The organism is Pseudomonas sp. Root562, assembly GCF_001427125.1.
GTDB lineage: Bacteria > Pseudomonadota > Gammaproteobacteria > Pseudomonadales > Pseudomonadaceae > Aquipseudomonas.
On sequence record NZ_LMGK01000003.1, the window covers coordinates 140,581 to 198,251 of the forward strand.

Here is a 57,671-nt window from a genome sequence, read left to right on the forward strand (position 1 = left end):
ACTTGCAACAAGGGCATCTGCGACAGTTCGCCGATGTCGTAGCCGGCGAAGGTCACCGACAACGCCTCGCGCTTGAGGCGTTTGCCGTCACACAAAGGGCAAGGGCTGCCGAGCATGAATTGCGAAACACGCTTCTTCATCAGCGCACTTTGCGAGTGGGTAAACGTGTGCAGGATGTAGCGCCGCGCGCCGGTGAAGGTGCCCTGGTAACTCGGCTCCATTTTGCGCTTGAGGGCGACCCGGGTTTCTTCCGGCGTAAGCCCGGCATACACCGGCACCGTAGGCGTTTCTTCAGTGAAGAGAATCCAGTCGCGCTGTTTTTTCGGCAGCTTGCGCCAGGGAATATCGACGTCATAGCCCATGGTCACCAGAATGTCCCGCAGGTTCTGGCCCTGCCATGCCAACGGCCAGGACGCCACGGCACGCTGGCGGATGGTCAGGTTCGGGTCCGGCACCATCAGCGCTTCGGTGACTTCATAGACCCGGCCCAGCCCATGGCACTCAGGGCAGGCGCCTTGCGGTGTATTCGGGGAAAAGTCTTCGGCATACAGCATCGGTTGCCCCGCCGGGTAGCTGCCGGCACGGGAATACAACATGCGGATCAGGCTCGACAGTGTCGTTACGCTGCCCACAGAAGAACGTGTACTCGGCGTGCCCCGTTGCTGCTGCAAGGCGACGGCGGGCGGCAAGCCTTCGATAGAGTCCACGTCGGGCACGCCGACCTGATCGATCAACCGCCGCGCATAAGGCGCCACCGATTCGAAATAGCGCCGTTGCGCTTCCGCATACAGTGTCGAAAACGCCAGAGATGACTTGCCCGATCCGGACACGCCGGTGAACACGACCAAGGCATCGCGCGGGATATCGACGTCGACGTTCTTGAGATTGTGTTCCCGGGCGCCGCGCACCCTGACCATGCCGGAGGTTGGGTTGGAGGTGCGCGTTGAAGTCATCGGGTAGCCTTGAAAAGTAAGGTCGCGAAAAAATGGAGTGTCAGCCGTTGAGGACCATGCGAATCATCCGGGTCAACGCATCCGGGCTGTAGGGTTTGCTCAGCAGATGGGTATCGGGGCTGAGCTGGTGATTACGCGAGATGATGTCACGGGTATGCCCCGAGGTGAACAGCACGGCCACCGGAGGATTTTGCACCTTGGCCCAGGCGGCCAGGTCCGAGCTCTTGATCAGGCCAGGCATGACCACATCAGTGAAAATCAGGTCAACCGATACCCCTTCCAACAGCATTTGCATGGCGACATCGGCGTTCGCGGCGGTCAGCACCTCATAGCCCTCCTCTCGCAGCAACTCCACCGACGAAGCACGCACCGCGTCGTTGTCCTCCACCACCAGCACCCGCTCGTGTCCGCCACGCTGCTGCACGTCCGGCGTGCTGCTTTCGCCGTCCATCGGACGCAGGCTGCGCGGAAAATAAAGGGCCACCCGCGTGCCCTGGCCGACGACGCTGGACATCTCGATGTGGCCGCCACTCTGCTTGACGAAACCGAACACCATGCTCAGCCCCAACCCCGTTCCCTGTCCATCGGGCTTGGTGGTGAAAAACGGTTCAAATGCCTGGGCGAGCACCTGCGGCGCCATGCCGCCCCCGGTGTCGGCCACGCTGACTTGTACATAGTCACCGGGCACGATGCCTTTGCCGGTACAGAACTCATGGTCCAGGCGAATGTTGTCGGCGCTCAACTCGATCGTCCCCTCGCCTTTCATTGCGTCGCGGGCATTGATCACCAGGTTGAGAATGGCGTTTTCCAACTGATTGCGGTCGACAAAAACCCGCCAGGGCTCAGCGGGCGCGGTCATATGCACCAGGATGGTTTCGCCCAACGCACGCTGCAACAATTCGCCGAGGCCGTCAAAAATCTGCTGCGGCGTACAAATCGCCGGGGAAAGCGGTTGACGACGGGCGAAGGCCAACAGCTGCGAAGACAATTTTGCACCGCGCTCGACAGCGGCAAGCGAGGAATTGACCCGACGTTGCACGTTGACGTTGTCCGGTTCGTGGCGCGCCAGTAAATGCAGGTTGCCGGCGATCACCTGCAACAGGTTATTGAAGTCGTGGGCCACGCCACCGGTGAGACCGCCAATGGCTTCGAGCTTCTGCGACTGGCGCAACTGCTCCTCCGCCACCAGCCGCGCTTCGACTTCATAGGCCACGCGCTGCTCCAGATCCCGGGTGAACTTGAGCAAGGATTCTTCGGCGATCTTGCGTTCGTGAATGTCGATCAGCACACCGGGAAAACGCAAGGGCTGATCCTGTTCATCGAACTCGCAACAACCGCTGGCCAACACCCACAGGAAACTGCCGTCAGGACGCAACACCCGGTATTCGGCGTTGAAAGGCGAGCCGGTCTGCATCGATTGTTTGACTTGTTCCTGAACCCAGGCGAGATCGTCGGGATGGATGCGCGCTTCGGCAATTTCCTGCGGCAGGTTGTCCAGGCTCTGCCCGGCAGGATAGGAAAAGGTGCGGGCAAAGCGATCATCGCCACTCAACACGTTGGACTTGATGTCCCAGACAAATGAGCCGAGCAAGGCTCCGGCATTGAGTGCCAGACGTACCCGTTCGTTGTCGGCGCGATAGGCATTTTCCGCGGCTTGGCGCAGACGCTCGGAAATCACCAACTCGGTGGTTTCCACCACCATGGCCATGACCCCGCCGGGGTAACCGTCATCGTTGGCGACCGGGCTGTAATAGAGATCCAGCCAGACGTCTTCCGGCACACCGTCGCGCAGCAATACCAGTTCCTTGTTGCGATAGGACAAGGTGCCGCCCGCCAGGCAGGTATCGACCACGTGCCGATTGAATTCGGCAACTTCCGGCCAGCCCAGCTCAACCGGTGACCCCAACAGATACGGATGACGCCCGCCGGCAAACTGCGAATAGGCGTCGTTGTAGATCATGTAGCCTGGCCGGCCCCAGAGCATCACCATCGGCAACGGCGAAGCAAGCATCAACTGCACCGTGCCGCTCAGGCTTTTGGACCAGTTTTCGATCGCGCCCAACTCGGTCCCGCTCCAGTCGAACGTACGAATGCGCTCGGCCATTTCGCCGTTCCAGCCAGAACACCCATGGCTATCTTCTAGAAATTGCATAGGCTGACTCTACGCCCCGGTTACTGCACCCGATTGTTTCGAGCATCGTGCGCGCCATTCGTTTCATAGAGGTATAGCTGATTCTCACGGGCCAACCTCCGGCCCGCAAACGCCTCAATCCCTGTAGGAGCCAGCCTGCTGGCGAAAAATCTCAAGACACTGCGATCAATCAGTCAGGGAACGTTATCGTTGACGTCCATCGCGAGCAGGCTCGCTCCTGCATCGATCTGCGTTGAATTCAAACCTCTATTAAATGCTTGAGCGGGTTGTAGCTGCTCTTCAAGGTCGCGGCCACGTCGAGGATCGCTTTCTCGATGCCATTCAAATGCATGCAGGTCAGTTCGATAGCGGCGCTCTGGTTGCCGGCTTCGATGTATTCGATCAGTCGCAGATGTTCATCGTCGCGGCAGGCTTCATGACTGTCGTCGTCCAGCGCTGCGGCGTACAGAGAAGCGCGGGATATCAGCTTCTGGAACCAATCGAGCAGCACCGGGTTGTTCAGGCTGCGAGCCAGTTTGATGTGGAACTCGCCGAGCAGATGAATCAGCCGTTCGTGATCGCCGCTCTGGTGCGCTTCATCTTCCAGCAACAAGTGATCGCGCAGGTCCTGTGTCACCGCTGTATCGCGCCGCCGACACAGTTCACTGACGATGCCGATTTCGATCAAGCGCCGGGTCTCGAACAGCGAACGGATCTCTTCGTCACTGGGCAGCGACACCGATGCACCTTTATTGGGTTCGGTGGTGACCAATCCGTCAGCCTCCAATTGCTTGAGCGCGGCTCGGACTGACGTACGGCTGACATTAAAAAGCTCGGCCAAGGAAGCCTCGCCGAGTTTCATTCCCGGACGCAACGAACGCTTGCTGATCGCTTCGTAAACCCCTTGGTAGACGCGGTCGACCGTGGTTTCCAGTTTCTTTTCAGTCATTCATCAACTCCTGGCGCCCTGTGCAAACAGCCCTGGCGAAATAATCAGCCATTGAAAAAGGGGCTTGCACCGGCAGGTTAATCCGGGTATTTCTAAATTGCATCCAGATTTTGCATACAATAATTAGAGGAATGCACCATTATGGGTCATCCAGTTGCAATTGAAGTGCGAAACGTTTCCAAGCGCTATTCCGACGATCCCGGGCTGGCTCCAGCCCTGGACAACGTCTCGGTCGATATCGCCGACAACGAATTCTTTACCCTGCTTGGCCCTTCTGGCTGCGGCAAAACCACCTTGCTGCGCACCATTGCCGGTTTCGAGCACGTCAGCGACGGCGAGATCCGCCTGGCCGGCGAACCGGTGAATGACCTGCCGCCGTTCAAGCGTCGGGTCAACACGGTATTCCAGAGCTACGCGCTGTTTCCACACATGAGTGTTGCGCAGAATATCGCCTTCGGCCTGGAGATGCAGGGCCTTGATCGCAAACTGATCCCGCAACGCGTCGATGAGATGCTGGCGCTGGTGCAAATGCAGCACCTGGCCAAACGCAAACCGGCCGAACTGTCCGGCGGCCAGCAGCAACGGGTGGCTCTGGCTCGCGCTCTGGCGCCAAAACCCAAAGTGCTGTTGCTGGATGAACCGCTGTCGGCGCTGGATCTAAAGCTGCGCAAGGAAATGCAGGTCGAACTCAAGCGCGTGCAAAAAGAAGCCGGGATCACCTTCATTTTCGTCACCCACGATCAGGAAGAAGCACTGACCCTGTCCGATCGCATTGCGGTGATGTCGGCCGGGAAGATCTTGCAGATCGGCACACCGAATGACATCTACGAGCGTCCGCAGCACCAGTTCGTCGCGCAATTCATCGGTGACATCAACTTCCTTCCCGGCCACCTCAAGCGTGGCCAGCAAAATGAAAAACTCTTCGTGCCCAACGGCATGCCGGTTGAGATCCCCTGCCCGGCCCAAGGCTTCGACGGCTCCAGGGTGCAACTGGCGTTTCGCCCCGAGCGCTCGCAACTGGTCGATCCGGCGCAACCGCATCACCTGCGCGGCGTGATCGAGGCCGTGTTGTATGTCGGCACGGCAACCCTCTATCAGTGCCGCCTGAACAATGACATCAAAGTCATGCTGCGCGAGAACAACGAAGGCCTGAACCATGGCCGAGTGGTCGGCGATCGCGTCGCGGTCAACCTGCCGCCCCACGCCTGCCTGTTGATGGAGGCCTGAGATGAGCGTCAGCAGTACTTCTCCCGCCCTCAACCGTGCGCTATTGCTCAGCCCGGTGGTCCTGACCCTGCTGGCGCTGATCGCCATCCCGCTGGGCATCATGGGTTACATCAGCCTGTTGCCGCGCAACGTCTACGGTGGCGTTGACTGGCAGGCCGACTGGCAATTGCAAAGTTACGTGCAGCTGTTTTTCCAGGAGGGTTTCGATGGCGAACTGGAGCTGAACTGGGTCTATGCCCAGGCGCTGATCCGTTCGGTGTTCCAGGCCGGTGGCACCACCATCCTGTGTTTCCTGTTCGGCTTTCCGGTGGCGTTGTGGATGTCGAGCCTGACCCCGCGCCGACGCAACCTGATGGTGTTGCTGATCACCATCCCGTTCTGGACCAACCTGCTGATCCGCAACTACGCCTGGCTGATCATCCTGCGCGAACACGGCTGGGTCGCCCAAGGCCTCAACGCGCTGTTGCCCCAGGCCGGTGGCATCACCCTGCTCTACAACGACTTCGCGGTCAGCGTCGGGCTGGTCTACAGCTTCCTGCCGTTCATGATTCTGCCGATCTACTCGACTCTGGAAAAACTCGACTGGCGCCTGGTGGAAGCCGCTTACGACCTTGGCGCCAATCGCTGGCACGCGTTGCGGCGGATCATCCTGCCACTGTCGATGCCGGGCGTGATAGCCGGCTCCCTGCTGGTGTTCGTGCCGAGCCTGGGCGCATTTATCACCCCGGCGATTCTCGGCGGTGGCAAGACCTTGATGATCGGCAACCTGATCCAGCAGCAATTCGGCACCGCGCGCAATTGGCCGCTGGGCAGTTCGCTGTCGTTCCTGTTGCTGGGAATTCTGCTGCTGTCGCTGGTGCTGTACGCCTTGTATAGCCGCAGCGCCGCCAAAACCCTTCGTCGGGGAGCTACCGCATGATTGCCTTGCACCTGAAAAAACTGCCACTGACCCGCGAAGTCAGCCTGTTGATCCTGGCCTACCTGTACCTGCCGATTTTCGTGTTGATCGCCTACAGCTTCAACGCCAATCGCTCGGCCACGGTCTGGACCGAATTTTCCTTCGCCTGGTACGGGCGCATCCTGGCCAACCCGTCGATCCAGACGGCGGCGCTGAACTCGATCATCGTCGCCAGCATCGCCACGGTCTGCGCCACCGCGATTGCACTGCTCGCGGCACTGGCGACTTACCGGCCGTTCTACGGACAGAAAATGGTCGAGGGTGGGATCAACCTGCCGTTGATCCTGCCGGAGATCGTCACCGCGGTCGCCACGCTGCTGCTGTTCATGGCCCTGGGGATCAAGCTCGGTTTGCTGACGGTGATCGTCGCGCACATCGGCTTCTGCATTCCCTTTGCCTATTTGCCGATCCGCGCACGCCTGAATGACCTGGACAAGAGTTTGCTGGAAGCGGCCAACGACCTCTACGCCAACCCGTGGCAGGTGTTTCGCCGAGTGACGCTGCCGCTGTTATGGCCGGCGGTGTTGTCCGGAGCGGTGCTGGCGTTCGTAGTCAGCCTCGACGATTTCATCATGACGTTCTTCGTCGCAGGACCGGGTTCGACGACGCTGCCGGTGTACATCTTCTCGGCAATCAAGTCCGGGGTAACGCCGGAGATCAATGCGATCTCGACCCTGATGCTGGTGATTTCCATCGTGCTGGTGGTTCTGGCTTTCTGGCTGGGACAGCGCGGCAAACAACAATGAGCCTGGAGCCTTCTGATATGAGCAAGAAAGTCAAAAGCATGCGTTTCGCCGTTGCCGGTCTGGCCCTGAGTTGCCTCACGTCGTTCAGCGTCCAGGCCGCCGAGCCCAAAGAGCTGTTCTTCTACAACTGGACCGATTACTACCCGGTCGAGCTGCTGGCCAAGTTCGAAAAGGAAACCGGCATCAAAGTCACCATGGACGGCTACGACAGCAACGAAACCCTGCTGGCGAAATTGCAGGCCGGTGGCGCGGCCTATGACGTGATCGTGCCGTCGCAATCGATCATGCGCACCCTGATCAACCAGGACTTGCTGCTGGAAATCGACGCCTCGACCCTGCCCAACTTCCAGTACGTCAAACCGGCGTTCCGTGATCCGAGCTTCGACCCTGGCCGCAAGTTCTCCGCGCCTTACCTGTGGGGCACCACCGGGTTTTCCTATGACAGCGCCCGGGTGCCTGGCGGCAAACTCGACGACTCGTGGAAAGAGTTCTTCGAACCGCGCAAGGAACTGCAAGGCCAACTCGCCGCCCTCGACACCTCCAGCAGCGTGATCAACGCCGCCAGCCACTACCTGAACGTCGACGAGTGCAGCGAAAACCCGCAGGACGCCAAACGCATCCTCGAACTGCTGCAAAAGCAGAAACCCTTCCTGAAAATGTACAGCTCGGACAACACCGTCGACCGCATGGCCTCCGGTGAAGTGATCATGATGCAAAACTGGAACGGCTCCACCGCCCGGGCCACCTTGCAGAAGAGCACGATCAAGTACGTCTATCCGAAGGAAGGCCTGGCGATGTTCCAGGACAACTTCGCCGTGCCGAAAAGCGCACCGCATCCCGGCAACGCGAAAATCTTCATCGACTGGATGATGAAGCCGGAAAACGCCGCCGCCGTGTCCAACGCCATCGCCTACGCCAACGGCATTCAGAGCGACAAGTTGATCGACGCCAAATGGCGGGTCATGGACGCCATCAACATGCCCGACGAATTCGCCTCGCGCCTGCGTCCCGAGAAGGAATGCAGCAACAAGGCGCGGGAACTGCAGGACCGGATCTGGGCCAAGCTCAAGGGCTGATCGCCCGGTTTGAAACCGAGTCGCGGCCATCGCTGGGAAACCAGCTCCCACAGGGTTTGAAGGTGTTCACACGTTTTGTGATCAATGCAAATCACTGTGGGAGCTGGTTTGCCAGCGATGAGGCCCGCGCAAACACCAAAAATTTTGAGGTACGCAATGACCCAACCTCGCTGGCTGCGCAACGTGCGGCCCTACGGTTCGACCGCCTTGGACCTGCTGATCGAAAACGGTCGGTTCAGCCAACGCCGCCCGGCCTCCTCCAGCGAACTGCTGGCGACCGACATCGATGGCCAGAACCAACTCCTGACCCCGGCACTGGTGGAAAGCCATGTGCACCTGGACAAAACCCTTTGGGGCCAACCCTGGCGTCCAAACAGCGCCGGTCCGACACTCAAGGACTACATCGCCAACGAACGGCGCATTCTGCGCGAGGTCACGACACCCATCGCGCAACGGGCCGGCGCGCTGCTGGAAAACTGCATCGCCCGTGGCTCGCTGACGATGCGCTGCCACGTCGACATCGACCCGGAGTTCGGTTTGCGTCACGTCGAGGCCATGCAGCAATTGCGCGAAAAATACCGTGACCTGATCGACCTGCAACTGGTGGTATTCCCGCAAACCGGGCTGATCAGCCGCCCCGGTACGGCCGAACTGATGCGCGAAGCCATGGCCCTCGGCGTGGAAAACGTCGGCGGGCTCGACCCGTGTGGCATTGACAATGATCCCGTCGCGCAACTGGATTTCGTGTTCAAGCTGGCCAGCGATTTTGACCGCGGCGTGGACATTCACCTGCACGACAAGGGCGAATTGGGCCTGTGGCAGATTGCACTGATCGCTGACTACACCGAGCGTTTCAACCGCCAGGGTCGAGTGATGATCAGCCACGCCTATTGCCTCGGCATGCTGCCGTGGAGTCAGGTCAAACCATTGGCCGAACGCTTGGCTGCCTTGCACATTTCACTGATGAGTTCGGCGCCTGCCGACTGCGCCGTGCCGCCGTTCCTTGCCTTGCGCGAAACCGGGGTGAATGTGTGCCTGGGGTCTGACGGCATCCGTGATGCCTGGTCGCCCATGGGTAATGGCGACATGCTCGAGCGCGCCATGTTGCTGGCGTTCCGTTTCGATTTGAACAAGGACGAAGAGTTGGCAGCGGCGTTTGAGGCCGCGACGTTGAATGGCGCCCAGGCTTTGGGTCGCGAAGCGAATCGCCTGGAGATCGGCCAGCCCGCGGACTTCCTGCTGATGCCGGTACAAACACTGGGTGAGGCGGTGGTTTCCCGGCCGCTGCGTCAGGTCTATCGCGCAGGTCGGTTGATCGCATCGGCTGGTCGCTTGCTGGAAAGCCGACTGTGAAACGCATCGGTTTGCGAGCCGGTTGCGTGGTCGGCTTCGACGGTGTGCAGCATGTGCTGTGGCGCGACGGCGAAGTGGTCTTCAACGGGTCACGCATTCCGGTGGATCAATGGATCGACTACGGCAACGCACTGATCGGCCCCGGCTTCATTGATCTGGACGCCCTTGGTGATCTCGATTCCACGGTGTTGACGCTGGACAACGGCGAAGAACGCGACATGGGTCGCATGTGGTCCGCGGAATATCTGGCGCGCGGCCCGCGGGAGAGTTACAGCCTTGAAGAAGAAGTGTCCAAGTATCGCTACGCCTTTACGCAACTGATCCGCAACGGCATCACCACCGCCATGCCGATCACCTCGATGTACTACCGCGAATGGGCGGAAACCTACGACGAGTTCGCGGCCGTGGCCGGTGTGGCGGCCGAGTTGGGCCTGCGCACTTACCTCGGTCCTTGCTACATGAGCGGGATGAGTTACTGGCAGGCCGACGGCACCCTGGCGCATCACTGGGATGAACCCCGGGGCATGGCCGGACTCGATGCGGCCGAGCGCTTTTTCGCGGACTTCGACGGCGCGAACGGCGGCCTGATTCGCGGTGCGCTACTGCCTGATCGCATCCAGACCTGCACGCCCACCCTGTTGCAACGCACCGCCGCGCTGAGTCGGGAGCTGAACGCGCCGATGCGCTTGCATTGCTGTCAGGGCCTCGGCGAAGTGGCCATGGTTGAGCAACTGCGCGGCACGTCGCCACTGGGCTGGTTGCAGCAACTGGACTTGCTGACCCCACGCAGCCTGTTGCCCCACGGCATCTATACCCGCGGCGATGCAGACCTGCAGCGAGTGGTGGACGGCGGCGCCAGCCTGGTGCATTGCCCGGTGGTGTTTGCCCGGGATGGCGAGGCGCTGAATTCGTTCGGCCGCTATCGGGCCAAAGGCATCAACTTCGCGTTGGGCACCGATACCTGGCCGGCGGACTTGCTGGACAACATGCGTCAAGGCTTGAACATTGCGCGCCTGATGGAGGGCGGCAATCAACTGACCCGCGCGCTGGACCTGTACAACGCGGCGACCCTGGGCGGCGCCAAGGCACTGGGCCGCGACGATATCGGTCGCCTCGCGCCGGGCTGCAAGGCCGACATCACGGTGTTCAATCTGCGCGGAATGCACCTGGGGCCGTTATTCGATCCGCTGAAAAACCTGGTTCTGGCCGGGCGCGGTGACGACTGCATTGCCAGTTACATCGATGGCCGCTGCGTGATGCACGAAGGTCAGGTCCAAGGCGTCGACTACCCCGCCCTGCAACGCCAGGCCCAACGACAATTCGAACAACTGATGCGCAGCCACAGCGATCGCGCCTTCGGCCAACCGGACTGGAAAGGTCTGTTCCAACCGGCCATCCCGTACGCCGACGACTACAGCGCACAGGCGCCACTGTGCGCCATTGACCCTCTCCTCTAGAGACTTCTGACTATGCAAAGCTTTGACTTCAGCCAACTGAGCCCACGGGACAAATACAAGATTCTGATCGGCAGTGTGGTGCCGCGCCCTATTGCGCTGGTCACCACGGTCGATGGCGAAGGCCGAGTCAATGCCGCGCCGTTCAGCTTTTTCAATGCGCTTTCCGCCGACCCGCCGATCCTCGCCCTGGGCGTGGAAAACTATGGCGATCAAAGCCCCAAGGACACCACGCGCAACATCCAGCTCAACCAGGAGTTCACCGTGAACATCGTCAGCGATGCGCTGGTGGAGGCCATGAACGTTTGTGCCGTGCCTTTCGCTCCCGGCTTCGACGAACTGACCGCGGCCGGCCTCACCGCCATCCCCGGCACCACGGTCAAATGCCCGCGGATCGGTGAAGCCCCGGTAGCACTGGAATGTCGACGGATGATGGCGCTGTCCATCGGCCAATCCCGGGAAATCATCTTTGGTGAAGTGCTGATGGCCCATGTGCGGGACGAGCTGATCGACCCGAAAACCCTGTACATCGATCAACTGGGGCTCGATGCGATTGGCCGCATGGGCGGCCATGGTTATGCCCGTACGCGGGATTACTTCGACTTGCCGACACGGTCGTTGCAGGCCTGGACCGATGCACCGGGGGGTGGTGAGCGGTTTTGGCCGCTGGCTAAATAAAAATCTTCAAAACCCGCTGTGGCGAGGGAGCTTGCTCCCGCCCGGCTGCGCAGCGGTCGTTGAATCATTGCGCGCGATGATTCTGGGTCCGCTTCGCGGCACAGCGGGAGCAAGCTCCCTCGCCACAAAAGTCAGTTCACCATGGGTTAGTGGAAATCCCGGCTGCGCACGCTGATGCCGTCCAGCAAGGAGCTCAGGTCACTCAAGCGCCCGGCAATCAGGTGTCGTACTTCGCCTTCGCGCTCCCAGCGGCCATCGACCTTGAGCAACTGCGAGCCGACCAACACCTTTCGCTGGCGGTCGGCCAGGTCGCGCCAGACCACCACATTGACGTTGCCAAACTCGTCTTCCAGGGTGACGAAGGTCACACCGCTGGCGGTGCCCGGGCGTTGTCGGCCGGTCACCAGCCCGGCGACGCTGACCGGGCGACCGTGGTCGACCTCCAGCAGCTCCTTCGAACTGCGGCAGCGCCGGGCTTTCAACTCAGCGCGCAGCAACGCCAGCGGATGCGGACCGAGGGTGGTGCCGAGGCTGTTGTAATCGGCCCGCAGGTCTTCGCCGACCGTGGGTTTGGGCAGCACGATGGCGCCCTCCTCCTGGCTCGGCAGCCCGGCAAACAAACCGAGCTGCCTTTGCACACCCGCGACCTCCCAGCGCGCCCGATGGCGATCACCGGCCAGCCCGCGCAATGCTCCGGCATCGGCCAGTTGCTCGCGGGCGCGGGCATCGAGTCGTGCCCGTTCGCCGAGGTCGGCAATGTCGGCAAACGCGCCTGTACAACGGGCCGCTTCAATACGCCGGGCATCGTCCTCGCGAAAGCCCTTGATCATCCGCAGGCCCATGCGAATCGCCGGTTGTGCGCCGGTGACCGGTTCCAGGCTGCAATCCCAGTCGCTGGCCCGCACGTCCACCGGACGAATCTGCAAGTGATGGCGACGCGCGTCCTGCAGAATCTGGTCCGGGCTGTAGAAACCCATGGGCCAACTGTTGATCAGCGCACAGGCGAATGCCGCCGGTTCGTGGCATTTCAGCCAGCAACTGGCATAGGTCAACAACGCAAAACTGGCGGCATGGGACTCGGGAAAACCGTAACTGCCGAAGCCTTTGATCTGCTCGAAAATCTGCGCGGCGAATTCAGCGCTGTAGCCGTTCTTTTTCATACCGGCCGCCAGCCGTTCCTTGTGCGGTTCAAGCCCGCCATGACGTTTCCAGGCAGCCATGGAACGGCGCAACTGGTCGGCCTCGCCGGGACTGTAGTCGGCGGCGACAATGGCGATCTGCATCACTTGTTCCTGGAACAGCGGTACGCCAAGGGTGCGCTTGAGCACGACTTCCAGTTCCGGCGACGGATAAACCTCCGGTTCTTCCTTGTTTCGCCGTCGCAGGTACGGGTGCACCATGCCGCCCTGGATCGGCCCGGGCCGCACGATTGCCACCTCGATCACCAAATCGTAAAACGTCTTCGGCCGCAGCCTCGGCAGCATCGACATCTGCGCCCTGGACTCGATCTGAAACACGCCGACCGTATCGGCGCGACCGATCATTTCGTAGGTGGCCGCGTCTTCGGGCGGAATCGTCGCCAGGCTCAAGTCGAGGTTTCGGTGTCGACGCACCAGATCGAAACAGCGACGAATCGCGCTGAGCATGCCCAGCGCGAGAATGTCGACCTTGAGCAACCCCACCGCGTCGAGGTCGTCCTTGTCCCACTGGATGATGGTGCGCTCGGCCATGGCCGCATTTTCCACCGGGACCAGACTGTCCAGCGGCTGCTCGGAAATCACGAAGCCGCCGGGATGCTGGGACAGATGCCGGGGGAAGCCGATCAGTTGTCCCGTCAGGCTCAGCACCCGCCGCAGTATCGGGCTCTCGGGATCGAAACCGCTCTCGAGCAAGCGTTCCACGGGTGGGGTTTGATCGCTCCAGTGACCGCAGCAGTCGGCCAGGGCGTTGATCTGGTCCGCTGGCAAACCCAGCGCCTTGGCGACGTCGCGCACCGCGCCCGCCGCGTGGTAGGTGCTGACCACCGCCGTCAGCGCAGCACGGGCCCGGCCATAACGCTGGAACACGTACTGCAAGACTTCCTCGCGCCGCTCATGCTCGAAGTCGACATCGATGTCCGGGGGCTCGTTGCGCTCCTTGGAAATAAAGCGTTCGAACAACAACGTGGTGCGATCCGGATCGATTTCGGTGATGCCCAAGGCAAAACACACCGCCGAGTTAGCGGCAGAGCCGCGCCCTTGGCAAAGAATCTGCTGTTCACGGGCGAAGCGCACGATGTCGTGGACGGTCAGGAAATAACTTTCGTAGCCCAGCTCGGCAATCAGCTCCAATTCTTTGTCGATCTGCTTCAGCACTTCGATTTTCGGGCCTTTTGGCCAACGCCACGCAACGCCCTTTTCTGTGAGGTCACGTAGCCACGACGCGGCCGAATGCCCTGCCGGCACCAGCTCCCGAGGATATTGATAACGCAACTGGCCGAGGTCGAACGAGCAGCGCCGGGCTATGGCCAGCGTTTCGTCGAGCAAGGCTGGCGGATACAGACTGGACAGAACCTCGAGGCTGCGCAGATGCCGTTCACCATTGGGATGCAGGCGCAACCCGGCATCGGCCACCGGCAGGTGATGGCGGATCGCGGTCATGGTGTCCTGCAAGGCCCGGCGCCCGCGTGCATGCATGTGCACATCGCCACAGGCCACCGCTGGAATCCGCAGTTCCCGGGCCAGGGCCAGCAGGTCGTTGAGACGGCGGACATCGTCCTGGCACCGATGCAACTGCACCGCCAGCCACAGCCGTTCTGCAAAGACCTGTTGCAGCCAGCGGCCCTGCTCCACGTCATTCACCGTGTCAGGCACCCACAGCACCAACAGCCCGGGCAATGGTTCGCTGAAATCCTCGCGCAATATCCGGTACTGGCCTTTCTGCGTACGGCGTCGGGCGCGGGTGATCAAACGGCACAGCGTCTGATAGCCCTCAAGGTTCTCCACCAGCAACACCAGTTTCGGGCCGTTTTCGATGCGGATTTCGCTGCCGATAATCAACGGCAACTCAACGGATTTCGCCGCTTGCCAAGCGCGAACGATCCCGGCCAGCGTGCATTCGTCGGTGATCGCCAAGGCTTGATAGCCCTGCTTTTTCGCCCGTTGAAACAGTTCAAGGGCACTCGAGGCACCGCGCTGGAAACTGAAGTTCGACAGGCAGTGCAGTTCGGCATACCCGGCACTCATGCGAACCAGCCTTGCAGCCACAACGGGCCATTCTCGCCCACCACACGGTAGGCCCAGCCCTGCTGACCGGCGCGGGTTTCGATCAGGTAGTAATCGCGGCGCACATCATCACCGTCCCACCAGCCGGACTCGATACGTTCCGGCCCCATGAGGATACGGGTCGAGCCTTCGTGCACCGTCAGCGGTTCGGTCAGCAGCCAGCCCGGACGCTGCACGATCGGGAATCCTGCGCAGGGCTGGCTGTCGGCACGGGCCTGCCACGCACACTCGGGGCGGTGATCGGCCTGAAAGCGCAAACCATGCACCGCCTCATCCCCCAACCGCGCACGCAGGCGTTCGCGCAGTTGCTCCCAGGGCAAGGATTGCTGCGGACGGTCGTCGAACAGTTCTTGAAACTGGGGCACGAAGGCCGGCAAGTCTTCGGCGCACAGGCGAAAACCGCGCACCGGGGCCTCGACCTGAACCTGCTCCAGCCGGCCCCGGGCCAATTCGAAAAGCATCGCCGGGTCGCGCTCCGCGCTGAGCAGGCCGACCTTGATCACCGTGTCCGGCAATCCGGCGTGTTCCAGGTGCAGGTCGAAACGCTGCACGCCGCTGTCGCGACCACAGAGAAACGCCGACAGGTCACCGGTCAATCGACGCAGCGGAAACAGCAAGGCCTGATGGGATTGCACATCGAAGTTGAGTTCGATGCGCACGTCGAAGCGATCCGGTGGCAAGTAGAACGCCAGGGCCAGCCGCCGCAATCCGAACAAAGTGTCGAGATGCCTGAGCACCTGGGCTTCGAAACGCCGGGCCAGGCTGTGCCGGGGCAAGGCCTGCACCTGACTCAGGGTGCGCAGCCCCATGCGCGACAACGCCGTGGCGACGCTGGCCTCAAGGCCGATGCGGTCGATGGGCATTTGTCCGAGGTGATACTGCAAGGCTTGATCATTGGCCACCACCAGACCGTCATAGGCATTGGCCAGCATTCGTGCCGCCACCGGGTTGGGCGCAGCGACAATGCGGTGACGAAAGCCCAGTTCGCCAAGCTCGTTGCGCAGGCGCGCCTCGAATTGCGGCCAGTCGCCGAACAGGCCCAGGCTGGATTCGATTTCAAACACCAGGGCCCGCGGATAATGGACGCTGACCTGGGAGCTGAACCGATAGGCCCAGGCCGCCAGAAACTGCTGCCAGTGCTCGATGTCGGCGACGTCGTATTCGGCCGTGGCAAAGCCCTTGCTCAGGGCCTGGGCGGCGCTCATGGACTGGCCGGGGCGCAGGCCGAGGGCGCGTGCCGGGCCGTTGACCGCTTGCAGCATCCGGCGCTGAGCCGGACCGGTCAGCAGCGCCAGCGGTTCATCGGGATCGGTGCGCTGACGCAGTACTGCGTCCAGCGCCAATTGCGGGAAAAGGATACACACCCAGCGCATGGCAACCTCAATGCCCTACGGCGAAGGCAATCGGTGCCGACCGGGCCAGCCCGCCCCGACACTTGAGCACGCGCAATTGCGCCGGTCTGGCATCGATGGCGATGCGCAGCGCCGCCGGCGAAGGGTTGACCGCTTCATTGAGCGAACGGTAGGCGAATGCCAGGGTCTGGCCGGTTTCCGCCGCCACCTGCAAGCGACGCAAGGCGCGATCATCCGCCTTGTGCGGCCAGCACAGCACCGCACCGCAACTGCCCGAACGCAGGCATTGTTCCGCGGCCCACAGCGCATCGCGTTCACTGGCCTGGATGATCGACAACTGGCGCAGATCGACCCCGGCGCTCTGCCAGGCTTGCGGATATGGCACGTATGGCGGTGCCACCAGCACGATGCGCTCGCCTGCCGCCGACAATCGCGCCAGCGCCGGCCACACCAGTTGCAACTCACCGACGCCCTGCCCGGCCAGCAGGATTTCGGTCAGCGCCGCCTCAGGCCAGCCACCGGTGGGCAGCGCCGCATCCAGCGCGGCATGCCCGGTGGGTTGTGGGCTGACGGCTGGCGGCGCAGGCCGGCCCTTCCACACCTGGCCGCCATTGAACAGCGTATCCAACGCAACGACGGCGCCCATCAGCCTTGCCTCACCAGGCCGCAGAACACGCCTTCGATGGCGAGGTCCCGGTCGGCTTCGACGATGATCGGCTGATAGGCCGGATTGCGCGGCAGCAACCGGACCGTGTCGCCGACCCGTTCGAAGCGCTTGATGGTGACTTCGCCGTCGAGGCGCGCCACGACGATCTGGCCGTTGACCGCCTCGGGGCTGCGGTGCACGCCCACCAGGTCGCCGTCGAGAATGCCGTCCTCGATCATCGAGTCGCCGCGCACCCGCAGCATGTAGTCCGGCACCCGGGAAAAGATCGCAGGATCGAGCAGCAAGCGGCTATGGATTTCGGCATCGGCCCCGATCGGCGCACCCGCCGCCACGCGACCGAGGACCGGGATATCCAGCAACTCGGGGCGCGGTGGCTGCCCGAGCAGGCGAATGCCCCGGGCCTGATTCGGGTTGACCTCGATAAACCCGGCTTCGGTGAGCGCCAGCACATGCTTGCGCGCCACGCTGCGGGAGGCGAAGCCGAACGCCTCGCTGATTTCAGCGAGGCTCGGGGACTGACCGTGCTCGGCGATGCGCTCGCGGATAAAGGTCAGGATGGCGGTACGGCGGGGAGTCAGAGTCGTCATGGAGTACATTTGTACTCTTTTGCCATTTTCCTGACAAGCACCGCCAGTCAGCTCAACCCACGGGACGCCAGAAACCCTGCGATGTAATCGATGAACGCCAGCACTTTGGCCGTCGCCCGCCGATGGCTCGGGTACACCGCCAGTATGTGCGGGCCGAAGCTGTCCGGGTCGATGTCGTAGTCGGCCATCAGCCGCACCAGTCGCCCTTCGGCGATGTACGGCGCGGCACTCCACAAGGGTGTGTGCAGCAAACCGCGCCCCGCCAGGGCATTGGCCAGCAGCAAGTCGTAATTGTCGCTGCGCAGGCGCGGTGCCAACGGTTGTGGCAAGCTCAGGCGCTGGCCATCGCGCTCGGCCCACCAGAATTCACGGCTGAGCAACGGATGGCGATACAGCAACCATTCGTGGTCATCAAGGGTCTGCGGGGTGACCGCCAGCCCCTTGCGTGCCAGATATTCCGGGCTGGCGCACAGCGCCAGGCGATTGCTGCCGACCACCCGCGCAATCAACCCCGGCAAGTCGTCATGCCCTTCGCGCAACGCCAGGTCGTAGCCGCTCTCCAGCAGGTTGACGAACTCGTCGCACAGGTCCACTTGCAGGTTGATTTGCGGGTATTGCTCAAGAAAACCACCGCACACCTGATCGAGAAAAGCCTGCCCATAGGCCAGCGGTGCAGTGATTTTCAGGCTGCCGCGCAAACCATGCTGCAACTGCTCGATTTCCTCGCCGGCCTCGTCCAGTCGCTGCAACACCTGACGCGCAGTCTCCAGGTAGAGCCGCCCGGACTCCGTGAGCAAAATCCGTCGGGTGCTGCGCTCGAACAACCGTGCACCCAGCTCCGCTTCCAGGTGATTGACGGCTTTGGTCAGGGCTGACGGGGTCTTGCCCAGTTGCTCGGCGGCGCGGCTGAAACTGCCCAGTTGCGCCGTGACCACAAACATTTTCAGTGCACCGAGCTTGTCCATATTTTTTCCAATCAGGCAAAAACGTTTTTCGTGAGTGAGGCGTTCTGCCGAGCGCAGCAAGCCACTAATCTGGCCATCAGACGCAATAACAAGGAAACATTCAATGAAAAGATTCATCCCGAATCTATTGATGGCCGCCATGAGTTTTGCCTCGTTGGAAGCCATGGCAGCGACTGACCTGGTGTTATTCAATGGCAAGATTTTCACCGCCGACCGCAATCAGCCCAAGGTCCAGGCGCTGGCGGTCGAGGACGGCAAAGTGCTGCAAGTGGGCAGCGATGCGCAGATCAAGGCGCTGATCGAGTCTGGAACACAGGTCATCGACCTGGACGGGAAAACACTGATGCCCGGCCTGATCGACACCCATTCCCATGCCATCTTCGGTGGCCTGGAAATGGTCTCGGCCAACATGGAAGACGAGGTCGTGGACCTTGACGAACTGGAGAAACGCCTGCGCGCCTGGCGTGACGACGGAAAAGCGCGGCACGGCGATGTGCTGAGCGTGGCCGGCATGAGTTCGGCGTACTGGGCGCAGTCGGAAACGCTGGGCAAGAAGTTCAACAGTGGCGAATGGGCCGACGTGCCGGTGGTGTTTACCGGCAGCGACCACCATACGGCCTGGGCCAATGATGTAATGCTCAAGCGCGCCGGTGTCGATGCCGCGCTGATCAAGTCATTGCCGGTAGCTGAAGACGGCACCATCGGCAAACTCAAGGACGGCAGGCCCAACGGGTTTCTGGTAGATGCCGGCTGGGATCGGGTGGCCTCGAAAATGCCGGCACCGAGCGCCGCCGACATGCTCAAGGCCGCGCAAACCGCCGTGAGCTACAACAACAGCCTGGGCATTACCGCGTGGATGGACCCTGCCGCCAACGCCGCGCCCGGCGAGCCGATCTTCGCCCTCAAGCCGACGGAAAAAACCGTCGGTGTGCTGCCGGTGTACAAGGCACTGGCGCAAAGTGGCGCCATGACCGCCCACATTGCCGCGCTGCTGGTGGCCAATTCGAAAAGCGTGCCGGCCGATCTGGATACGCTGGACAAGGTCCGCCAGCAATTTCAGGGCATCCCCAACCTGACCTTGCCCGGGGTCAAGATCTTCGCCGACGGTGTGATCGAGTACCCGGCGCAGAGCGCGGCGATGATCGATCCCTACAGCAACTCGCACAAACAGGGCGAGCTGCTGATCGATCCAAAGCATTTCGGCGAGCTGGTCAGTGCCATCGACCAGCGCGGCTGGCTGGTGCACATCCACGCCATCGGTGACCGTGCCGTGCGTGAATCACTGAACGGGATCGCCCAAGCGCGCAAGGACCGCCAAAGCGGCGTGACGCACTCGGTCACTCACCTGCAAATGGTCAACCCGAAGGAGTTCGCCCGGTTCAAGCCGCTCGACGTCATTGCCTCAATGCAACTGCTCTGGGCCGCCGCCGACGACTACACCACCGACATGATCAAGCCTTACGTCAGCGCCCTGGCATTTCGTTACCAATACCCGGCGCACTCGCTGCTCAAACAGGGCGCAATCATTTCCGGCGCCAGCGACTGGCCGGTGTCGTCGCCGAACCCGTTCAACGCCATGGCTCAGGCGATGACCCGGGTCGGCCCGCTGGGCGTGCTCAACGCCGATGAACGTATCGACCGCGAAACCATGTTCTACGCCTATACCCTCAACGCTGCGCGCACCATCGGCCTGGACAAGAACATCGGTTCGTTGAGCGCCGGCAAACAGGCCGACTTCATCGTCCTTGACCGCGACGTGTTCAGCGTCGATGACAAAGCCCTGCACGACACCCAAGTGCTGCAAACCTGGTTCGCCGGCCGTCAGGTCTACGCAGCGACCCTCTGATAAAAACCCGCAACCACTTCGCTGCCCGCCCCCGGTGTGTTCCAACCCGGGGGCCTGGCGCAGCCTTGCCCGACATCTGCCCATAACAATCACAATAGCGGAATGCATCTTATGAAAGCCTTGACCCTGTTCGCCCTCGGTTCCTTGAGCCTGCTGCCCTTGAGCAGCCAGGCCATCCCCTTGAATGACGACTTCGCCCTGCTGCTGGACGTGACCCTGGCCAGCGACTACCGCACCCGCGGTATCTCGCAAACCCAGAATGACCCGGCCATTCAGGGTGCCATCACCCTGGCCCACAGCAGTGGCCTGTACCTCGGCGCATGGAGTTCAAACGTCGATTTCGGCGGTGGCCTGAAAACCCGGCAGGAAGTCGACTATTACGCCGGCTGGCTGTGGCAAGCCACTGAAGAAGTGAGCCTGGACGTCGGCTACCTGAAGTACACCTATCCCAGAGAAAGCCAGTTCAACCAGAGTGAGGCCTACGGCATTCTCAGCGTCTACGGGGTCAAGCTCGGAGCCTATTACTCCGCCGATGCGCCGGGAATCGACAGCGAGCAGAACTCGCTCTACAGCTATGTCGGCTACGAAACCGAGTTGCCCTACGATGTGGGTCTGAAACTGCGTTACGGCAACATGGACTTCAAGGACCCGCATCTCTACTCACGTTCGGGCGAAGCCGAAGATTCGTACCGTGAGTGGGAGGTCAAGCTGGCCCACGAACTGGCCGGCGTGATGCTGGGCCTGAGCTACATCGACACCGACCTGTCGAAAAGTCAGTGCGCCAGCAACTGGGGGTTCGATGACGTTTGCAGCGCCACTGTCGTGGCGAGCGTCAGCAAGTCGTTCTGACGCGCGACTCGCCTGAGAGCAAGGAGGCTCCGGGGTGTGATGGGGGCTGATCGGATGAGGGTTGCTTACACATCAGGATCACTGATTATCCGGCAACACGCTAACCTATAAGACCGTGTCGCGCTTGTGGCTCCCAAGGCGCACCATTAGATTAGCCAATGATGTCTGGCCTCCAAAATAAGTAGAAGGGATAAGCATGGCGCTTACTGACCAGTCCACCCGTATCCGTACCGGCGAAGAACTCGATGCCAGCCTGATCGATCCATACCTCAAGGCCCACATTCCGGGTCTGAGCGGCTTGCCGCAGATCAGCCAGTTCCCGGGCGGTGCGTCGAACCTTACCTATTTGCTGGAATACCCCGAACAGGAGTTTGTCCTGCGTCGGCCCCCGTTCGGCCACAAGGCCAAATCCGCCCATGACATGGGCCGCGAATTTCGCATCCTCAATCAATTGCGCGAGGGTTTTCCGTACTGCCCCAAAGCCTACGTGCATTGCACCGACGAATCGGTGATCGGTGCCGAGTTCTACGTGATGGAACGGGTCAACGGCATCATCCTGCGCTCGGAACTGCCAGCGGAACTGGGGCTCGATTCAGCGAAAACCGAAGCCCTGTGCAAGAGTTTCATCGACAAGTTCGTCGAACTGCACCAGGTCGACTACAACGCTTACGGCCTGGGTGACCTCGGCAAGCCCGAAGGTTACGTGGCACGGCAGATCAAAGGCTGGAGCGACCGCTACGAAAAAGCCCTGACCCCCGATGCCCCACAGTGGGACGTGGTCAAGGCCTGGCTCAACGACAAGATGCCCGCCGACCACCCGACGTCCAGCATCGTTCACAACGACTACCGTTTCGACAACGTCATCCTCGACCCGAACAATCCGATGCAGATCATCGGCGTGCTCGACTGGGAACTGACCACCCTCGGCGATCCCTTGATGGACCTGGGCAATACCCTCGCCTACTGGATCGAGGCCGACGACCCGGCGCCGGTGCAGATGATGCGCCGCCAGCCGAGCCACGCCCCGGGGATGCTGACCCGCCGCGAGTTCGTCGACTACTACGCCCAGCGATCCGGCATCCAGATCGACAATTTCGATTTCTACTACACCTACGGCCTGTTCCGCCTGGCCGGCATCGTGCAGCAGATCTACTACCGCTTCTACCATGGCCAGACCCAGGACAAGCGCTTCGCGCAGTTCATTCACATGAACAAACTGCTGGAGCAGATGAGCTTGCAGGTCATCCAGAAATCCAGCCTCTGATACCAACACGACCCGCAGGAGCCAGGCTTGCCGGCGAATCAGACACTGCGGTGTAGCGGTCATACCGCGTCATCGCTCTTCGCCAGCAAACCGCACCTACACCTATCAGGCCTATAACAAGGAAAAACCATGTCCAAGACTCAGTTGTTCGACCTCGACGGCAAGATCGCATTCGTCTCCGGCGCCAGCCGTGGCATCGGTGAGGCCATCGCCAAACTGCTGGCCCAGCAAGGTGCCCACGTGATCGTCTCGAGCCGCAAGCTCGAGGGTTGCCAGCACGTGGCCGACTCGATCATTGCCGCCGGTGGAAAAGCCACCGCCATCGCCTGCCACATCGGCGAAATGGAACAGATCAGCCAGGTGTTCGCCGGGATCAAGGAACAGTTTGGTCGCCTGGACATTCTGGTCAACAACGCCGCCACCAACCCGCAATTCTGCAACGTACTGGATACCGACCTCGGCGCCTTCCAGAAAACCGTCGACGTGAATATCCGCGGCTATTTCTTCATGTCGGTCGAAGCCGGCAAGCTGATGCGCGAAAACGGTGGCGGCAGCATCATCAACGTGGCCTCGATCAACGGCGTTTCGCCGGGGATCTTCCAGGGCATTTATTCGGTGACCAAAGCGGCGGTCATCAACATGACCAAGGTTTTCGCCAAGGAATGTGCGCAGTTCGGCATCCGCTGCAACGCGCTGCTGCCAGGTCTGACCGATACCAAGTTCGCTTCGGCACTGGTCAAGAACGAGGCGATCCTGAACACCGCGTTGCAGCAGATCCCTTTGAAACGCGTGGCGGACCCGAGCGAAATGGCCGGCGCGGTGCTGTACCTGGCCAGCGACGCCTCCAGCTACACCACAGGTGTTTCGCTGAACGTGGACGGCGGTTTCCTGTCCTGATCCCTGATCCACACAAATCCCTGTAGGCGCAAAGCTTGCTCCTGCAGGGTTTGTGTATTTCTGCTTACTGGGTGATGCAGCGGGTGGTCGTGGTGACTCGGGTCACCTCGCCGTTTTCGTCACGCACATCGCCCAGGACGTCGGTTTTATCCAGGGTCTGGCAAGTACGTTCAGGCGGTGGGGGTGGAGTGACAGGTGGGGGTGGTGGCGGACTGGCACAACCACCGAGGATCGCTGCGCAAAATGCCAACGACAAAGGTGTACAAACGCGTTTCCCAAGATTTTTCATAGGTTGACCCGCGATAAGTGATCGACACCTTTTTGTGACAACAAAACCCGCGCGCAAAATCCACGGACCTGTCACAAAAAAAAGTACTCGCGTATCACTTATAGCCCAATCATGAGCAAGGCCATGAAAACCTGGCAGTTCTTACATCACCGAATCGGAGCGATGCAAGGTGTTGCTCTGCAATTCATAACGCAATTCTTCAATCAGGGCTGCCGCGGCTTCGGCGGTTTGCAACGTGGCCATGTTCAAGCCACTGACCACCAGGTCCACCTGCCCGGAAAGAGGATGGTAGAGCTTGACCGTCAATGAATGGTCGCCGCTGATGCTGCACTCACAGGCCAGCGGTGAAAAACTCTGTTCGATCAGGGTCCGCAACTGGGCCAGCGTAATCATTGCGGTGGGCCCTGGCGGCATATTCCGTGGTATTGCAGGTTCATGAGGCCGTTCCTTTAGCGGTTTCGTGGGGACAGACAAGCGATCAGCAGACGCCTGCCCTGCACTACCAGCCTAAAAGCCGCTACACCGAGCCAACACATTAATTTGCACCCGGTGCATTAGTGCATTTGCACCTTAACGTTGCCCCTTGTTTCGCCCCGCGCCTGCAAACAATCCACGCTCGCGTGCCCAGACAATCGCTTCACTGCGGCTGTGAACATCCAGTTTGGAGTACACCGTCGCCACGTGATTACGTACGGTATTGGGTGCCAGTTTCAAGCGTGCGGCGATTTCCTTGTCGGCCAGGCCTTCGCAGATCAGGCCCAATACATCACGCTCGCGCGCGGTCAGATCGGTGAAGGAAACGTCGGGCAATCGTGGTGAGTTGACGCTCTTCACGTTGGCCAGCTTTTCAATCAGCGTGCGGCTGAACCACGAAGCGTCTTTCATCACTTCTTCGATAGCCGACACCAGTTCCAGCTCGGTGCGTTTGCGCTCGGTGATGTCCATCAGCACCAGCAGGTAGCACGGGCTGTCCTGAATGTTCACGGTGTCGGCTGACACTGCGCAATCAATCAGGCCGCTGTCTTTGCTGCGCACGCGAACATCGACGCGATCCAGCCTGCCGGTTTTCTCCAGTGCCGCGAACAGCCGCGCACGGGCGCTCTTGTCATCGAAGAAATCAATGTGCGCAATACTCTCACCCAGGACCTCCTCGCTGGGGTAACCGAGGGTGTCGAGAAACGCTTCGTTGACATCGAGCACTACCTGATCCCCCGCACCGCACAGCAGAATCGGCACCGGGGACAAGCGAAAGGCTTTGGCGAAACGCTCCTCGCTCTGGCGCAAGGCGACTTCAGCCTTGTGCCGCGGCTCCATGTCGACGAACGAAAACAACATGCAAGGCTCATCGTTGAGTTCCAGGGGTTGGCCGGCAACGATCACCTGCTTGCCAGTACCGTCAGCCATGCGCAATTCCGCCTGCATCTGCGGGATGGTGGTCCCTTCGAGCAAACGCTGCTTGGCCAATTCCTTGTTTTCGGCCTGTTCGAGTACGTCCAACTCGTAGGTGGACGTGCCGATCACCTGGTCGCGGGCAAAATCGGTCATTTCAAGGAAGCCGGGGTTGACCTTGATGTAGCGCAAATCACTGAGGCGACAGATCACAGCGGGCGCGGGGTTGGCGGCGAAGGTTTTTTCGAAACGCTGCTCGGCGCTGGCCCAGTCGGTGACGTCGTCCATGATCAACACCAGGGATTCCGGCTCGTTTCGGCTATCGGCCAAAACGATGCTGCGTACTTTGTGGACCCACGAGCGCTCGTCTTTGTCCGCCGTGGAGCTGACTTCCACCAGCACATCGCTGAACGTCTCGCCCCGCGCAACGCGGTTGATCGGGTAGCTGTCGACCGGCACCTCATGATTGTTGCGATAGCGCAGGGAGAATCGCTTGGCGTAGGCCTTGGCGTTGTTTCCCAGATCGCTGACCTGTTCGACGCCGTGCATGGCCAGCGCGGCGTCATTGGCCCAGAGAATAGTCTGGTCGGGGTCGAGCAGGATGACCCCGTCAGACAGGCCGGCGATGATCTGCTGCAACTGGCGGCGATTGGTTTCGGTGGCGAGGACGTCCTGGCTCATTGTGGCTCCACACGTGTAATGACCCTGTGAAGACTACGACCGCAGGTGTATCTGATCGTGCGAAGAACCTGTGGGAGCCAGCCTGCTGGCGATGGACTTCAACGATAACGCGCCCTGTCTGAATGATCGCAGTGTCCGGACGTTCTTCGCCAGCAGGCTGGCTCCCACAGGGGTTGAGGCACATCCGGAAGAGATTAGCCCCACAAAGGTTTGGGTTAAACCGTTCGATCTTGCAGCACCAACTCGCGCAACGTATCGAGAAACAGCTTGAGCACCGGCGAATCATCATCTGCGCGGTAAGTGGCGTACAGCGGGACTTCCGGCAATGCCGGGGTCAGGCGTCGGAACACCAGGCCCGCCGGCGCCAGTTGCTCAATGGACGCCGGCAGCAACGCCACGCCGAACCCGGCACGCACCAGGCTGAGCAAGGTTTGCACCTCGATCACCTGCTGGCGGATCTGCGGGGTAAACCCGGACTGGAGACAGCACTGGAACAGAAAATCGGCGAACCGCGACTGCTTCAGTTCCAGGGCCACGAATGGCTCCAGGGCCAGATCCGCAGGCGCCAGGGTTTCCCGCGTCGCCAGTGGATGATCGATTGGCATGACAACCCGGATCGGCTCGTAGATCAGCAGTTCGTTGCGCAACTGCGGATCGTCATAGCCGACCCGGAACACACAGGCATCGATGCGCTTCTCCTTCAACGCCTTGACCTGCGCCGCCGGGGTCATTTCGTGCAATCGCCAGTTGACCTGCGGATAACGCTCACGAAACAGATGCAAGGCCCGCGGCAGCACACCGACCATCACCGAGCTGATCATGCCGATTTCCAGCTCGCCCAACTGGCCGCGGCCGGTCTGGCGGGTCAGGTCCAGTGCGCGGTTGAGCTGTTCGAACACCAGCGGTGCCTGTTCCTTGAGCATCTGCCCGGCGGCGGTCAGTTCAACGCGGTGATGGCTGCGCTCGAACAACGGCGTGCCCAACTCCTCTTCCAGCAAGCGAATCTGTTGGCTCAGTGGTGGCTGGCAGATGTGCAGCCGAGTGGCGGCGCGACCGAAGTGCAACTCTTCGGCCAGCGCCATGAAATACCGCAGCAAGCGCAGGTCCATGCCGTTTACCCCAGGTTCAGCGGTGTCGAGCGTTGACGCACCCCGGTCAGACTGAACAAGGCATTGGCGATGGCCGGGGCCACCGCCGGGCTGCCCAGCTCACCGACACCACCGGGTTTGCCCGGTTCGCCGTCGACGATCAGGATGTCCACCGCGGGCATGTCCGACATGCGCGTCACCCGATAATCATGGAAATTACTCTGCACCACCCTGCCCCGTTTGATGTCCAGTCGATCGAACAGTGCATGGCCGAGGCCCCACATCAAGCCGCCATAAATCTGCTCTTCGACACCACCGGGCGACACCGCCAAGCCGCAATCGACCACGCACGTGAGCTTGTCGACGTTGATTGCGCCGTCCTTTTTCGACAGGCGCGCGACCACCGCGATGAAACTGGTGTAGCCCTGATGGGTAGCGATCCCGAGCGCCGTCCCCTCCGGCAGTGGCTGGCCCCAACCGGCACGTTCGGCAGCGCTTTTCAGCACGGCGACATGCCGTGGCCGCTCGTGCATATGGGCCAGGCGAAAGGCCAAGGGGTCTTGCCCGGCGCCATCGGCCAGTTCATCCATGAAGCTTTCCACGGCAAACACATTGGGGATGAAACTCACCGAGCGATACCAACCGCTGGGCACATTGCTTTCATGTTTGACCCAGATCAGGTCCAGATTGGCCGGACGATAGGCGAAATCCCAGGCCGTGATGGCTTCGGTGGTGCTGTAATCCATTTTGTCCGGACGCTCGAAATAACCCGGCTCCCATTGTTCCGGCGAGGCCGGCGACACCGCGTTGAGCTGCAACGCGGTCAGGCGCCCCTGTTTATCGAGTGCGCCCTTGACGCGGTGCAGCGTCGCCGGATGCATGAACAACGAGCGCATTTCATCTTCGCGGCTGTTCATCAGCTTCACCGGTACTTTGGCCTGCTGCGCCAGATAAGCCACCTCAAACAACCAATACTTGGCTTCTCGCGCACCAAAACTGCCGCCGGACACCATTTCGTTGATGATCACCTTGTCCTTGGCGATTCTGCACACCTTTTGCGCTGCCTCCAGCGCCGATGACGGCACCTGCACCCCGCCCCAATAAGTGATGGCATTGTCCTTGACCTGCGCTGTGATGCAGATCGGCTCCAGCGGGTTCTGCACTTTGTACGGCATGCGGTAATCGGCTTCGAGCAGCTTCAACGCGACCGGCCATTGCGCGCCTACATCGCCCGCCGCCATGGCGGAGACCCGTTGCGCGCCTTTGTCATCCAGCGCTGCGGACTGGGCCTTGACCAGTTCGTCGCTGTCGAAACCGGCCAATGGCGATTCGCTCCATTGCACCTTGAGCAATGCCCGGCCCTGATGCGCCGCCCAGTAGTTGTCGGCCAGCACCGCGACGCCTTCCACGTTGCCACCGAGCACGTCAGGCCGCCCCGGGACGGCAATCACTTGGCGCACACCGGGCACTTGCAAGGTCGCGGCGGCATCCACCGACAACACCTTTGCACCGATCACCGGCGTGCGTTGGATGACTGCGACCAACATGTCCGGCAGCTCTACATCGATGCTGTACTTGAAGCGCCCGCAAACCTTGGCCTGGGCGTCGCGCTTATGCCGAAGCTTGCCGATGTAGCGAAACTGCGCCGGATCCTTGAGCGTGACCTGGGCCGGTGCCGGCAGTTCGGCGGCAACGTCCACCAGTTCAGCGTAAGCGAGACTGCGCTGGCTCGCGCCATGCACCACGCGCCCTTCAACGGTGCTGCAACTGTCGGGGCTGACTTTCCATTGCCTCGCTGCCGCCGTGATCAGCAACGCCCGGGCCGTGGCGCCAGCCATGCGCAAGCGGTCGTACTCCAGCGACACACTGGTACTGCCGCCCGTGGAGAAGACTTTCCAGACCGGATGAATGTAGGTGTCGAAAAACGGATCTTCGGGCGAGATCACCTGCACAGTCATCGGGTTGACATCCAGTTCCTCGGCCACGCAAGCCGCCAGAGCCGTGTGCGTTCCGGTGCCGGAATCGTGCTTGTGCACCACCAGTTTCACCGTGCCGTCGGGCAGGATGCGCACCCAGGCATTGGGTTCGAACGTTCCCGTCGGCGTCGGGGCTTTGGGGTCAGTCGCGCCCAGGCTCGATGGCAGATAAAACGCGATGGCCAGACCGCCGGTAGCGGTCGCGGCTTGCTTGAGAAACACGCGCCGCGCGAGATTCACTTGGGAGATCGTCATCACGCCTCCTTCGACGCGGACGCCGCGCGCTTGATCGCTTTGTTGATGCGTCCGTAAGTGCCGCAGCGGCACAGATTGCCGGACATGGCATTGCGAATCGAATCGTCGGTGACCGCAGCGCCAGTGTTGAGCAGCGCGGCGGCGGACATGATCTGCCCGGATTGACAGTAGCCGCATTGCGGGACATCTTCGGCAACCCACGCCAGTTGCAGCGGATGCTCTTGTGTCGCTGACAGACCTTCGATGGTGGTGATGCTGTGGCCCGCCACGGCGGCGACCGGCAACTGACAGGATCGCACCGCGACACCGTCCAGGTGCACGGTGCAGGCACCGCACAGGCCCATGCCGCAACCGAACTTGGTGCCGGTGAGTTTCAAGTGGTCACGCAACACCCATAACAAGGGCATGGAGGGCGATGTCTCTACCAGCTCGTGTCGTTCGCCGTTTACCGTGAATTCGATCATTGTCAGGCTCCAAGAGAGCGGCCCGTCTTTGTGCAGGCCTGGTGATCGATTATTGGAAGCCTTGTGAAAACCGGGCCAGCGACGATTTCTGCCATCCTGTGTAAGTAGGACTAACAGCATGTACAAGCGATACCCGTCGGTGCAGTCCATGAGCGCATTCATCCAGGCGGCGCGCAGCGGCAGTTTCTCCAGCGCGGCGCGCAAACTCGACCTGACTCACAGCGCCATCAGCCAGCAGATTCGCGCCCTTGAGGACTTCATCGGCCAGCCGCTGTTCGTGCGCGAAGGTGGCGGCAGTAACCTGACCGATGCCGGGCAATTGTTCGCCAGTGTGTTGTCCGACGGATTGGCGCAGATCGACCGGGCGCTGTCTTCGGTGAAAAACCGCAGCGTGACCCAACGGCTGACCCTGGATGTCGACAGTGAACTGGCCCAGAGCTGGCTCAATCCGCGCTTGCCGCAATTGCTGGGTCTGTTGCCCGATCATGAGGTGGTGCTGTTGTCGATGCCACGCTCGGACCGCAGCGCGTTCGAGCGCGTCGACCTCGCCTTGCGTTACGGTTATGGCGATTGGGAAGACTGCGAGATGACGCAGATCTGCGGTGATCGGGTGATGGCGGTGGCTTCGCCCGAGCTACTGGAGCGCTATGGTTTGCAGTTGCCGTTGAGTCCGGCGCAGATCCTTGAATTGCCTTTGCTGGGTTACACGCGGCGCTCCTGGATACCATGGCTGGATGCGGCGGGCATGCCTCCCGTGGAGCCTCCTGCGCGGGTGGTCTTTGATAACGCGGCGAACCTGATTGCCGCTGCCGAAGCCGGGGTCGGTGCCGGGCTGGTGCGAGGTCTGCTGGCCGCGGATGCGTTGCGCAGCGGGCGGCTGGTGGCGCTGAACGACGCGCAGATTGCGGCGCATTACAACCTGTATGCGGTCTGGCCGCGTGGGCAGGCCGAGCGGGTGGCGCCGGTGGTTGAGGCGGTCAGGCAGCTGGCCTTGCTTACACAACACTGACGCCATCGCTGGCAAGCCAGCTCCCACAGTGACCGAGCTGGCAATCCAATCTCTGTCACACCACAAAACCTGTGGGAGCTGGCAAATCCAATCTCTGTCACACCACAAAATCTGTGGCAGCTGGCAAATCCAATCTCTGTCACACCACAAAATCTGTGGCAGCTGGCAAATCCAATCTCTGTCACACCTCAAAACCTGTGGCAGCTGGCAAATCCAATCTCTGTCACACCTCAAAACCTGTGGCAGCTGGCAATCCAATCTCTGTCACACCACAAAAGCTGTGGGAGCTGGCAAATCCAATCTCTGTCACACCACAAAATCTGTGGGAGCTGGCAATCCAATCTCTGTCACACCTCAAAACTGTGGGAGCTGGCAATCCAATCTCTGTCACACCAAAAAACCTGTGGCAGCTGGCAAATCCAATCTCTGTCACACCAAAAAACCTGTGGCAGCTGGCAAATCCAATCTCTGTCACACCACAAAACCTGTGGGAGCTGGCTTGCCAGCGATGAGGCCCGCCGGGTCGATACAAAGCCATATCGAACGCATATCAAACCCCCGCCCAATTAATATTGTACGAACCCGACACCCCCTTCCAATACTTCCCCCCAAGCAGCCAGCGTCCCGAGCCGGATGCGACCAGGCGAGGGAATGCGTGAGTCTTTGCGCATAGAAATGGCCGATTGCCCGGGACGTGGCTGCTGTGAACCGCAAGGTTCCCTTCCCCGCTATCAGGAGATCGACTTCAATGATCATCGATATCAGCTGCTATCCCACCGATCTGGTGGACCTCGCCTGGAGGCATGACGGTGACCCGTTCACCGGCGAGCGTCTGCTGGAGATGATGGATGGCCCGTACATGGTCAACGGCAAGCCTCGCCGCATCGACAAAGCCTTCATCCAGCCACCGCAGGGCAACACCATCTACACCTGGACCGACGGCGACCTCAGCGGCCGCGAGTCCATCGACGCGTACATGGCCTACACACTGAAAATGGTCCAGACCTACCCGGACCGCTTCATCGGCTGCTTCGTCTACAACCCGCGCTGCGGCGTGGAAAACGGCGTCGAGGCGATCGAACGCTACGTCAAGGAACACGGTTTCAAGATGGTCCAGATGCAGGCCAACATGCATGCCTACCGCCCGGACCGTGCGCTGGACTGGGTGCGCCCGGCCTTCGAGAAATGCGCCGAGCTGGGCATCCCGGTCAAGCTGCACACCGGCGACGGGCCTTACAGCATCCCCTCGGAATGGGTGCCGATGATCAAGGAGTTCCCCAACGTCGATTTCATCATGGCGCACTTTGGCGTGCAGACCGGTGGCGTCTACGTGTTCGAACCGATGCAATGGGCGATGGAGCTGCCCAATGTCTACTGCGAATCGGGCTGGTGCCTGCAATCACGGATCGTCGAATTCGCCAAGGTCCTGCCGACCCACAAGATTCTGTTCGGCACCGACACCCCGCCGAACGAACCGGGCATGTGGCTGCGCCTGCTCGAAGTGTTGTGCCACGAGCCGCCGCAGGGCCTGAACCTCGACGAGGACACCCTGGAAGAATACCTGGGCAACAACACTGCCCGGATGATCGGCCTCGAACCGACCCCGCCGCCACGCTCGGTCAGCGAAGCACAGGCGCAACTCAAGCGTCCCGTCACCACGCAACTGGCCAGGAGCTGAACCGATGATTATCGATACCCATCTGCACCCCACCAACCTGGTCGACGAGGCCTGGCGCCACACCGGCGAACCGTTCACCGGCGAGCGCATGCTCAAGCTGATGGACGGCCCTTACATGATCAATGGCAAACCGCGCCGTATCGACATGGGCTTCATCCAGCCGCCACCGGGCAACACCGGTTATCGCGACGGTAACCGTCGGGGCCGCGAGGGCGTGCGCGATTACATGTCGTACGTCGCTGAGTTGTGCGTGAAGTACCCGGACCGCTTCATCGGCAACTTCAACTTCAACCCGCGCTGGGGACCGGAAAACGGCGCGGCGGAGCTGGAATTCCATATCAAGGAATACGGCTTCAAGATGCTCAAGCTGCACGCCAACATGCACGGCTATCGCCCGGACCGGGCGCTGGACTGGCTGCGTCCGGCCATGAAAGTCTGCGCCAAGTACAACATCGTGGTGCTGATCCACACCGGTGACGGGCCGTACACCATTCCGACGATGTTCTACCCGATCATCCGTGAGTTCCCGATGGTCAACTTCATCATCGGCCACTTCGGCATCCAGACCGGCGGCAACTACTCGTTCGAGGCGTTCTGGATGGCCATGGACACGCCAAACGTCTACTGCGAATCCGGCTGGTGTTTCCAGTCGCGGATCGTCGAGTTCGCCAAGGACCTGCCACGCAACAAGATCGTGTTCGGCACCGATTCGCCGCCGAACGAACCGGGCATGTGGCTGCGCGAACTGGAAGTGTTGTGCTCACCCGCACCGCAAGGCCTGGGCATCGACGAGGACCACCTTGAGGATTACCTGGGCAACAACATCGCCCGGCTGTGCGGCATCGAACCGACGCCGCCGCCCAAGGACCTGATCGAGGCGGACATTCGTCTGACCACGACGTACCTCTAACCCGCAAAACCTGTAGGAGCGAGCCTGCTCGCGATGGAGGTCAACGATGACGCCGTGCTGTCTGGAATCCCGCGTTGTCTTTAAAACCATCGCGAGCAAGGCTCGCGCCTACATGGAGGTGAAACCATGACCCTCTCGACGCTCGGCGATACCCAGGATTTTCACGACTTTCTAGATGCCTATCGCCGGCAGTACCCGGACGATGTGCTGACCGTCCAACATTGCCTTTCTGCCGATCAGGACGTCACCGCCCTGGTCGATGCCTTGACCTCACAAGGTCGCGATCCCCTGCTGATTTGCGAAAAAGTCGGCAACTTCGGCGCCCCCGTGGTCACCAACCTGTTCGCTTCCCGCAGCCGAATCGCCCGGATGTTCGGCGTTGCCCCGGCGCAACTGCACGAAACTTTCCAGCAACGCGCCAATAACCCCATCGCCCCGCGCTACGTGGAAAGCGGCCCAGTGTTGGATGAAATCTTCGAAGGCGAAGCCGTGGACCTGGCATTGCTGCCGATGCTCAAGCATTTCGCCAGTGACCGCGGGCCATACATCACCAACGCGATCATCATCGCCGAAGACCCGCTCACCGGCATCGCCAACATGAGCTATCACCGCTCGATGCGCCATGCCCGGCAGACCCTGGCCACCAGCCTGCATTCGCGCGGCCACTTGTGGCGCATGCTGCAAACCGCCCGCGAGCGTGGCGAAGAATTGCGCGTGGCCATGGTGGTCGGTGCGCACCCATTGTTCATGCTCGCCGCTGCCGCACGCTTGCCCTTCGGCAGCGATGAGCGCGCAGTGGCCGGGGGCTTGTTCGGTGCGCCGCTGGAGCTGGTGAAAACCCCGCGCTATGGCATCGGCGTGCCGGCGTACGCGGAATTCGTCCTGGAAGGCGCCATTGACCCGGCGGCCTATGCCGAAGAAGGTCCGTTCGGTGAATTCAGCGGCTATTCCTCGGATCGCTCGACCAACAATGTGCTGCGGGTCGACACCCTGATGCGGCGCAAGGACGCCTGGTTGGTGGATGTGGTCGGTGGTCGTTATGCCGAGCACCTGACCCTAGCGCGACTGCCAAGGGAAGCGGAGATGAGTGAAAAGCTCAAGGCCCGGTTCCCCGCCGTGACGGCCGTGCATTACCCGAATTCCGGCACGCATTTTCACTGCTACGTGGCGCTGGACCAGAGCCGTGACGGCGAGGCACGGCAGATCATGCTGGCGTTACTCGGCTGGGACCCGTATCTGAAAACCGTGATCGCGGTGGACAGCGATATCGACATCAGCGACGACAGCCAGGTGCTGTGGGCGCTGGCCACCCACTTCCAGCCGCACCAGGACCTGTTCGTCATCGACGGTTTGCCCGGCAGCCCGCTGGACCCTTCCTCCTCGGTCAACGGCACCACCTCGCGCATGGGCCTGGACGCTACGCGCGGTTCAGGATTCGACGGGATCAAGGCGCAGCTCGACCAGGATGTGCTGGAGCGCGCGCGCAATCTGCTCAGGAGCTTTGCGTCATGAATCGCCAGCGCATGGTGGTGGGCATCAGCGGTGCATCGGGTTTCATCTATGGCGTGCGCCTGCTGCAATTGCTCGCCGAACTGGACATCGAAAGCCACTTGATCATCAGCCGCGCGGCGCTGCTGACCATGGCCCACGAAACCGACTACAAACTGGCCGACGTCATTGCGCTGGCCAGCCACTACCACCGCGCTGACGATGTGGCCGCCGGGATCGCCAGCGGTTCGTTCCGCTGCCTGGGCATGGTCGTTGCGCCGTGTTCCATGCGCACCCTGGCGGAAATCGCCACCGGCACTTCATCGGGCCTGATCGGTCGCGCGGCCGACGTCACACTCAAGGAGCGCCGCACGCTGGTGTTGATGGCCCGGGAGACTCCGCTGACCCTCGCCCATCTGCGCAACATGACCGCCGTGACCGAAATGGGCGGCATCATCGCCCCGCCCGTCCCGGCCTTCTACGCCCGCCCGCAAGGCCTTGCGCAAATGGTCGATCACAGCCTCGGCCGGGTCCTCGATCTGTTTGGGCTCGATGCGGGCACTGCGATGCGCTGGGGCGAACACACAAAACCCTGTGGGAGCGAGCTTGCTCGCGATAGCGGTAGATCAGTTGCCATCTCTGCTGAATGAAATACCGCAATCGCTGGCAAGCCAGCTCCCACAGTGGATCGCATTCCGACAAATAACACAGGCAAGGAGCATCACATGAACACGCCCTTCAACGCCCCGACCCCGAACACCAAAATCCCGGTGACCATCCTCACCGGGTTCCTCGGCGCCGGCAAAACCACCCTGCTCAACTACATCCTTAAAGAGAACCATGGCCGAAAAATCGCCGTGATCGAAAACGAATTCGGCGAAGTCGGCATCGACGGTGATTTGGTGCTCAGCTCCGAAACCGAAGAAATCTACGAGATGGTCAACGGCTGCGTGTGCTGCACCGCCGAAGTCCGCGAGGATTTGGTGCGCATCGTCCGCGAACTGGTGGCGCGCCCGGTGCGGCTCGATCACATCCTGATCGAAACCAGTGGCCTGGCTGACCCGTATCCGGTGGCCCAGAGCTTTTTCATCAATGACCCGATTGCCGATGAAGTCGAGCTCGATGCCATCGTCACCATGGTCGACGCCAAGCACATCGCCCAGCACCTGGAAGACCTGCAACTCGATGGCGTGGACAATCAGGCGGTGGACCAGATTGTCTGCGCCGACCGTATTGTCATCAACAAGGTCGACCTGGTCAGCGCCGCCGAAGTGGCGTCCCTGAGCGACAAGATCCGCGGCCTCAACGCCACGGCGGATCTGGTGACTTGCAGCTACGCCGAAATCGACTTGACCAGGATCCTCGGCATCGGCGCCTTCGAGTCCACGCAAAAACTCATGGAGATCGGCGCCGAGCATGATCATCACGCCGATGAGCACCATCACGATCATGACGATCTGGATCATGACCACGACCCAAGCGTGTCGTCGGTAGGCATTGCCGTGGACGCTGCGGTCAACCTCGGCGACTTTCACCGCTGGATCACGCAGTTGCGCACCGAGCAGGCCGACAACCTGTACCGCATGAAGGGTGTGCTGGCGGTCGCCGATCAGGATCAGCGTTATGTGCTGCAGGGCGTGCACAGCCTCGTCGAGTTCCGCGCATCAACCCTGTGGGGCAGCGAACCGCGCTCCAGCAAGATCGTGTTCATCGGCCGCGACCTGGACCGCGCAGCCTTGAACCAGGGCTTTGCCGCCTGCCTGGCAGGCTGAACAAAGGCATCGGAGCCGGTGGATGGCGGTTCCGGGGCACACGAATGACTGATGCCAGTCCGAAAAAACGCCGCAAAACCTGTGGGCGCTGGCTTGCCAGCGATAAGGGCGGACACTCACTTTCTTTTCGACTATCAGACCGCTATCGCTGGCAAGCCAGCTCCCACAGTGATCGATGGCGTTCCCGCAATTGGCATCAGAACGAATACCCCTCTCTACAGCATAAAAACAGCAAGAGGTGTTTCCCCATGTCGTCAGCCACTACCCCAGCAAAACCCGTCACCCTCCATCCCGTCGACCAGGTGTTATCGGTACGACAAATGCTCACCCTCGGCCTGCAACACATGGCCGTCTCGTACATCGGCGCCATCGCCGTGCCGTTGATTGTCGCCAGCGCCTTGAAGATGTCACAGGCCGACACCGTGGTGTTGATCAGCACCACGCTGTTCTGTTCCGGCATCGCCACCCTCCTGCAAACCGTCGGTTTCTGGAAATTCGGCGTGCGCCTGCCGATCCTCCAGGGCGTGGCCTTCAGCAGCGTCGGCCCCGTCATCGCCATCGGCAGCAACCCGGAGGTCGGTTTCGCCGGGGTTTGCGGGGCGGTGATCGGCGCGGGGATTTTCACCATGCTCGCCGCGCCGTTCGTGGGACGCTTGCGGCGGTTCTTTCCGCCGGTAGTCACCGGGTGCATTGTCACGGTGATCGGCTTGCAGCTGTTTCCGATTGCCTATGAGTGGGTCGGCGGCGGGCGTCATGCCGCTGATTTCGGCGCACCGGCCTACCTTGCGGTGGCAGCGGTGGTGTTGCTCACCATCCTGCTGGTCAACCGCTATGGCAGCCCGATGCTGCGCAACATGGCGGTGCTGGTGGGCATGCTGGTGGGTGCGGGGCTCGCCTATGGGCTGGGCATGGGCAGCTTTCACAGCGTGCAGGAATCCCCCTGGCTGACCGTGCCCTACCCGTTCTATTTCGGCCTGCCGACCTTCAGCCTGATCCCCATTGCCACCATGGTGGTGGTGATGATCGTGCAGATGGTCGAGTCCATGGGCCTGTTCGTGGCCATCGGCGACATCGTCGACAAACCGGTGGAAGACAAACAGGTGATCAACGGCCTGCGCGCCAACGGCCTGGCCAGCACCATCGCCGGGATGTTCGCTGCGTTTCCGTTCATTGCCTTCATGGAAAACGTCGGTCTGGTGATCCTCACCGGCGTGCGCAGTCGTTGGGTGGTGGCCGTCAGCGGCTTGTTGATGTGCTCGGTGGCCCTGGTGCCCAAGGCCGGCGCGATCATTGCGTCGATGCCGACCGCGGCGCTTGGCGGAGCCGGGATTGCCATGTTCGGTGTGGTCGCGGCGGCAGGCATACAGACCCTGGCCAAGGTCGACTACGAGCGCAATCGCTACAACGTGCTGATCGTCGGTTTCACCATCGCCGCCGCCCTGGTGCCGGTGCTGGCCCCGGCCTTGTTCAAGCAACTTCCCGAGTGGTCGCAGCCGTTCCTGCACAGCAGCGTGGTGATCGCCTGCCTGGTGTCGGTGTTGCTCAACGCCGCTCTCAACGGTGTCAGCGTGCCTGATGCCGCCACCAGCAAATCCGCTTCCCACAGCCTCTGACTGGAGCCACTCATGACTCAACTGCAAAACATCCTGATCAAAAACCCGCAGGCGGTGATGACCGGCCTGCGCGGCCCGCGTGCCCGGGCCGGTGCCGTGGACATTCGAATCGTCAACGGGCGCATCGCCGAAATGGCTGCCAACCTCGAAGCGCAACCCGGTGAACGGGTCATCGATGCGCGTCACTCGGTGGTCTATCCGGGCTGGATCAACACCCACCATCACCTGTTCCAGAACCTGCTCAAAGCCGTGCCGGAAGGTTTGAATCAAGACCTGCAAGGCTGGCTGGCCAGCGTGCCCTACCCACGCCTCAACCGATTCACGCCACAACTGGCGCGCATCGCCGCACGACTGGGAATGGCCGAGTTGCTGCTCTCGGGGGTAACGACCTGCGCCGATCACCACTACCTCTATCACGCCCACGGCACCACCGAGACCGGCGACCTGTTGTTTGACCTGGCCGATGAATTCGGTCTGCGTTTTGTGCTGTGCCGGGGCGGTGCGCTGGAGTCCGCCAGCGCCCATCCCGGATTCTCGAAAACCGCGCTGCAACCGGAAACCCTGGAGCAGATGGTCGGCGATATCGAACGCCTGAAGTCGCGGTATCACCAGGACACTCCGGATGCGATGCGCCGGGTGGTGGTGGCACCGACGACTCCGACTTTTTCTCTGCCGCCCACCCTGCTGCGGGAACTGGCGCACACGGCCCGTGGCCTCGGTTTGCGCTTGCACACGCACCTGTCCGAGACGCAGAACTACGTGAATTTCTGCCGCGACAAGTACAACTGCCTGCCGGTGGAGTTCGTCGCCGAGCACGAATGGCTCGGCCCGGACGTCTGGTTCGCCCATGCGGTGCACCTGCAACCCGCTGAAATCCGCATGCTCGCGCAAACCGGCACCGGCGTTTCCCACTGCCCGGTGAGCAATGCGCGTTTGGGCAGCGGCGTTGCGCCAATCCCGCAGATGTTCGAGGCGGGCGTACCGATCTCACTTGGCGTCGATGGCGTGGCCTCCAACGAGTCAGGGAGCATGGTCGGTGAAGCCAACACCGCGTGGTTGATTCACCGGGCGGAACAAGGCGCATCAGCCACCACGGCCGAAGATGTCATTCACTGGGGTACGGCAGGTGGTGCGCAGGTGCTCGGGCTGGGCGCGGTCGGCACGCTTGAAGTGGGCCAAGCGGCGGACCTGGTGGTTTATGGCCTGGACCATCCGCGGTTCTTCGGCTTCCACGACATTGCCGTGGCGCCCGTGGTGGCGGGTGAACCGATCGCGGTGCGCTACAGCCTGGTAGGCGGTCGCGTGGTGGTCGATGACGGCGTGATTCCGGGGCTGGATGTACAGCGGATGCGCGCCGAGGCGTGGGATGGGGTGAGGCAGTTGATGAACGTCGACGAATAACCCCCCGCCGCACCTGTCCCCCTGTAGGAGCGAGCCGGATCCGGGCGGCTCGCTCCTACAGGGTTTACCGCTCAGCCTTCGCCACCGCTGCCGAAGCCGCCAGCATCGCCCGCAACAGCACCGCACAGCCGGCGGCCAGGTCATCGGGTGCGGCGTTTTCGATTTCGTTGTGGCTGATGCCGCCTTCGCAAGGCACGAAGATCATGCCGGCCGGGCCGAGTTCGGCAAGGAAGATCGCGTCGTGGCCTGCGCCACTGACGATGTCCATGTGCGACAGGCCCAGGCCTTGAGCGGCACCGCGCACGGCTTCGACGCAACCTTTGTCGAAATACAACGGCGGGAAGTCGGCGGTGGGTGTCAGTTCATACGTCAGGCCATGTTCTTCACAGGTGGTCTCGATGACTTCGCGGACTTCGGCGATCATCGAGTCCAGGCGTGCCGGTTCCAGGTGGCGGAAATCCAGAGTCATGCGCACTTCACCGGGAATGACATTGCGCGAACCGGGATAGGCTTGCAGGCAGCCAACGGTGCCGCAGGCGTGAGGTTGATGGCCGAGTGCGGCACGATTGACCGCACCGACAATCACCGCGGCGCCGACCAGGGCGTCCTTGCGCAGGTGCATCGGCGTCGGCCCGGCGTGGGCTTCGACACCGCGCAGTTTCAGGTCAAACCATTTTTGCCCGAGGGCGCCCATCACTACGCCGATGGTTTTGCGTTCGTCTTCGAGGATCGGGCCTTGCTCGATGTGTGCTTCGAAGTAAGCCCCGACCTTGTGCCCGCTGACCTTGCGCTCCCCCGCATAACCAATGGCATTGAGCGCCTCACCCACCGTCACGCCCTCGGCGTCGACCTTGGCCAGGGTTTCTTCGAGGGTGAATTTTTCCGCGAACACCCCGGAGCCCATCATGCATGGCGCGAAGCGCGAGCCCTCTTCGTTGGTCCAGACCACCACCTCCAGCGGCGCCTCGGTCTCTATCTGCAAATCGTTCAGTGTGCGCAGTACTTCAACGCCGGCCAGTACGCCGAAACAGCCGTCGAACTTGCCGCCGGTGGGTTGGGTATCGATGTGACTGCCGGTCATCACCGGTGGCAGGTTCGGGTTACGTCCTGCACGGCGGGCGAAAATGTTGCCGACGGCGTCGATGCTGACAGTGCAGCCTGCCTCCTCGCACCATCTGACAAAGATGTCCCGGGCCTGTCGGTCCAGATCGGTCAGGGCCAGGCGACAAACGCCGCCCTTGACCGTGGCGCCGAGTTTGGCCAACTCCATGAGCGACTGCCATAGACGATCGCGATCGATGTGCTGATGGGTGGACTGCAGAACGTCAACGGCCGCGTTCATGGGGATCTCCTCAGGCTGTTCTTATCAATTTGTTCAGTTCAATTCTGCGCTGTGCTTTAGGCCGCCATCGCTGGCAAGTCGAATCGTCGCACCGCAGCTCCCACAGGGTTTTGTGAACACCCGAGAAACTTGTGGGAGCTGGCTTGCCAGCGATGAGGCCCTCCTTCACACCGCAGTCTTCGCAACAGACGGGCTGGGGCGCATCACACTCAACCCGTAATAAATCAACCCGCCCAGCGCCGAGCCGGTAAACCAGCCATAACTGTAGAACCAGCTGAACGCGTCGCTGCCCAGCGACAACAACGTCAGCACTACGGGCACACCAAACGCGATGAAGCCGCTCCAGTTCCATGCCGGATAGACGTCATCGCGGTACAGCCCGGCGAGATCCAGTTGCTGTTTCTTGATCAGGAAATAGTCCACCACCATGATCCCTGCGATCGGCCCAAGCAGGCTGGAATACCCGAGCAACCAATTGGAGTAGACGGTTTCCAGACTGATGTCCGAGACGATCAGCCCGAGCTTTTTCAGCAGTTCATGGGCCATCAATGCCAGACCGACAAACCCGGTCAGCAGCACGGCGTTGGTGCGGTTGATCACCTTGGGCGCGATATTCTGGAAGTCATTGGTCGGCGACACGATGTTGGCGGCGGTATTGGTTGACAGTGTGGCGATGATGATCAGCGCCATCGCCAGCGCCACCCACATCGGGCTCTGGATGTGGCCGATCAGGGTCACTGGATCGGACACGGTCACCCCCACCAGTTTCACCGAAGCCGCGGTCATCACCACGCCCAGGGACGCGAACAGAAACATGGTCAGCGGCAGACCGATGATCTGCCCGACGATCTGATCCTTCTGGCTTTTTGCGTAGCGACTGAAGTCCGGAATGTTCAGCGACAAGGTGGCCCAGAAGCCGACCATCGCCGTCAGCCCGGCCGCGAAGTAACTCGCCACGCCAGCGCCTTCGGGACGCTTGGCCGGGATCGCCAGCAATTCGGTCATCGAGACATTGGGCATCGCCCACACCAACAGACCCACTCCCACCGCTACCAACAACGGTGCAGAAAGGGTTTCCAGCCATTTGATCGACTCGGCGCCGCGAATCACCACCCACAGGTTCAGCGCCCAGAACACCATGAAACCAATCACTTCACCGGTGCCGCCCAGGGATTTCCAGCCCTCGAACACCGAACCGAGGAACAGATGAATCGCCAGGCCGCCAAACATCGTTTGAATGCCGAACCAGCCACACGCCACCAGCGCCCGGATCAGGCACGGAATGTTGGAACCGAGGATGCCAAAGGACGACCGCAGCAACACCGGAAACGGGATGCCGTACTTGGTGCCGGGGAAGGCATTCAACGTCAGTGGAATCAGGACAATGATGTTGGCAAACAGAATCGCCAACAGCGCTTCGCCGACGCTCAGGCCGAAGTACGCGGTCAACACGCCGCCCAGGGTATAGGTCGGCACGCAAATCGCCATGCCGACCCACAGTGCGGTGATGTGCCATTTGTTCCAGGTTCGTTCACGCACCTTGGTCGGCGCGATATCGTGGTTATAACGGGGACTGTCGAGGACATCGCTGCCGGCTTCGAGCTCGAACAAGCCGTCCCGCTCGGTCACTTGCGATCTGATCTGTTGCATGGCCGCTCCACTGTTCTTTTGATTATTGTTGCTCATCAGGGACTGGCGGAATCAATAAACGTGCCGAGTGCCCCGCTTGCGCATCGGGCAGTTCCATAACTCTTTGCAACCAACTGATGTTTATCGGTTTTATTGACTGAATGAAGTATGTGCCGTGCCACTCAGGCCGAATGCCAGGCAAGTTGTCCGAACAGTCAGGACTCAATCTGGTGCGTGAATTTTTTTTCAAAGTCGCGCATACACCATAGACCAATCTCAAACAGCTGATTTCACATAAGAAATCTTGACCATATTTAGATCCTGTCAAGTGCGTCAAAATGGTGAGCGGCCTCACCATTTTGGTGAATTTCAAGTTAAACCTATATTTTTCATATAGTTATGAAAGGAATAAGCTTATAAAAAATATTCTTGCCGATTCCATAAACTGCAGCTAGCGTTTAATCCTGACAGCGCTGACAGGAATAGCCCTTTCAGCACTCGTTTCATATAAAACACTTAGAACCGGTATCAGCCGGTCATTGCCTGCGAGGAACTCGGAATGTCTCTGTTGATCCGTGGCGCTACCGTTATTACCCATGATGAAAGTTATCGCGCCGACGTATTTTGCGCAGACGGCGTAATCAAGGCCATCGGCGAAAACCTGGATATTCCTGCAGGTGCAGAAATGCTCGATGGCAGCGGCCAGTATCTGATGCCCGGCGGCATCGACCCGCACACGCACATGCAACTGCCCTTCATGGGCACCGTGGCCAGCGAAGACTTCTTCAGTGGCACGGCAGCGGGACTGGCCGGCGGTACCACGTCGATCATCGACTTTGTGATTCCCAATCCGCAGCAGTCCTTGATGGAGGCGTTCCATCAGTGGCGTGGCTGGGCCGAGAAGTCAGCCTCCGACTACGGCTTTCATGTGGCCATTACCTGGTGGAGCGAGCAGGTCCGTGAAGAGATGGCTGAGTTGGTGATCCACCATGGAGTCAATAGCTTCAAGCATTTCATGGCTTACAAGAACGCGATCATGGCCGCCGATGACACCCTGGTGGCGAGTTTCGAGCGCTGCCTGGAATTGGGTGCAGTGCCCACCGTGCATGCCGAAAACGGTGAGTTGGTCTATCACCTGCAACGCAAACTGATGGCCCAGGGTATGACCGGGCCGGAAGCGCATCCGCTGTCGCGCCCTTCGCAAGTTGAAGGCGAAGCCGCGAGCCGGGCGATCCGCATTGCCGAAACCCTCGGCACGCCGCTGTATCTGGTGCATGTCTCGACCAAGGAAGCCCTCGATGAAATCACCTACGCCCGGGCCAAGGGCCAACCGGTCTACGGCGAAGTGCTGGCCGGGCACTTGTTGCTGGACGACAGCGTCTATCAGCACCCGGACTGGCAGACCGCCGCTGGCTACGTGATGAGTCCGCCGTTCCGCCCTCGGGGTCATCAAGAGGCGCTCTGGCATGGCTTGCAAGCGGGCAACCTGCACACGACCGCCACCGACCACTGTTGTTTCTGCGCCGAGCAAAAAGCCGCGGGCAAGGATGATTTCAGCAAAATTCCCAACGGCACGGCCGGTATCGAAGACCGCATGGCGGTGCTGTGGGATGAAGGTGTGAATACCGGGCGCTTTTCGATGCAGCAATTCGTCGCGCTGACGTCCACCAACACCGCAAAGATCTTCAACCTCTATCCGCGCAAAGGCGCGATCCGGGTCGGCGCCGATGCCGATTTGGTGCTGTGGGACCCGCAGGGCACGCGGACCATTTCCGCCAAGACCCATCACCAGCAGGTCGACTTCAACATCTTCGAAGGCAAGACCGTGCGCGGCGTGCCGAGCCATACCATCAGCCAGGGACGCGTGGTCTGGGCCGATGGCGACCTGCGCGCAGAACGGGGTGCCGGGCGCTATATCGAACGGCCGGCGTATCCGGCGGTGTTTGATTTGCTGAGCAAGCGGGCGGAGTTGAATCAGCCCACGCCCGTGAAACGCTGACCCGATTCCCTGTGGCGAGGGAGCTTGCTCCCGCTGGACTGCGCAGCAGGCCGGATTTGGGGCGGCTTCGCCACCCAGCGGGAGAAGCTCCCTCGCCACAGGGTGAAACAAAGAACAGTGCCCGTTCAGAGGCAGCACCTCAATTCACCGTGAGGCCAAAAACCGTGATCAAGACCCTCGACCATCTCCCGCACCCCGCCGAGAGCGCCGCCGCCCTCGCCGGCCATTTCACCGATCTGGCGCCCCCGCTCAATGATCGCCAGGCGCATCTGGAGGCCTCGCGCTGCCTGTATTGCTACGACGCGCCGTGCGTGAACGCCTGCCCGAGCGAGATCGATATCCCTTCGTTCATCCGCAATATCCAGCAGGAAAACGTGCAAGGTGCGGCGCAGAAAATCCTCTCGGCCAACATTCTCGGCGGCAGCTGCGCCCGGGTTTGCCCGACGGAAATCCTTTGCCAGCAAGCCTGCGTGCGCAACAACGCCCAAGAGTGTGCGCCAGTGCTGATTGGCCTGTTGCAGCGCTATGCCGTGGACAACGCGCACTTCAGTGAGCACCCGTTCCCCCGCGCCGCCGCAACCGGCAAACGCATCGCCGTGGTCGGCGCCGGTCCGGCCGGGCTGTCCTGTGCGCACCGCAGTGCCATGCACGGGCATGACGTGGTCATTTTCGAGGCCCGGGACAAGGCTGGCGGACTTAACGAATACGGGATCGCCAAGTACAAACTGGTGGACGACTACGCGCAAAAGGAACTGGATTTTCTGCTGCAAATCGGCGGCATCGAAATCCGTCACGGACAAAAACTCGGTGACAACCTGAGCCTGAGCGAGCTGCATCAACAATTCGACGCGGTGTTTCTCGGCCTCGGTCTGGCAGCGAGCAAGCAACTGGGGCTGACCCACGAAGACGCACCGGGGCTTCTGGCCGCGACCGATTACATCCGCGAACTGCGCCAGGCCGATGACCTCACCCAGCTACCGCTTGCCGAGCATTGCATCGTCCTCGGCGCAGGCAACACCGCCATCGACATGGCCGTGCAAATGGCCCGCCTCGGTGCTCACGATGTCAACCTGGTGTACCGCCGTGGCGTCGAGGACATGGGCGCCACCCACCACGAGCAAGACATCGCCAAGGCCAATCAAGTGCGCTTGTTGACCTGGGCCCAACCGCAAGAAGTGCTGCTCGATGACGCTGGCCGGGTGCGCGGCATGCGTTTCGCCCGCACCCATCTGGTCGAAGGACGCCTGCAAACCACCGGCGAAACGTTCGAACTGGCCGCCGACGCCATCTTCAAAGCCATCGGCCAGGCCTTTGACAGCAGCGCCCTCGCCGACCCATTGGCCCGTGAACTCAAGCGTCAGGGCGAGCGCATCGAAGTCGATGAAAACCTTCGAACCAGCATTCCCGGGGTGTATGCCGGTGGCGATTGCACCAGCCTCGACCAGGACCTGACCGTACAAGCGGTGCAACACGGCAAGCGTGCCGCCGAGGCGATCAACACTCAACTGATGCTCAACGTGGAGGCTGCGTAAATGGCCGATCTGTCGATTGTCTTCGCTGGCATCAAGTCGCCCAATCCGTTCTGGCTGGCCTCCGCGCCGCCGACCGACAAGGCTTACAACGTGGTCCGCGCCTTCGAGGCGGGCTGGGGCGGTGTGGTCTGGAAAACCCTGGGTGAAGACCCGGCGGCGGTGAACGTATCGTCACGCTATTCGGCGCATTTCGGGCCGAACCGTGAAGTGCTGGGTTTCAACAACATAGAACTGATCACCGACCGCTCGCTGGAGATCAACCTGCGGGAAATCACCCAGGTGAAAAAAGATTGGCCGGACCGCGCATTGATCGTGTCGTTGATGGTGCCTTGCGTCGAAGAGTCCTGGAAACACATTCTGCCGCTGGTGGAGGCCACGGGCGCCGACGGTATCGAGTTGAACTTCGGTTGCCCCCACGGCATGCCGGAACGCGGCATGGGTGCGGCGGTCGGCCAGGTGCCGGAATACGTCGAACAGGTCACTCGTTGGTGCAAGACGTATTGCTCGCTGCCGGTGATCGTCAAGCTCACGCCGAACATCACCGACATCCGCGTCGCCGCCCGCGCGGCTCACCGTGGCGGTGCGGATGCGGTGTCGCTGATCAACACCATCAACTCCATCACCAGCGTCAACCTGGAACGCATGGTCGCCAACCCCATGGTCGGCAGCCAAAGCACCCACGGCGGTTATTGCGGGTCGGCGGTCAAGCCGATTGCCCTGAACATGGTCGCTGAAATTGCCCGCGACCCGCAGACCCATGGCCTGCCGATCAGTGGCATCGGCGGCATCGGCAACTGGCGCGATGCCGCGGAATTCATCGCGTTGGGCTGTGGTTCGGTGCAGGTCTGCACCGCGGCGATGCTCCACGGTTTCCGGATTGTCGAGGAGATGAAGGACGGGCTGTCGCGCTGGATGGACAGCCAGGGCTACACCAGCATCGCGCAGTTTTCCGGACGCGCGGTGGCCAACACCACGGACTGGAAATACCTGGACATCAACTATCAAGTGATTGCCAAAATCGACCAAGAGGCCTGTATCGGATGCGGTCGTTGCCACATCGCCTGCGAAGACACCTCGCACCAGGCCGTGGCCAGCCTGAAAAATCCCGACGGGACCCATCGTTATGAAGTGATCGATGAAGAATGTGTGGGTTGCAATCTATGCCAGATCACCTGCCCGGTGCAGGATTGTATCGAGATGGTTCCGGTGGACACCGGCAAGCCGTTTCTGGACTGGAACCATGATCCGCGCAATCCGTATCATGTTGCGGGACGGCACTGAATGGCAGTGACGAATGGCGGGGGAAGACAGTCGCTCCCACAGGGATCGCTGGTGTACACAGCAATTGAGTACGCCATAAACCACTGTGGTAGCGGGCTTGCCCGCGATGAGGCCAGCGCTACAACACCAACTTCCAGACTCCTTACCTATCAGTTCTGCTAGTAGACGCCACTCGACATATCTTCGATGCTAACACACAGTCAATTCACCAGCGTGGATCTCGATATGTCGGACTCATCATTGAACATTCTTTGCCGCTATCAATACGACCCACTCGACCGCCTCACGGGCGTCGGGCTACTGGCGGGTAACAGCACACAGCGTTTTTATCAATTGAACCACCTGACTACCGAGCTGGGACAGCAGACGCAACGAACAATCCTGCGCCATGAAGCTCAACTGTTGGCGCAGCAACAAAGTGAAGCAGGGGTTACCGAAAAAACGCTTTTGGTGACCGATCAGGCGCACTCGTTGCTGCAATCCCTTTCGCCAGTTAATTCTCGGAAATTTTCCTATACCGCCTACGGCCATCACCCGAATGTTAGCGGCTTAAGTCGTTTATTCGGGTTTAATGGTGAATATCCTGACGACATTACGGGCCATTATCCATTAGGCCATGGCAATCGATTTTATAATCCTGTGTTGATGCGATTCAATAGCCCGGATGAGCTGAGTCCTTTTGATGACGGGGGAATTAACTCTTATGCTTATTGCGAAAATGATCCGATAAATTTTTTTGATCCTACTGGAAATGCTAAATTCCGCATGCATATTACCGTACTCAACCGTTCTCGCGCATCGGTGATCATTAGGCCTGAACGTCCTTCAGTAATCACTAAACATAGTTCTATAATCAAAGCCCAATCACAAACATCCAGCGCAGTCAGTTCGCCTATTTCAACAAATAGCAACCCAATACAGAACTCACTAACTGATCAGTCCCCCACCAGTTTGCAGCAGCCCGGACTTGGTCGAACGCCCGTCCATCGCGTCCCAATACTAGAGCTTCCAGCGACTACTCGCGGACCAAGATTAAGTGCTAACCCTAGCAGAAGTACTAGACACATCGAAAAACTCAAAGACATTGGACAAGACTATGACGCCCTCAAGAAGAACAACCCAGACTTCATTGCCACCGGCACTCCAACGCAGAGCAAGGAACTTTCAGAAATAAAAAAAAATCTTGACCAAAGTACTACAGCACGCGCACGAGCCAATTACAAAAACGCATTACAAAGGAAAAGCAATATAATTAAACGAGACAACATGCAGGAATTAATTAATTCCACCAAACAGGTCAGAAGCTGACCCCTTGGCTGCAGGAGCCGCTGGATTCCGACCTACGGCTCCAACCCGATCCCCCGCAGAATCACGCCGGTCACCGTCTGTATCGCCCGCTCGAACTGCATGTCCGACAGCGGCTGATGATCATTGAGAATGTTCACCTGGTGGTCGAAGTCGGCGTAGTGCTGGGTCGAGGCCCAGATCATGTACAGCAGGCTTGAAGGCTCCACCGGCAGGATGCGTTTGTCGTCCACCCACTGGCGGATCTTCGCTTCTTTCATCTTGGCCCAGTCATACAGGCTCGCATCCAGCGCCACACCGAGTGTCGGCGCACCGTGGATGATTTCGTTGGCCCAGACTTTCGAGCCATACGGACGGCTGCGCGAATGGTTCATTTTTGCCCGGATGTAGCTGCTGAGCACTACGCGCGGGTCGTCGAACATCTCGAAGCACAGCGCGTCCTGCTTCCAGACTTCCAGCAGGTCGAACAACACCGCGCTGTACAACTCGGTCTTGGTGCTGAAGTAGTAATGCAGGTTGGAGCGCGGAAGGTCTACTTCGGCGGCGATATCGGCCATGGCGGTGCTGCCGAAACCTTTCTCGGCGAAGACTTTTTCGGCCCCCAGCAGGATTTTCTCGACGTTACTGCGACGAATCTCGATCTTGTGATTGCCCATAAGGGCTCCCTGACAACAGCGTTAAACAAGACTATCACCCGCTCTGGCTTGGGGCGACAGGGCAAAACGAGAATCAACCTCCTATCAGCTGCGCGAGTCATCGTATAACTTCCGATTGACAACTCTGAAACGTCCCGTAAATAATCGCCGCCAATGTTGTACGACGACGTATGACAAACAATAAAAACAAAAAAGAAAGGGAACGTCACAGTGAGCAAACACGCGCGCAATTCGTCCATCCGCAGTTCACGCCCCACCTTCGCCCGTCGCCACACCCTCAGCCTGATCGGTTGCAGCAGCCTGGCCCTCGCCCTGCCCATGACCAGCCAGGCCGAAGGCTTTACCGATGACGCCAAAGCCACGCTGAACCTGCGCAATGCCTACTTCAATCGTAACTACACCAACCCTGCCTATCCTCAGGGCAAGGCCGAAGAGTGGACGCAGAACTTCATCCTCGACGCCAAGTCCGGTTTTACCCAAGGCCCGATCGGCTTCGGTGTGGACGTGCTGGGGATGTACTCGCAAAAGCTCGACGGCGGCAAAGGCACCGGTGGTACGCAACTGCTGCCGATACACAGTGACGGCCGCCCCGCCGATAACTTCGGGCGCCTGGGTGTAGCGCTCAAAGGCAAAGTGTCGAAAACCGAGTTGAAAGTCGGCGAGTGGATGCCGGTGCTGCCGATCCTGCGCTCCGACGACGGTCGTTCGCTGCCGCAAACCTTCCAGGGCGGCCAGGTGACTTCCACCGAAATCAGCGGCCTGACCCTTTACGGTGGCCAGTTCCGCCAGAACAGTCCGCGCAACGATGCGAGCATGGAAGACATGTTCATGAACGGCAGATCGGCGGCCTTCAGTTCCGACCGCTTCAACTTCGGCGGTGGTGAATATGCGTTCAACGAAAAGCGCACCCAGGTCGGCGTGTGGTACGCCGAACTCAGCGACCTTTACCAACAGCAGTATTTCAACCTGAGCCACAGTCAACCCATCGGTGCCTGGACCCTGGGTGCCAACCTTGGCTACTTCATCGGCAAGGAAGACGGCAGCGCGCTGGCGGGTGATCTCGACAACAAGACTGCATTCGCCCTGCTCTCGGCCAAGTACGGTGGCCATACCTTTTATGTCGGCTTGCAGAAACTCAGCGGTGACGATGCGTGGATGCGCGTCAACGGCACCAGCGGCGGCACCCTGGCCAACGACAGCTACAACTCCAGCTACGACAACGCCAAGGAAAAATCCTGGCAGGTACGTCACGACTACAACTTCGTCGCCTTGGGCGTTCCGGGCCTGACCCTGATGAACCGCTACATCAGCGGCGACAACGTGCACACCGGCACCGTCACTGACGGCAAGGAATGGGGTCGCGAATCGGAACTGGCCTACACAGTGCAGAGCGGGCCGTTGAAGAACCTCAACGTCAAATGGCGCAACGCGAGCATCCGCAAGAGTTTCAGCACCAACGAATTCGATGAGAACCGCTTGTTCATCAGCTATCCGATTTCGTTGTTGTAAGGGAGATTGATTGCAGGCGCAGAAGCACTGTGGCGAGGGACTGTGGCGAGGGAGCTTGCTCGCGCTGGGTCGCGCAGCGGCCCCCTGCAAACTTCCAATAGTCCCGCTGTGTCTGCGTTCAAGACTGCTCTGCGGCCGAGCGGGAGCAAGCTCCCTCGCCACAGATCAATGGATGCCGATTTAACCCTCCGTCAATTTCCACCAAAGTCGCGTTGACAAGATACAGAAAGCCTAACGATACTCCTGCGTAGTCGTACGACAACCTACAACGAACCAATAACAATAACCGCTTGTTCAGGGATTCCCATGACGACCACTGCAACCGCCCAAACGCCCTTCAATCGCCTGCTGCTGACCGGCGCCGCCGGTGGCCTGGGCAAAGTCTTGCGCGAAAGCCTGCGCCCGTATGCCAACGTCATTCGCCTGTCGGATATCGCCGAGATCGCCCCGGCCATCGATGACCGCGAAGAAGTGGTGCCCTGCGACCTCGCCGACAAGCAAGCCGTGCATCAACTGGTCGAAGGCGTGGACGCCATCCTGCACTTCGGTGGCGTGTCCACCGAGCACTCGTTCGAGCAGATCCTCGGCGCCAACATCTGCGGCGTGTTCCACATCTACGAAGCGGCACGCCGGCATGGCGTCAAACGCGTGATCTTTGCCAGCTCCAACCACGTTATCGGGTTCTACAAGCAAGACGAAGTCATCGATGCCCACTCGCCTCGTCGCCCGGACAGCTACTACGGCTTGTCCAAGTCCTACGGCGAAGACATGGCCACGTTTTACTTCGATCGCTATGGCATCGAGACCGTCAGCGTGCGCATCGGCTCGTCGTTCCCGGAGCCGCATAACCGCCGGATGATGAGCACCTGGCTGAGCTTCGACGATCTGACCCAATTGCTCGAACGCGCGCTGTACACCCCCAACGTCGGTCACACCGTGGTGTACGGCATGTCCGCTAACAAGGACATCTGGTGGGACAACCGCTACGCCGCCCACCTGGGCTACGTCCCACAGGACAGCTCCGAAGTGTTCCGCGAAAAAATCGAAGCCCAACCGATGCCGGCCGCTGATGATCCGGCGCGGGTCTATCAGGGCGGTGCTTTTTGCGCAGCCGGCCCGTTCGGTGACTGAAGCCAGAACGCTTACCACTTGATCCCACAACAAAAACCCAAGGGAATGAGTTGCCATGCAAGCCGAATTGATTGTCGATGCCCGTAACGCCGTCGGTGAAAGCCCGGTGTGGGTCCCCGAGGAAAATGCCCTGTACTGGGTCGATATTCCTGCCGGTGGCCTGCAACGCTGGAGCGCCGATACCGGGCACGTCCATGCCTGGAAAACCCCGGAAATGCTTGCCTGCATCGCCCGTCATCGCGACGGTGGCTGGGTCGCCGGCATGGAGAGCGGCTTCTTCCATTTGCACACGCACAACGACGGCAGTCTCGACAGCGAGTTACTGGCTGTCGTCGATCACGCCCGCCCCGACATGCGCCTCAACGATGGCCGCTGCGACCGCCAGGGACGTTTCTGGGCCGGCAGCATGGTGCTGAACATGGGCGCCAATGCGGCCAACGGTGCGCTCTATCGCTACAGCGCCGGGCAGCGTGGGCCGCTCGAGGCACAACTGAACGGCTTCATCGTGCCCAATGGCCTGGGTTTCAGCCCGGACGGCAAGACCCTGTACCTGTCGGATTCGCACCCCAACGTGCAATTGATCTGGGCCTTCGACTACGACACCGTCAGTGGCACACCGTCCAACCGCCGAGTGTTCGTCGATATGAACCACTTCGACGGACGCCCCGACGGCGCGGCGGTGGATGCCGACGGCTGCTACTGGATTTGCGCCAACGACGCCGGCTTGATCCATCGTTTTACCCCTGACGGCCGTCTTGACCGCTCACTCAGCGTACCGGTGAAAAAACCCACCATGTGCGCCTTCGGTGGCAGTCGTCTGGACACCTTGTTCGTGACCTCGATTCGCCCGGGTGACGACCATGACGACCAGTCCCTGGCCGGCGGCGTGTTTGCTCTCGACGCTGGTGTCAGAGGCTTGCCCGAACCCCCATTCAACCCCTCGCCAACCGGATTCATAAGCTGACGCTTCTGCTGCACCGCTGTGCCTTGAATAAAAAAAACAACAAAACCGGAGACACCCCCATGAACTTCAAACGCACCTTGCTCGCCGCTGCACTCCCACTCGCCTTCACCCTCAGCAGCGCCGTCCACGCACTGGAAATCAAATTCGCCGACATTCATCCCGCCGGTTATCCGACCGTCGTGGCTGAAGAGCAACTGGGTAAAACCCTGGTGGCCGACAGCGACGGCAAACTGACTTTCAAGATGTTCGCCGGCGGCGTGCTCGGCTCGGAAAAAGAAGTGGTCGAACAAGCCCAGGTCGGCGCCATCCAGATGGCCCGGGTCAGCCTCGGCATCGTCGGGCCGGTGGTGCCGGATGTGAACGTGTTCAACATGCCGTTCGTGTTCCGCGACCAGGCGCACATGCGCAAGGTCATCGACGGTGAAGTCGGCGACGAGATCCTCGACAAAATCACCAACTCCGAATTCAACCTGGTGGCCCTGGCCTGGATGGATGGCGGCACCCGCAACATCTACACCAAGAAACCGGTACGCAGCCTGGAAGACCTCAAGGGCATGAAGATCCGCGTTCAAGGCAACCCGATGTTCATCGAAACCATCAACGCCATGGGCGGCAACGGTATTGCGATGGACACTGGCGAAATCTTCAGCGCCTTGCAGACCGGGGTGATCGACGGCGCGGAAAACAACCCGCCGACGCTGCTCGAACACAACCACTACCAGAACGCCAAGTTCTACAGCCTGACCGGCCACTTGATCCTGCCTGAGCCGATCGTGATGTCGAAAATCACCTGGAACAAACTCACGCCGGAACAACAGGCCCTGGTGAAGAAAACCGCCAAAGCCGCGCAGGCCCAGGAACGCACCCTGTGGGATGCAAAATCCGCCAGCAGCGAAGAAAAGCTCAAGGCTGCCGGGGTCGAGTTCATCACCGTCGACAAAAAACCTTTCTACGAAGCAACCGCCTCGGTTCGCGAAAAATACGGCGCGCCTTACGCTGACCTGATCAAGCGCATCGAAGCCGTTCAGTAACCCTCCCTGCATTCAAGAAAGGCCCGGCGCCACAGACGCAGCTGTAGGTCTGTGCGCGCCCGGTTACGGTGGAACCCGATGAAGAATCTGCTGCTACGTTTCAATGACAAGCTCTACATGACCTGTATCTGGGTCGCCGGGCTCTCCGTTCTGGCCATTGCGCTGATCATCCCTTGGGGTGTATTTGCCCGATATGTGCTTGGCACCGGCTCCAGCTGGCCTGAGCCTACGGCGATTCTGCTGATGATGGTGTTCACTTTCATCGGCGCCGCCGCCAGCTACCGCTCCGGTTCGCACATGGCGGTGGCGATGCTCACTGACCGTATGCAACCGAATACGCGCAAGGCTGTGGGGGTGTTTTCTCAACTGTTGATGGCCACCATCAGCCTGTTCATGGCGATCTGGGGCACCAAGCTGTGTCTGTCGACCTGGAACCAGTTCATGAGTGCCCTGCCGACGCTGCGTGTGGGCATCACCTACATGCCGATTCCGGTGGGCGGCGTGTTGACGCTGATCTTTGTCCTGGAAAAACTCTTGCTCGGCGACCAGAGCAACCGTCGGGTCGTGCGTTTCGACCTCGTTGAAGAAAACGAAGGGGCTGCCTGAATGGACGCTTTTATTCTGCTGGGCAGTTTCATCGCGCTAATCCTGATCGGCATGCCTGTAGCCTATGCGCTGGGGCTCTCTGCGCTGATCGGCGCATTCTGGATCGACATTCCGTTCCAGGCACTGATGATTCAAGTGGCCGGGGGCGTGAACAAATTCTCCCTGCTGGCGATTCCGTTTTTTGTACTGGCCGGCGCGATCATGGCCGAGGGCGGCATGTCCCGCCGCCTGGTGGCGTTCGCCGGTGTGCTGGTGGGTTTCGTGCGCGGCGGCTTGTCGCTGGTCAACATCATGGCCTCGACCTTCTTCGGGGCGATCTCCGGTTCTTCGGTGGCGGACACCGCTTCGGTCGGTTCGGTACTGATTCCAGAGATGGAGCGTCGCGGCTATCCCCGTGAATTCGCCACGGCGGTCACCGTCAGCGGTTCGGTACAAGCCCTGCTGACCCCGCCTAGCCACAACTCGGTGCTCTACTCGCTGGCGGCTGGCGGCACGGTGTCGATTGCCTCGTTGTTCATGGCCGGTGTGGTGCCGGGCCTGCTGATGAGCGCGTGCCTGATGGTGCTGTGCCTGATCTTCGCCAAGAAGCGCGACTACCCCAAGGGCGAAGTCATTCCGATGCGCGAAGCGCTGAAGATCTGCGGCGAAGCGCTGTGGGGCCTGATGGCGATGGTGATCATCCTTGGCGGCATTCTCTCGGGGATTTTCACCGCGACCGAGTCGGCGGCCATCGCCGTGCTGTGGTCATTCTTCGTGACCATGTTCATCTACCGTGACTACAAGTGGAGCGAACTGCCGAAACTGATGCATCGCACGGTGCGCACGATTTCGATCGTGATGATCCTGATTGGCTTTGCCGCCAGCTTCGGCTACATCATGACGCTGATGCAGATCCCGGCGAAAATCACCACGATGTTCCTGACCCTGTCGGACAACCGTTACGTGATCCTGATGTGCATCAACGTCATGTTGCTGTTGCTGGGCACCGTGATGGACATGGCGCCGCTGATCCTGATCCTGACGCCGATCCTGATGCCAGTGATCCTGGGCATTGGCGTGGACCCGGTACAGTTCGGCATGATCATGCTGGTGAACCTGGGGATCGGATTGATAACACCGCCGGTGGGTGCGGTACTCTTTGTGGGGTCGGCCGTGGGTAAAGTCAGTATCGAATCGACCGTCAAGGCACTGCTGCCGTTCTACGGCGTGCTGTTCCTGGTGCTGATGGCCGTGACGTACATTCCTGCGCTGTCGCTGTGGTTGCCGCATCTGGTGTTGTAATCCTTGTCCTGCAGGAGCACGGCTTGCCGGCGATAGTGATCTCACGCATGCCATCGCCGGCAAGCCGTGCTTCTACAGAGGATTTCATTGTTGTCCCGTCCAACATTTCTACAGCTGGTTACCATGTCGCCAACCCTGCTCGAACTCGAAGACCCGTTCACCCGCCTCACCCTCGCCCCTGAACTGGGCGGCAGCATTGTCAATTGGACCGTGCGCAGCACGGGTCAACCGTTGTTGCGCCACGCCGACGCTCACGCCCTCAATACCGGCTTGCCCGGCAAACTGGGCTGTTTTCCTCTGGTGCCCTGGTCGAACCGGATTGCCGAAGGCGGTTTCGACTGCCCCGATGGCTGGCTCGCCCTGACACCCAACAGCCTCACCGATCCGCTGCCGATTCATGGCAGTGCCTGGCAGCAACCGTGGCAGGTGGTTTCGTCAACCGCCAATGAAGTGGTCCTGCAACTCGACAGCGCCTGCCCTTTTGCCTACTGCGCCCGTCAGCGCTTCCATCTGGACGATGGCAAGCTGAGCATTGAACTGAGCGTGACGCATCAGGCCGAACAAGCCGTCTGGCATGGTCTTGGGCTGCATCCGTATCTGCCGCGCACCGCCAACACCCGGTTGCTGGCGCCGGCTCGCCAGGTGTGGTTCTGCGATTCGACGAAATTGCCGACCCACTTGGGCTCAGTACCCGCACAATGGGACTTCCAGCAACTTAACGCGTTGCCCGAAACCCTGGTCGACAATGGCTTCTGCGAATGGGATGGTCGCTGCCTGATCCAGCAACCGGACCTCGGTTATGAGCTGGAATGCCAAGCCACCGACAGCAGTTATTACCTGCTGTACTGCCCCGTCGGCCTGGACTTTTTCTGTATCGAACCGGTCAGCCATCCCGTCAACGCGCATCATCTGCCCGGTAGGCCGGGGTTACGCTTGCTGGAGCAAGGTCAAACCGCGCAATTGGCTTTCAGCCTGCAATATCGAGCGCTCCAGTAGCACTAGCCCAGTAGCTGACTCAATACCGCCCGCAACTTGCCGGGCTTCACCGGTTTGTTCAGCAACGGTGCGTTGAGTCGCTGCAATGCCCGCCGACAATGGTCGGTGCGGTCTGCCGTGATGATGACCGCCGCAATGTTGTGCTGGAAATGCTCGCGCAAATGCCGCACCACGTCACAGCCGACCACCCCGTGATCAAGGTGATAGTCCGCCAGAATCAATTCCGGCGCCCGCCCCTGCAACGCCGCCAGCGCCGACGCTTCATCGGTGGCGATCACCACATCACAGCCCCACTGCCCGAGCAATGCGCTCATGCTTTGGAGAATACTCACTTCATTGTCCAGCACCAGCAGACGGCGTCCCGGCAACGGGTTGCCAGTGCCAGGCAGCGGCACTGCCTGACTCACCGGTAACGGAACTTCATCGGACAGCGGCACCTCGATGCTGAACATCGAACCGCGGCCCGGCACCGAATGCACATCGACTTTGTAGCCAAGGATCTTGGCGATACGCTCAACGATCGCCAGCCCCAGGCCCACGCCCTTGCGGTCGGCAGCACGGCCGACGTCCAGCTGATTGAACTCGAGGAAAATCGAATCGAGCCGATCGGCAGCGATGCCACGTCCGGTATCCCAAACCTCCACGCGCAACCTTTCGCCGCGGCGCCGAGCGCCCAGCAAAATGCTGCCTTCATCGGTGTAGCGGCAGGCGTTGCTGAGGAAGTTTCGCAGGATCCGCGTCATCAGGCGCAAATCGGTGCTGATGGCGCAATCAACGTGGTGCACTCGCAGGTTCAAGCCTGCCGCCTGCGCGACCGACTGGAACTCCGACACCAGCGGCCCGAACAGTTCATCGAGGCGATACGCGGCGACGTCTGGTTTGACCGCCGCCTGATCGAGCCGGGAAATGTCGAGCAGATCGGTCAGCAGGTCCTCGGCCCCTTCCAGGGCCTGGTGAGTGCGCTCCACCAGCACCTGCTCGGCTTCCGGCAATGTGCGCTCGCGCAAGGTCGAAATCAGCAACCGCGCAGCATTCAGCGGTTGCAACAGGTCGTGGCTGGCGGCGGCGAGGTACTTGTCCTTGCTGTGATTGGCGGCCTCGGCGGCATCGCGGGCGTCGCGCAAGGCCTTGGCGATCTGCTTGCGCTGGGTGATTTGCTGCTGAAGGTTTCGGTTGGCTTC

At 60.7% G+C, this 57,671-nt stretch carries 48 protein-coding genes (2 of these 48 only partly in view); 30 read left to right on the forward strand and 18 right to left on the reverse strand.

Going from position 1 to position 57,671, the window contains the following annotated elements; all coding sequences use genetic code 11:
• From uvrA to ASD60_RS04520, 3 genes are all read right to left on the reverse strand, one after another.
• Nucleotides 1-953, reverse strand: partial view of an excinuclease ABC subunit UvrA gene (uvrA, locus tag ASD60_RS04510; RefSeq protein WP_056852841.1) — the beginning only. Its footprint begins 1,675 nt before the window's first position; 953 of the gene's 2,628 nt are visible here — the first part of the coding sequence; its start codon is at nt 951-953; its stop codon lies off the left edge, out of view.
• A gap of 40 nt (nt 954-993) precedes the next feature.
• On the reverse strand, nt 994-3,105 hold the full coding sequence (locus tag ASD60_RS04515) for a PAS domain-containing hybrid sensor histidine kinase/response regulator (RefSeq protein WP_082557529.1): 2,112 nt from the start codon (nt 3,103-3,105) through the stop codon (nt 994-996).
• Between the two features lie 238 nt (nt 3,106-3,343).
• Nucleotides 3,344-4,033: a GntR family transcriptional regulator gene (locus ASD60_RS04520; RefSeq protein ID WP_007987445.1), complete on the reverse strand. Its 690-nt coding sequence runs from the start codon at nt 4,031-4,033 to the stop codon at nt 3,344-3,346.
• Between the two features lie 141 nt (nt 4,034-4,174).
• Here ASD60_RS04520 and ASD60_RS04525 point away from each other — a divergent pair, with 141 nt between their 5' ends.
• From ASD60_RS04525 to ASD60_RS04555, 7 genes are all read left to right on the forward strand, one after another.
• Nucleotides 4,175-5,260, forward strand: a complete 1,086-nt coding sequence (locus ASD60_RS04525; RefSeq protein ID WP_056852843.1) for an ABC transporter ATP-binding protein — start codon at nt 4,175-4,177, stop codon at nt 5,258-5,260.
• 1 nt (nt 5,261) lies between these two features.
• Nucleotides 5,262-6,179 carry an ABC transporter permease gene (locus ASD60_RS04530; RefSeq protein ID WP_056852844.1) on the forward strand — a complete coding sequence of 306 codons (918 nt, stop codon included), beginning with the start codon at nt 5,262-5,264 and terminating at the stop codon, nt 6,177-6,179.
• Nucleotides 6,176-6,964, forward strand: a complete 789-nt coding sequence (locus ASD60_RS04535) for an ABC transporter permease (RefSeq protein ID WP_056852845.1) — start codon at nt 6,176-6,178, stop codon at nt 6,962-6,964. Before ASD60_RS04530 ends, ASD60_RS04535 begins: the two co-directional genes overlap by 4 nt.
• Nucleotides 6,965-6,981: 17 nt before the next feature.
• Nucleotides 6,982-8,040, forward strand: coding sequence for an extracellular solute-binding protein (locus ASD60_RS04540; RefSeq protein ID WP_056852846.1), 1,059 nt, complete (start codon nt 6,982-6,984; stop codon nt 8,038-8,040).
• Between the two features lie 156 nt (nt 8,041-8,196).
• Nucleotides 8,197-9,393 carry an amidohydrolase family protein gene (locus ASD60_RS04545; RefSeq protein ID WP_056852847.1) on the forward strand — a complete coding sequence of 399 codons (1,197 nt, stop codon included), beginning with the start codon at nt 8,197-8,199 and terminating at the stop codon, nt 9,391-9,393.
• Nucleotides 9,390-10,850 carry an amidohydrolase family protein gene (locus ASD60_RS04550; RefSeq protein ID WP_056852848.1) on the forward strand — a complete coding sequence of 487 codons (1,461 nt, stop codon included), beginning with the start codon at nt 9,390-9,392 and terminating at the stop codon, nt 10,848-10,850. Before ASD60_RS04545 ends, ASD60_RS04550 begins: the two co-directional genes overlap by 4 nt.
• A gap of 12 nt (nt 10,851-10,862) precedes the next feature.
• The gene (locus ASD60_RS04555) at nt 10,863-11,525 is read left to right on the forward strand and encodes a flavin reductase family protein (RefSeq protein ID WP_056852849.1); all 663 of its coding nucleotides are present in this window, start codon (nt 10,863-10,865) and stop codon (nt 11,523-11,525) included.
• A 146-nt stretch (nt 11,526-11,671) separates the two neighbouring features.
• On the opposite strand, the gene ASD60_RS04560 is transcribed toward ASD60_RS04555, so the two are convergent.
• From ASD60_RS04560 to ASD60_RS04580, 5 genes are read right to left on the reverse strand one after another with little or no spacing between them, the layout of a single operon-like run.
• On the reverse strand, nt 11,672-14,770 hold the full coding sequence (locus ASD60_RS04560) for an error-prone DNA polymerase (RefSeq protein WP_162250569.1): 3,099 nt from the start codon (nt 14,768-14,770) through the stop codon (nt 11,672-11,674).
• On the reverse strand, nt 14,746-16,161 hold the full coding sequence (locus ASD60_RS04565) for a Y-family DNA polymerase (RefSeq protein WP_056852851.1): 1,416 nt from the start codon (nt 16,159-16,161) through the stop codon (nt 14,746-14,748). The genes ASD60_RS04560 and ASD60_RS04565 overlap by 25 nt, the downstream gene beginning before the upstream one ends.
• A gap of 7 nt (nt 16,162-16,168) precedes the next feature.
• Entirely contained in the window at nt 16,169-16,786 is a 618-nt protein-coding gene (gene imuA, locus ASD60_RS04570) for a translesion DNA synthesis-associated protein ImuA (protein WP_056852852.1), read from the reverse strand.
• Nucleotides 16,786-17,403 carry a transcriptional repressor LexA gene (lexA, locus tag ASD60_RS04575; protein ID WP_056852853.1) on the reverse strand — a complete coding sequence of 206 codons (618 nt, stop codon included), beginning with the start codon at nt 17,401-17,403 and terminating at the stop codon, nt 16,786-16,788. The genes imuA and lexA overlap by 1 nt, the downstream gene beginning before the upstream one ends.
• A gap of 38 nt (nt 17,404-17,441) precedes the next feature.
• On the reverse strand, nt 17,442-18,359 hold the full coding sequence (locus ASD60_RS04580; RefSeq protein WP_056852854.1) for a LysR family transcriptional regulator: 918 nt from the start codon (nt 18,357-18,359) through the stop codon (nt 17,442-17,444).
• 103 nt (nt 18,360-18,462) lie between these two features.
• Here ASD60_RS04580 and ASD60_RS04585 point away from each other — a divergent pair, with 103 nt between their 5' ends.
• From ASD60_RS04585 to ASD60_RS04600, 4 genes are all read left to right on the forward strand, one after another.
• On the forward strand, nt 18,463-20,205 hold the full coding sequence (locus ASD60_RS04585) for an amidohydrolase (protein ID WP_056852855.1): 1,743 nt from the start codon (nt 18,463-18,465) through the stop codon (nt 20,203-20,205).
• A 111-nt stretch (nt 20,206-20,316) separates the two neighbouring features.
• Nucleotides 20,317-21,054, forward strand: a complete 738-nt coding sequence (locus tag ASD60_RS04590; RefSeq protein ID WP_056852856.1) for a TorF family putative porin — start codon at nt 20,317-20,319, stop codon at nt 21,052-21,054.
• 196 nt (nt 21,055-21,250) lie between these two features.
• Nucleotides 21,251-22,318: a phosphotransferase family protein gene (locus tag ASD60_RS04595; protein WP_056852857.1), complete on the forward strand. Its 1,068-nt coding sequence runs from the start codon at nt 21,251-21,253 to the stop codon at nt 22,316-22,318.
• 129 nt (nt 22,319-22,447) lie between these two features.
• The gene (locus tag ASD60_RS04600; RefSeq protein WP_056852858.1) at nt 22,448-23,215 is read left to right on the forward strand and encodes an SDR family oxidoreductase; all 768 of its coding nucleotides are present in this window, start codon (nt 22,448-22,450) and stop codon (nt 23,213-23,215) included.
• Nucleotides 23,216-23,279: 64 nt separating this feature from the next.
• Here the strand turns inward: ASD60_RS04600 and ASD60_RS28745 are convergent, their stop codons facing one another.
• The 6 genes from ASD60_RS28745 to ASD60_RS04625 form a co-directional block, all read right to left on the reverse strand.
• Nucleotides 23,280-23,504 (reverse strand): hypothetical protein, encoded by a 225-nt coding sequence (locus ASD60_RS28745; protein ID WP_131107556.1) that lies wholly within the window; start codon nt 23,502-23,504, stop codon nt 23,280-23,282.
• 141 nt (nt 23,505-23,645) lie between these two features.
• The gene (locus tag ASD60_RS04605; RefSeq protein WP_056852859.1) at nt 23,646-23,897 is read right to left on the reverse strand and encodes a DUF1652 domain-containing protein; all 252 of its coding nucleotides are present in this window, start codon (nt 23,895-23,897) and stop codon (nt 23,646-23,648) included.
• Between the two features lie 177 nt (nt 23,898-24,074).
• Entirely contained in the window at nt 24,075-25,574 is a 1,500-nt protein-coding gene (locus ASD60_RS04610; protein WP_056852860.1) for a helix-turn-helix transcriptional regulator, read from the reverse strand.
• A 215-nt stretch (nt 25,575-25,789) separates the two neighbouring features.
• The gene (locus ASD60_RS04615; RefSeq protein ID WP_056852861.1) at nt 25,790-26,683 is read right to left on the reverse strand and encodes a LysR substrate-binding domain-containing protein; all 894 of its coding nucleotides are present in this window, start codon (nt 26,681-26,683) and stop codon (nt 25,790-25,792) included.
• A 5-nt stretch (nt 26,684-26,688) separates the two neighbouring features.
• Nucleotides 26,689-28,893 (reverse strand): xanthine dehydrogenase family protein molybdopterin-binding subunit, encoded by a 2,205-nt coding sequence (locus ASD60_RS04620; protein ID WP_056852862.1) that lies wholly within the window; start codon nt 28,891-28,893, stop codon nt 26,689-26,691.
• Nucleotides 28,893-29,357: a (2Fe-2S)-binding protein gene (locus ASD60_RS04625; RefSeq protein ID WP_056852863.1), complete on the reverse strand. Its 465-nt coding sequence runs from the start codon at nt 29,355-29,357 to the stop codon at nt 28,893-28,895. The genes ASD60_RS04620 and ASD60_RS04625 overlap by 1 nt, the downstream gene beginning before the upstream one ends.
• A gap of 118 nt (nt 29,358-29,475) precedes the next feature.
• Between ASD60_RS04625 and ASD60_RS04630 the strand changes: the two genes are divergently transcribed.
• The 8 genes from ASD60_RS04630 (at nt 29,476) to ASD60_RS04665 (ending at nt 39,228) form a co-directional block, all read left to right on the forward strand.
• Nucleotides 29,476-30,366: a LysR substrate-binding domain-containing protein gene (locus ASD60_RS04630; RefSeq protein ID WP_056852864.1), complete on the forward strand. Its 891-nt coding sequence runs from the start codon at nt 29,476-29,478 to the stop codon at nt 30,364-30,366.
• Nucleotides 30,367-31,114: 748 nt separating this feature from the next.
• Nucleotides 31,115-32,044 carry an amidohydrolase family protein gene (locus ASD60_RS04635; RefSeq protein WP_056852865.1) on the forward strand — a complete coding sequence of 310 codons (930 nt, stop codon included), beginning with the start codon at nt 31,115-31,117 and terminating at the stop codon, nt 32,042-32,044.
• Between the two features lie 4 nt (nt 32,045-32,048).
• Nucleotides 32,049-32,954, forward strand: coding sequence for an amidohydrolase family protein (locus ASD60_RS04640; protein WP_053158646.1), 906 nt, complete (start codon nt 32,049-32,051; stop codon nt 32,952-32,954).
• A 126-nt stretch (nt 32,955-33,080) separates the two neighbouring features.
• The gene (locus ASD60_RS04645) at nt 33,081-34,466 is read left to right on the forward strand and encodes a UbiD family decarboxylase (RefSeq protein ID WP_056852866.1); all 1,386 of its coding nucleotides are present in this window, start codon (nt 33,081-33,083) and stop codon (nt 34,464-34,466) included.
• Nucleotides 34,463-35,092, forward strand: a complete 630-nt coding sequence (locus ASD60_RS04650; RefSeq protein WP_056852867.1) for a UbiX family flavin prenyltransferase — start codon at nt 34,463-34,465, stop codon at nt 35,090-35,092. Before ASD60_RS04645 ends, ASD60_RS04650 begins: the two co-directional genes overlap by 4 nt.
• A 75-nt stretch (nt 35,093-35,167) precedes the next feature.
• The gene (locus ASD60_RS04655) at nt 35,168-36,214 is read left to right on the forward strand and encodes a CobW family GTP-binding protein (protein WP_056852868.1); all 1,047 of its coding nucleotides are present in this window, start codon (nt 35,168-35,170) and stop codon (nt 36,212-36,214) included.
• Nucleotides 36,215-36,462: 248 nt separating this feature from the next.
• Nucleotides 36,463-37,827: a nucleobase:cation symporter-2 family protein gene (locus ASD60_RS04660; protein WP_056852869.1), complete on the forward strand. Its 1,365-nt coding sequence runs from the start codon at nt 36,463-36,465 to the stop codon at nt 37,825-37,827.
• Nucleotides 37,828-37,839: 12 nt separating this feature from the next.
• Nucleotides 37,840-39,228, forward strand: coding sequence for an amidohydrolase family protein (locus ASD60_RS04665; protein WP_056852870.1), 1,389 nt, complete (start codon nt 37,840-37,842; stop codon nt 39,226-39,228).
• Nucleotides 39,229-39,292: 64 nt separating this feature from the next.
• Here the strand turns inward: ASD60_RS04665 and ASD60_RS04670 are convergent, their stop codons facing one another.
• On the reverse strand, nt 39,293-40,570 hold the full coding sequence (locus tag ASD60_RS04670) for a Zn-dependent hydrolase (RefSeq protein WP_056852871.1): 1,278 nt from the start codon (nt 40,568-40,570) through the stop codon (nt 39,293-39,295).
• A gap of 165 nt (nt 40,571-40,735) precedes the next feature.
• Nucleotides 40,736-42,220 (reverse strand): NCS1 family nucleobase:cation symporter-1, encoded by a 1,485-nt coding sequence (locus tag ASD60_RS04675; protein ID WP_056852872.1) that lies wholly within the window; start codon nt 42,218-42,220, stop codon nt 40,736-40,738.
• Between the two features lie 538 nt (nt 42,221-42,758).
• Between ASD60_RS04675 and hydA the strand changes: the two genes are divergently transcribed.
• The 4 genes from hydA (at nt 42,759) to ASD60_RS28005 (ending at nt 48,319) form a co-directional block, all read left to right on the forward strand.
• Nucleotides 42,759-44,198 carry a dihydropyrimidinase gene (hydA, locus tag ASD60_RS04680; RefSeq protein WP_056852873.1) on the forward strand — a complete coding sequence of 480 codons (1,440 nt, stop codon included), beginning with the start codon at nt 42,759-42,761 and terminating at the stop codon, nt 44,196-44,198.
• Nucleotides 44,199-44,362: 164 nt separating this feature from the next.
• Nucleotides 44,363-45,730, forward strand: coding sequence for an NAD(P)-dependent oxidoreductase (locus ASD60_RS04685; protein ID WP_056852874.1), 1,368 nt, complete (start codon nt 44,363-44,365; stop codon nt 45,728-45,730).
• Complete coding sequence (gene preA / locus ASD60_RS04690; protein WP_056852875.1) at nt 45,731-47,011, forward strand: NAD-dependent dihydropyrimidine dehydrogenase subunit PreA; 1,281 nt, start codon at nt 45,731-45,733, stop codon at nt 47,009-47,011.
• A gap of 225 nt (nt 47,012-47,236) precedes the next feature.
• Nucleotides 47,237-48,319, forward strand: a complete 1,083-nt coding sequence (locus ASD60_RS28005) for an RHS repeat-associated core domain-containing protein (RefSeq protein WP_082557530.1) — start codon at nt 47,237-47,239, stop codon at nt 48,317-48,319.
• 32 nt (nt 48,320-48,351) lie between these two features.
• On the opposite strand, the gene ASD60_RS04700 is transcribed toward ASD60_RS28005, so the two are convergent.
• Nucleotides 48,352-48,972 carry a TetR/AcrR family transcriptional regulator gene (locus ASD60_RS04700; RefSeq protein ID WP_056852877.1) on the reverse strand — a complete coding sequence of 207 codons (621 nt, stop codon included), beginning with the start codon at nt 48,970-48,972 and terminating at the stop codon, nt 48,352-48,354.
• A gap of 210 nt (nt 48,973-49,182) precedes the next feature.
• Here ASD60_RS04700 and ASD60_RS04705 point away from each other — a divergent pair, with 210 nt between their 5' ends.
• The 7 genes from ASD60_RS04705 to ASD60_RS04735 all read left to right on the forward strand — a co-directional run bounded on the left by ASD60_RS04705 (nt 49,183) and on the right by ASD60_RS04735 (nt 56,490).
• Complete coding sequence (locus ASD60_RS04705) at nt 49,183-50,481, forward strand: OprD family porin (protein ID WP_056852878.1); 1,299 nt, start codon at nt 49,183-49,185, stop codon at nt 50,479-50,481.
• Between the two features lie 306 nt (nt 50,482-50,787).
• Nucleotides 50,788-51,612: an NAD-dependent epimerase/dehydratase family protein gene (locus tag ASD60_RS04710; RefSeq protein WP_056852879.1), complete on the forward strand. Its 825-nt coding sequence runs from the start codon at nt 50,788-50,790 to the stop codon at nt 51,610-51,612.
• 55 nt (nt 51,613-51,667) lie between these two features.
• Nucleotides 51,668-52,576: an SMP-30/gluconolactonase/LRE family protein gene (locus ASD60_RS04715; protein ID WP_056852880.1), complete on the forward strand. Its 909-nt coding sequence runs from the start codon at nt 51,668-51,670 to the stop codon at nt 52,574-52,576.
• Nucleotides 52,577-52,635: 59 nt separating this feature from the next.
• Nucleotides 52,636-53,607, forward strand: a complete 972-nt coding sequence (locus ASD60_RS04720; RefSeq protein ID WP_056852881.1) for a TRAP transporter substrate-binding protein — start codon at nt 52,636-52,638, stop codon at nt 53,605-53,607.
• 78 nt (nt 53,608-53,685) lie between these two features.
• On the forward strand, nt 53,686-54,213 hold the full coding sequence (locus tag ASD60_RS04725) for a TRAP transporter small permease (protein WP_056852882.1): 528 nt from the start codon (nt 53,686-53,688) through the stop codon (nt 54,211-54,213).
• Nucleotides 54,214-55,494 (forward strand): TRAP transporter large permease, encoded by a 1,281-nt coding sequence (locus tag ASD60_RS04730; RefSeq protein WP_056852883.1) that lies wholly within the window; start codon nt 54,214-54,216, stop codon nt 55,492-55,494.
• A 123-nt stretch (nt 55,495-55,617) separates the two neighbouring features.
• Nucleotides 55,618-56,490, forward strand: coding sequence for an aldose 1-epimerase (locus ASD60_RS04735; RefSeq protein ID WP_056852884.1), 873 nt, complete (start codon nt 55,618-55,620; stop codon nt 56,488-56,490).
• Between the two features lie 2 nt (nt 56,491-56,492).
• Here ASD60_RS04735 and ASD60_RS04740 read toward each other — a convergent pair whose 3' ends face one another.
• On the reverse strand, nt 56,493-57,671 hold the 3' portion of the coding sequence (locus tag ASD60_RS04740; protein WP_056852885.1) for a PAS domain-containing hybrid sensor histidine kinase/response regulator. It continues 549 nt past the right edge of the window; 1,179 of the gene's 1,728 nt are visible here — the last part of the coding sequence; its start codon lies off the right edge, out of view — the gene reads right to left on this strand; its stop codon occupies nt 56,493-56,495.

Coding starts and splice junctions, on each gene's coding strand:
- ASD60_RS04515 (WP_082557529.1), bottom strand. CDS start 3,105: ATGCAATTTCTAGAAGATAGCCATGGGTGTTCTGGCTGGAACGGCGAA.
- ASD60_RS04520 (WP_007987445.1), bottom strand. CDS start 4,033: ATGACTGAAAAGAAACTGGAAACCACGGTCGACCGCGTCTACCAAGGG.
- ASD60_RS04525 (WP_056852843.1), top strand. CDS start 4,175: ATGGGTCATCCAGTTGCAATTGAAGTGCGAAACGTTTCCAAGCGCTAT.
- ASD60_RS04530 (WP_056852844.1), top strand. CDS start 5,262: ATGAGCGTCAGCAGTACTTCTCCCGCCCTCAACCGTGCGCTATTGCTC.
- ASD60_RS04535 (WP_056852845.1), top strand. CDS start 6,176: ATGATTGCCTTGCACCTGAAAAAACTGCCACTGACCCGCGAAGTCAGC.
- ASD60_RS04540 (WP_056852846.1), top strand. CDS start 6,982: ATGAGCAAGAAAGTCAAAAGCATGCGTTTCGCCGTTGCCGGTCTGGCC.
- ASD60_RS04545 (WP_056852847.1), top strand. CDS start 8,197: ATGACCCAACCTCGCTGGCTGCGCAACGTGCGGCCCTACGGTTCGACC.
- ASD60_RS04555 (WP_056852849.1), top strand. CDS start 10,863: ATGCAAAGCTTTGACTTCAGCCAACTGAGCCCACGGGACAAATACAAG.
- ASD60_RS04565 (WP_056852851.1), bottom strand. CDS start 16,161: ATGCGCTGGGTGTGTATCCTTTTCCCGCAATTGGCGCTGGACGCAGTA.
- imuA (WP_056852852.1), bottom strand. CDS start 16,786: ATGGGCGCCGTCGTTGCGTTGGATACGCTGTTCAATGGCGGCCAGGTG.
- lexA (WP_056852853.1), bottom strand. CDS start 17,403: ATGTACTCCATGACGACTCTGACTCCCCGCCGTACCGCCATCCTGACC.
- ASD60_RS04580 (WP_056852854.1), bottom strand. CDS start 18,359: ATGGACAAGCTCGGTGCACTGAAAATGTTTGTGGTCACGGCGCAACTG.
- ASD60_RS04585 (WP_056852855.1), top strand. CDS start 18,463: ATGAAAAGATTCATCCCGAATCTATTGATGGCCGCCATGAGTTTTGCC.
- ASD60_RS04590 (WP_056852856.1), top strand. CDS start 20,317: ATGAAAGCCTTGACCCTGTTCGCCCTCGGTTCCTTGAGCCTGCTGCCC.
- ASD60_RS04595 (WP_056852857.1), top strand. CDS start 21,251: ATGGCGCTTACTGACCAGTCCACCCGTATCCGTACCGGCGAAGAACTC.
- ASD60_RS04600 (WP_056852858.1), top strand. CDS start 22,448: ATGTCCAAGACTCAGTTGTTCGACCTCGACGGCAAGATCGCATTCGTC.
- ASD60_RS28745 (WP_131107556.1), bottom strand. CDS start 23,504: ATGAAAAATCTTGGGAAACGCGTTTGTACACCTTTGTCGTTGGCATTT.
- ASD60_RS04605 (WP_056852859.1), bottom strand. CDS start 23,897: ATGATTACGCTGGCCCAGTTGCGGACCCTGATCGAACAGAGTTTTTCA.
- ASD60_RS04610 (WP_056852860.1), bottom strand. CDS start 25,574: ATGAGCCAGGACGTCCTCGCCACCGAAACCAATCGCCGCCAGTTGCAG.
- ASD60_RS04615 (WP_056852861.1), bottom strand. CDS start 26,683: ATGGACCTGCGCTTGCTGCGGTATTTCATGGCGCTGGCCGAAGAGTTG.
- ASD60_RS04620 (WP_056852862.1), bottom strand. CDS start 28,893: ATGACGATCTCCCAAGTGAATCTCGCGCGGCGCGTGTTTCTCAAGCAA.
- ASD60_RS04625 (WP_056852863.1), bottom strand. CDS start 29,357: ATGATCGAATTCACGGTAAACGGCGAACGACACGAGCTGGTAGAGACA.
- ASD60_RS04630 (WP_056852864.1), top strand. CDS start 29,476: ATGTACAAGCGATACCCGTCGGTGCAGTCCATGAGCGCATTCATCCAG.
- ASD60_RS04635 (WP_056852865.1), top strand. CDS start 31,115: ATGATCATCGATATCAGCTGCTATCCCACCGATCTGGTGGACCTCGCC.
- ASD60_RS04640 (WP_053158646.1), top strand. CDS start 32,049: ATGATTATCGATACCCATCTGCACCCCACCAACCTGGTCGACGAGGCC.
- ASD60_RS04645 (WP_056852866.1), top strand. CDS start 33,081: ATGACCCTCTCGACGCTCGGCGATACCCAGGATTTTCACGACTTTCTA.
- ASD60_RS04650 (WP_056852867.1), top strand. CDS start 34,463: ATGAATCGCCAGCGCATGGTGGTGGGCATCAGCGGTGCATCGGGTTTC.
- ASD60_RS04655 (WP_056852868.1), top strand. CDS start 35,168: ATGAACACGCCCTTCAACGCCCCGACCCCGAACACCAAAATCCCGGTG.
- ASD60_RS04660 (WP_056852869.1), top strand. CDS start 36,463: ATGTCGTCAGCCACTACCCCAGCAAAACCCGTCACCCTCCATCCCGTC.
- ASD60_RS04665 (WP_056852870.1), top strand. CDS start 37,840: ATGACTCAACTGCAAAACATCCTGATCAAAAACCCGCAGGCGGTGATG.
- ASD60_RS04670 (WP_056852871.1), bottom strand. CDS start 40,570: ATGAACGCGGCCGTTGACGTTCTGCAGTCCACCCATCAGCACATCGAT.
- ASD60_RS04675 (WP_056852872.1), bottom strand. CDS start 42,220: ATGCAACAGATCAGATCGCAAGTGACCGAGCGGGACGGCTTGTTCGAG.
- hydA (WP_056852873.1), top strand. CDS start 42,759: ATGTCTCTGTTGATCCGTGGCGCTACCGTTATTACCCATGATGAAAGT.
- preA (WP_056852875.1), top strand. CDS start 45,731: ATGGCCGATCTGTCGATTGTCTTCGCTGGCATCAAGTCGCCCAATCCG.
- ASD60_RS28005 (WP_082557530.1), top strand. CDS start 47,237: ATGTCGGACTCATCATTGAACATTCTTTGCCGCTATCAATACGACCCA.
- ASD60_RS04700 (WP_056852877.1), bottom strand. CDS start 48,972: ATGGGCAATCACAAGATCGAGATTCGTCGCAGTAACGTCGAGAAAATC.
- ASD60_RS04710 (WP_056852879.1), top strand. CDS start 50,788: ATGACGACCACTGCAACCGCCCAAACGCCCTTCAATCGCCTGCTGCTG.
- ASD60_RS04715 (WP_056852880.1), top strand. CDS start 51,668: ATGCAAGCCGAATTGATTGTCGATGCCCGTAACGCCGTCGGTGAAAGC.
- ASD60_RS04720 (WP_056852881.1), top strand. CDS start 52,636: ATGAACTTCAAACGCACCTTGCTCGCCGCTGCACTCCCACTCGCCTTC.
- ASD60_RS04725 (WP_056852882.1), top strand. CDS start 53,686: ATGAAGAATCTGCTGCTACGTTTCAATGACAAGCTCTACATGACCTGT.
- ASD60_RS04730 (WP_056852883.1), top strand. CDS start 54,214: ATGGACGCTTTTATTCTGCTGGGCAGTTTCATCGCGCTAATCCTGATC.
- ASD60_RS04735 (WP_056852884.1), top strand. CDS start 55,618: ATGTCGCCAACCCTGCTCGAACTCGAAGACCCGTTCACCCGCCTCACC.